The sequence below is a fragment of the Acidimicrobiales bacterium genome (assembly GCA_035546775.1).
Classification (GTDB): domain Bacteria; phylum Actinomycetota; class Acidimicrobiia; order Acidimicrobiales; family JACCXE01; genus JACCXE01.
The window spans coordinates 115,344-170,847 of record DASZWD010000030.1; the positions used below are offsets into that span (position 1 = coordinate 115,344).

The 55,504-nt window shown below is 68.3% G+C and carries 64 protein-coding genes (2 of these 64 only partly in view); 31 read left to right on the forward strand and 33 right to left on the reverse strand.

What is annotated here, in order from left to right; all coding sequences use genetic code 11:
* Positions 1-360, forward strand: partial view of a phosphotransferase gene (locus VHC63_06345; GenBank protein HVV36206.1) — the end only. The gene continues 429 nt to the left of window position 1, outside the view; only the last 360 of its 789 coding nucleotides appear in the window; its start codon lies beyond the left edge, outside the window; its stop codon occupies positions 358-360.
* Here the strand turns inward: VHC63_06345 and VHC63_06350 are convergent.
* Positions 357-878 (reverse strand): ribonuclease H, encoded by a 522-nt coding sequence (locus tag VHC63_06350; GenBank protein ID HVV36207.1) that lies wholly within the window; start codon positions 876-878, stop codon positions 357-359. The genes VHC63_06345 and VHC63_06350 overlap by 4 nt on opposite strands.
* Before the next feature lie 47 nt (positions 879-925).
* Here VHC63_06350 and aceE point away from each other — a divergent pair, with 47 nt between their 5' ends.
* The 4 genes from aceE (at position 926) to thiE (ending at position 5,174) form a co-directional block, all read left to right on the forward strand.
* Entirely contained in the window at positions 926-3,616 is a 2,691-nt protein-coding gene (gene aceE, locus VHC63_06355; protein HVV36208.1) for a pyruvate dehydrogenase (acetyl-transferring), homodimeric type, read from the forward strand.
* Positions 3,617-3,734: 118 nt separating this feature from the next.
* Positions 3,735-4,328, forward strand: coding sequence for an HhH-GPD-type base excision DNA repair protein (locus VHC63_06360; protein HVV36209.1), 594 nt, complete (start codon positions 3,735-3,737; stop codon positions 4,326-4,328).
* Positions 4,329-4,378: 50 nt separating this feature from the next.
* Positions 4,379-4,528, forward strand: coding sequence for a sulfur carrier protein ThiS (thiS, locus tag VHC63_06365; protein ID HVV36210.1), 150 nt, complete (start codon positions 4,379-4,381; stop codon positions 4,526-4,528).
* A complete protein-coding gene (gene thiE / locus VHC63_06370; protein ID HVV36211.1) occupies positions 4,521-5,174 on the forward strand; it encodes a thiamine phosphate synthase in 654 nt (217 codons plus the stop codon). Before thiS ends, thiE begins: the two co-directional genes overlap by 8 nt.
* On the opposite strand, the gene VHC63_06375 is transcribed toward thiE, so the two are convergent.
* From VHC63_06375 to VHC63_06385, 3 genes are read right to left on the reverse strand one after another with little or no spacing between them, the layout of a single operon-like run.
* Entirely contained in the window at positions 5,142-6,101 is a 960-nt protein-coding gene (locus VHC63_06375) for a YhjD/YihY/BrkB family envelope integrity protein (GenBank protein HVV36212.1), read from the reverse strand. The genes thiE and VHC63_06375 overlap by 33 nt on opposite strands.
* A 1-nt stretch (position 6,102) precedes the next feature.
* Entirely contained in the window at positions 6,103-6,465 is a 363-nt protein-coding gene (locus VHC63_06380) for a hypothetical protein (GenBank protein ID HVV36213.1), read from the reverse strand.
* 9 nt (positions 6,466-6,474) lie between these two features.
* Positions 6,475-7,437, reverse strand: coding sequence for a TIGR03557 family F420-dependent LLM class oxidoreductase (locus tag VHC63_06385; protein HVV36214.1), 963 nt, complete (start codon positions 7,435-7,437; stop codon positions 6,475-6,477).
* Between VHC63_06385 and VHC63_06390 the strand changes: the two genes are divergently transcribed.
* A complete protein-coding gene (locus tag VHC63_06390; protein HVV36215.1) occupies positions 7,436-7,879 on the forward strand; it encodes an ATP-binding protein in 444 nt (147 codons plus the stop codon). The two genes, VHC63_06385 and VHC63_06390, sit on opposite strands and share 2 nt — an antisense overlap.
* 4 nt (positions 7,880-7,883) lie before the next feature.
* Here the strand turns inward: VHC63_06390 and VHC63_06395 are convergent, their stop codons facing one another.
* Positions 7,884-8,030 (reverse strand): hypothetical protein, encoded by a 147-nt coding sequence (locus VHC63_06395; GenBank protein HVV36216.1) that lies wholly within the window; start codon positions 8,028-8,030, stop codon positions 7,884-7,886.
* A gap of 136 nt (positions 8,031-8,166) precedes the next feature.
* Between VHC63_06395 and VHC63_06400 the strand changes: the two genes are divergently transcribed.
* The gene (locus VHC63_06400) at positions 8,167-8,421 is read left to right on the forward strand and encodes a DUF6458 family protein (protein ID HVV36217.1); all 255 of its coding nucleotides are present in this window, start codon (positions 8,167-8,169) and stop codon (positions 8,419-8,421) included.
* A gap of 21 nt (positions 8,422-8,442) precedes the next feature.
* On the opposite strand, the gene VHC63_06405 is transcribed toward VHC63_06400, so the two are convergent.
* The 9 genes from VHC63_06405 to VHC63_06445 all read right to left on the reverse strand — a co-directional run bounded on the left by VHC63_06405 (position 8,443) and on the right by VHC63_06445 (position 16,085).
* Positions 8,443-10,137, reverse strand: coding sequence for an amidohydrolase family protein (locus tag VHC63_06405; protein HVV36218.1), 1,695 nt, complete (start codon positions 10,135-10,137; stop codon positions 8,443-8,445).
* 23 nt (positions 10,138-10,160) lie between these two features.
* Positions 10,161-10,931 (reverse strand): alpha/beta hydrolase, encoded by a 771-nt coding sequence (locus VHC63_06410; protein HVV36219.1) that lies wholly within the window; start codon positions 10,929-10,931, stop codon positions 10,161-10,163.
* Positions 10,925-12,031, reverse strand: a complete 1,107-nt coding sequence (locus VHC63_06415; GenBank protein HVV36220.1) for an amidase — start codon at positions 12,029-12,031, stop codon at positions 10,925-10,927. The genes VHC63_06410 and VHC63_06415 overlap by 7 nt, the downstream gene beginning before the upstream one ends.
* The gene (locus tag VHC63_06420) at positions 12,028-12,810 is read right to left on the reverse strand and encodes a methyltransferase domain-containing protein (GenBank protein ID HVV36221.1); all 783 of its coding nucleotides are present in this window, start codon (positions 12,808-12,810) and stop codon (positions 12,028-12,030) included. The genes VHC63_06415 and VHC63_06420 overlap by 4 nt, the downstream gene beginning before the upstream one ends.
* Positions 12,807-13,589, reverse strand: coding sequence for an alpha/beta fold hydrolase (locus tag VHC63_06425; protein HVV36222.1), 783 nt, complete (start codon positions 13,587-13,589; stop codon positions 12,807-12,809). Before VHC63_06425 ends, VHC63_06420 begins: the two co-directional genes overlap by 4 nt.
* 8 nt (positions 13,590-13,597) lie before the next feature.
* A complete protein-coding gene (locus VHC63_06430) occupies positions 13,598-13,813 on the reverse strand; it encodes a hypothetical protein (protein HVV36223.1) in 216 nt (71 codons plus the stop codon).
* A 293-nt stretch (positions 13,814-14,106) separates the two neighbouring features.
* A complete protein-coding gene (locus tag VHC63_06435; GenBank protein HVV36224.1) occupies positions 14,107-14,547 on the reverse strand; it encodes a hypothetical protein in 441 nt (146 codons plus the stop codon).
* Between the two features lie 3 nt (positions 14,548-14,550).
* On the reverse strand, positions 14,551-14,964 hold the full coding sequence (locus tag VHC63_06440) for a hypothetical protein (GenBank protein HVV36225.1): 414 nt from the start codon (positions 14,962-14,964) through the stop codon (positions 14,551-14,553).
* Positions 14,965-14,972: 8 nt separating this feature from the next.
* On the reverse strand, positions 14,973-16,085 hold the full coding sequence (locus VHC63_06445) for an acyl-CoA dehydrogenase family protein (protein HVV36226.1): 1,113 nt from the start codon (positions 16,083-16,085) through the stop codon (positions 14,973-14,975).
* A gap of 72 nt (positions 16,086-16,157) precedes the next feature.
* Between VHC63_06445 and VHC63_06450 the strand changes: the two genes are divergently transcribed.
* The 4 genes from VHC63_06450 to VHC63_06465 all read left to right on the forward strand — a co-directional run bounded on the left by VHC63_06450 (position 16,158) and on the right by VHC63_06465 (position 18,039).
* Positions 16,158-16,379 (forward strand): hypothetical protein, encoded by a 222-nt coding sequence (locus VHC63_06450; protein ID HVV36227.1) that lies wholly within the window; start codon positions 16,158-16,160, stop codon positions 16,377-16,379.
* Positions 16,372-16,770 carry a TA system VapC family ribonuclease toxin gene (locus VHC63_06455; protein HVV36228.1) on the forward strand — a complete coding sequence of 133 codons (399 nt, stop codon included), beginning with the start codon at positions 16,372-16,374 and terminating at the stop codon, positions 16,768-16,770. Before VHC63_06450 ends, VHC63_06455 begins: the two co-directional genes overlap by 8 nt.
* 79 nt (positions 16,771-16,849) lie before the next feature.
* Positions 16,850-17,458 (forward strand): MBL fold metallo-hydrolase, encoded by a 609-nt coding sequence (locus VHC63_06460; protein HVV36229.1) that lies wholly within the window; start codon positions 16,850-16,852, stop codon positions 17,456-17,458.
* Entirely contained in the window at positions 17,458-18,039 is a 582-nt protein-coding gene (locus VHC63_06465) for a nitroreductase (protein HVV36230.1), read from the forward strand. Before VHC63_06460 ends, VHC63_06465 begins: the two co-directional genes overlap by 1 nt.
* On the opposite strand, the gene VHC63_06470 is transcribed toward VHC63_06465, so the two are convergent.
* Complete coding sequence (locus tag VHC63_06470) at positions 18,036-20,189, reverse strand: glycogen debranching N-terminal domain-containing protein (protein ID HVV36231.1); 2,154 nt, start codon at positions 20,187-20,189, stop codon at positions 18,036-18,038. The genes VHC63_06465 and VHC63_06470 overlap by 4 nt on opposite strands.
* 64 nt (positions 20,190-20,253) lie before the next feature.
* Between VHC63_06470 and sufC (VHC63_06475) the strand changes: the two genes are divergently transcribed.
* The 9 genes from sufC (VHC63_06475) to VHC63_06515 are packed head-to-tail and all read left to right on the forward strand — an operon-like array spanning position 20,254 to position 27,516.
* Positions 20,254-21,009 (forward strand): Fe-S cluster assembly ATPase SufC, encoded by a 756-nt coding sequence (sufC, locus tag VHC63_06475; protein HVV36232.1) that lies wholly within the window; start codon positions 20,254-20,256, stop codon positions 21,007-21,009.
* Positions 21,006-22,229 carry a cysteine desulfurase gene (locus VHC63_06480; GenBank protein HVV36233.1) on the forward strand — a complete coding sequence of 408 codons (1,224 nt, stop codon included), beginning with the start codon at positions 21,006-21,008 and terminating at the stop codon, positions 22,227-22,229. The genes sufC (VHC63_06475) and VHC63_06480 overlap by 4 nt, the downstream gene beginning before the upstream one ends.
* A gap of 13 nt (positions 22,230-22,242) precedes the next feature.
* Complete coding sequence (locus tag VHC63_06485) at positions 22,243-22,725, forward strand: SUF system NifU family Fe-S cluster assembly protein (protein HVV36234.1); 483 nt, start codon at positions 22,243-22,245, stop codon at positions 22,723-22,725.
* A gap of 14 nt (positions 22,726-22,739) precedes the next feature.
* The gene (locus tag VHC63_06490; GenBank protein ID HVV36235.1) at positions 22,740-22,967 is read left to right on the forward strand and encodes a hypothetical protein; all 228 of its coding nucleotides are present in this window, start codon (positions 22,740-22,742) and stop codon (positions 22,965-22,967) included.
* Between the two features lie 7 nt (positions 22,968-22,974).
* Positions 22,975-23,718, forward strand: coding sequence for a glucose 1-dehydrogenase (locus VHC63_06495; protein ID HVV36236.1), 744 nt, complete (start codon positions 22,975-22,977; stop codon positions 23,716-23,718).
* Positions 23,715-23,906: a ferredoxin gene (locus VHC63_06500; GenBank protein ID HVV36237.1), complete on the forward strand. Its 192-nt coding sequence runs from the start codon at positions 23,715-23,717 to the stop codon at positions 23,904-23,906. Before VHC63_06495 ends, VHC63_06500 begins: the two co-directional genes overlap by 4 nt.
* Before the next feature lie 7 nt (positions 23,907-23,913).
* On the forward strand, positions 23,914-25,278 hold the full coding sequence (locus tag VHC63_06505; GenBank protein ID HVV36238.1) for an MFS transporter: 1,365 nt from the start codon (positions 23,914-23,916) through the stop codon (positions 25,276-25,278).
* Positions 25,275-26,546 (forward strand): MFS transporter, encoded by a 1,272-nt coding sequence (locus VHC63_06510; GenBank protein ID HVV36239.1) that lies wholly within the window; start codon positions 25,275-25,277, stop codon positions 26,544-26,546. The genes VHC63_06505 and VHC63_06510 overlap by 4 nt, the downstream gene beginning before the upstream one ends.
* A 43-nt stretch (positions 26,547-26,589) precedes the next feature.
* Positions 26,590-27,516, forward strand: a complete 927-nt coding sequence (locus tag VHC63_06515) for a L,D-transpeptidase family protein (protein ID HVV36240.1) — start codon at positions 26,590-26,592, stop codon at positions 27,514-27,516.
* A gap of 10 nt (positions 27,517-27,526) precedes the next feature.
* On the opposite strand, the gene sufC (VHC63_06520) is transcribed toward VHC63_06515, so the two are convergent.
* From sufC (VHC63_06520) to VHC63_06535, 4 genes are read right to left on the reverse strand one after another with little or no spacing between them, the layout of a single operon-like run.
* A complete protein-coding gene (gene sufC, locus VHC63_06520) occupies positions 27,527-28,309 on the reverse strand; it encodes a Fe-S cluster assembly ATPase SufC (GenBank protein ID HVV36241.1) in 783 nt (260 codons plus the stop codon).
* Positions 28,306-28,620, reverse strand: coding sequence for a non-heme iron oxygenase ferredoxin subunit (locus VHC63_06525; protein HVV36242.1), 315 nt, complete (start codon positions 28,618-28,620; stop codon positions 28,306-28,308). Before VHC63_06525 ends, sufC (VHC63_06520) begins: the two co-directional genes overlap by 4 nt.
* Positions 28,617-29,831, reverse strand: coding sequence for a Fe-S cluster assembly protein SufD (gene sufD / locus VHC63_06530; GenBank protein ID HVV36243.1), 1,215 nt, complete (start codon positions 29,829-29,831; stop codon positions 28,617-28,619). The genes VHC63_06525 and sufD overlap by 4 nt, the downstream gene beginning before the upstream one ends.
* A 17-nt stretch (positions 29,832-29,848) precedes the next feature.
* Positions 29,849-31,096: an FAD-dependent oxidoreductase gene (locus VHC63_06535; GenBank protein HVV36244.1), complete on the reverse strand. Its 1,248-nt coding sequence runs from the start codon at positions 31,094-31,096 to the stop codon at positions 29,849-29,851.
* Positions 31,097-31,136: 40 nt separating this feature from the next.
* On the opposite strand from VHC63_06535, the gene VHC63_06540 reads away from it, so the two are divergent.
* Positions 31,137-32,183: a cyclopropane-fatty-acyl-phospholipid synthase family protein gene (locus VHC63_06540; protein HVV36245.1), complete on the forward strand. Its 1,047-nt coding sequence runs from the start codon at positions 31,137-31,139 to the stop codon at positions 32,181-32,183.
* Here the strand turns inward: VHC63_06540 and VHC63_06545 are convergent.
* On the reverse strand, positions 32,098-32,988 hold the full coding sequence (locus tag VHC63_06545; GenBank protein ID HVV36246.1) for an alpha/beta fold hydrolase: 891 nt from the start codon (positions 32,986-32,988) through the stop codon (positions 32,098-32,100). The two genes, VHC63_06540 and VHC63_06545, sit on opposite strands and share 86 nt — an antisense overlap.
* Before the next feature lie 60 nt (positions 32,989-33,048).
* Between VHC63_06545 and VHC63_06550 the strand changes: the two genes are divergently transcribed.
* The 3 genes from VHC63_06550 to VHC63_06560 are packed head-to-tail and all read left to right on the forward strand — an operon-like array spanning position 33,049 to position 35,806.
* Complete coding sequence (locus VHC63_06550) at positions 33,049-33,774, forward strand: DUF1365 domain-containing protein (GenBank protein ID HVV36247.1); 726 nt, start codon at positions 33,049-33,051, stop codon at positions 33,772-33,774.
* A complete protein-coding gene (locus VHC63_06555) occupies positions 33,774-35,039 on the forward strand; it encodes a cyclopropane-fatty-acyl-phospholipid synthase family protein (protein ID HVV36248.1) in 1,266 nt (421 codons plus the stop codon). The genes VHC63_06550 and VHC63_06555 overlap by 1 nt, the downstream gene beginning before the upstream one ends.
* Entirely contained in the window at positions 35,039-35,806 is a 768-nt protein-coding gene (locus VHC63_06560) for a phytanoyl-CoA dioxygenase family protein (protein ID HVV36249.1), read from the forward strand. Before VHC63_06555 ends, VHC63_06560 begins: the two co-directional genes overlap by 1 nt.
* Here VHC63_06560 and VHC63_06565 read toward each other — a convergent pair.
* Both VHC63_06565 and VHC63_06570 read right to left on the reverse strand, forming a co-directional pair.
* Complete coding sequence (locus VHC63_06565) at positions 35,758-36,378, reverse strand: HAD-IB family phosphatase (protein ID HVV36250.1); 621 nt, start codon at positions 36,376-36,378, stop codon at positions 35,758-35,760. The two genes, VHC63_06560 and VHC63_06565, sit on opposite strands and share 49 nt — an antisense overlap.
* Positions 36,379-36,395: 17 nt before the next feature.
* Positions 36,396-36,752 (reverse strand): hypothetical protein, encoded by a 357-nt coding sequence (locus VHC63_06570; GenBank protein HVV36251.1) that lies wholly within the window; start codon positions 36,750-36,752, stop codon positions 36,396-36,398.
* A 332-nt stretch (positions 36,753-37,084) separates the two neighbouring features.
* Between VHC63_06570 and VHC63_06575 the strand changes: the two genes are divergently transcribed.
* Genes VHC63_06575 through VHC63_06590 form a run of 4 tightly spaced genes read left to right on the forward strand, consistent with a single transcriptional unit; the run spans position 37,085 to position 39,889 of the window.
* Positions 37,085-37,705 carry a TasA family protein gene (locus tag VHC63_06575; GenBank protein ID HVV36252.1) on the forward strand — a complete coding sequence of 207 codons (621 nt, stop codon included), beginning with the start codon at positions 37,085-37,087 and terminating at the stop codon, positions 37,703-37,705.
* A 59-nt stretch (positions 37,706-37,764) separates the two neighbouring features.
* Positions 37,765-38,646 carry a signal peptidase I gene (locus tag VHC63_06580; GenBank protein ID HVV36253.1) on the forward strand — a complete coding sequence of 294 codons (882 nt, stop codon included), beginning with the start codon at positions 37,765-37,767 and terminating at the stop codon, positions 38,644-38,646.
* Positions 38,646-39,356: a hypothetical protein gene (locus VHC63_06585; GenBank protein ID HVV36254.1), complete on the forward strand. Its 711-nt coding sequence runs from the start codon at positions 38,646-38,648 to the stop codon at positions 39,354-39,356. The genes VHC63_06580 and VHC63_06585 overlap by 1 nt, the downstream gene beginning before the upstream one ends.
* Positions 39,357-39,382: 26 nt before the next feature.
* Positions 39,383-39,889, forward strand: coding sequence for a calcium-binding protein (locus VHC63_06590; GenBank protein HVV36255.1), 507 nt, complete (start codon positions 39,383-39,385; stop codon positions 39,887-39,889).
* A gap of 21 nt (positions 39,890-39,910) precedes the next feature.
* Here the strand turns inward: VHC63_06590 and VHC63_06595 are convergent, their stop codons facing one another.
* Genes VHC63_06595 through VHC63_06605 form a run of 3 tightly spaced genes read right to left on the reverse strand, consistent with a single transcriptional unit; the run spans position 39,911 to position 42,469 of the window.
* Positions 39,911-40,867, reverse strand: a complete 957-nt coding sequence (locus tag VHC63_06595) for an ATP-binding cassette domain-containing protein (protein HVV36256.1) — start codon at positions 40,865-40,867, stop codon at positions 39,911-39,913.
* Positions 40,867-41,682 carry an ABC-2 family transporter protein gene (locus tag VHC63_06600; GenBank protein ID HVV36257.1) on the reverse strand — a complete coding sequence of 272 codons (816 nt, stop codon included), beginning with the start codon at positions 41,680-41,682 and terminating at the stop codon, positions 40,867-40,869. Before VHC63_06600 ends, VHC63_06595 begins: the two co-directional genes overlap by 1 nt.
* Complete coding sequence (locus tag VHC63_06605) at positions 41,675-42,469, reverse strand: ABC-2 family transporter protein (GenBank protein HVV36258.1); 795 nt, start codon at positions 42,467-42,469, stop codon at positions 41,675-41,677. Before VHC63_06605 ends, VHC63_06600 begins: the two co-directional genes overlap by 8 nt.
* A gap of 21 nt (positions 42,470-42,490) precedes the next feature.
* Between VHC63_06605 and VHC63_06610 the strand changes: the two genes are divergently transcribed.
* Positions 42,491-42,913 (forward strand): hypothetical protein, encoded by a 423-nt coding sequence (locus tag VHC63_06610; GenBank protein ID HVV36259.1) that lies wholly within the window; start codon positions 42,491-42,493, stop codon positions 42,911-42,913.
* Here the strand turns inward: VHC63_06610 and sufB are convergent.
* Genes sufB through VHC63_06625 form a run of 3 tightly spaced genes read right to left on the reverse strand, consistent with a single transcriptional unit; the run spans position 42,910 to position 47,917 of the window.
* The gene (sufB, locus tag VHC63_06615; protein ID HVV36260.1) at positions 42,910-44,316 is read right to left on the reverse strand and encodes a Fe-S cluster assembly protein SufB; all 1,407 of its coding nucleotides are present in this window, start codon (positions 44,314-44,316) and stop codon (positions 42,910-42,912) included. The genes VHC63_06610 and sufB overlap by 4 nt on opposite strands.
* Before the next feature lie 44 nt (positions 44,317-44,360).
* The gene (locus VHC63_06620; protein HVV36261.1) at positions 44,361-46,151 is read right to left on the reverse strand and encodes an ABC transporter ATP-binding protein; all 1,791 of its coding nucleotides are present in this window, start codon (positions 46,149-46,151) and stop codon (positions 44,361-44,363) included.
* Positions 46,151-47,917, reverse strand: a complete 1,767-nt coding sequence (locus VHC63_06625; GenBank protein HVV36262.1) for an ABC transporter ATP-binding protein — start codon at positions 47,915-47,917, stop codon at positions 46,151-46,153. Before VHC63_06625 ends, VHC63_06620 begins: the two co-directional genes overlap by 1 nt.
* Positions 47,918-47,979: 62 nt before the next feature.
* On the opposite strand from VHC63_06625, the gene VHC63_06630 reads away from it, so the two are divergent.
* A complete protein-coding gene (locus VHC63_06630; GenBank protein HVV36263.1) occupies positions 47,980-51,390 on the forward strand; it encodes a S9 family peptidase in 3,411 nt (1,136 codons plus the stop codon).
* Here the strand turns inward: VHC63_06630 and VHC63_06635 are convergent.
* From VHC63_06635 to VHC63_06655, 5 genes are all read right to left on the reverse strand, one after another.
* Positions 51,329-51,853: a dTDP-4-dehydrorhamnose 3,5-epimerase family protein gene (locus VHC63_06635; protein ID HVV36264.1), complete on the reverse strand. Its 525-nt coding sequence runs from the start codon at positions 51,851-51,853 to the stop codon at positions 51,329-51,331. The genes VHC63_06630 and VHC63_06635 overlap by 62 nt on opposite strands.
* On the reverse strand, positions 51,850-52,344 hold the full coding sequence (locus VHC63_06640; GenBank protein HVV36265.1) for a flavin reductase family protein: 495 nt from the start codon (positions 52,342-52,344) through the stop codon (positions 51,850-51,852). Before VHC63_06640 ends, VHC63_06635 begins: the two co-directional genes overlap by 4 nt.
* A gap of 10 nt (positions 52,345-52,354) precedes the next feature.
* Positions 52,355-53,206: an MBL fold metallo-hydrolase gene (locus VHC63_06645; protein HVV36266.1), complete on the reverse strand. Its 852-nt coding sequence runs from the start codon at positions 53,204-53,206 to the stop codon at positions 52,355-52,357.
* A gap of 85 nt (positions 53,207-53,291) precedes the next feature.
* Positions 53,292-54,128 (reverse strand): A/G-specific adenine glycosylase, encoded by an 837-nt coding sequence (locus VHC63_06650; protein ID HVV36267.1) that lies wholly within the window; start codon positions 54,126-54,128, stop codon positions 53,292-53,294.
* Positions 54,110-54,859 (reverse strand): class I SAM-dependent methyltransferase, encoded by a 750-nt coding sequence (locus VHC63_06655; protein HVV36268.1) that lies wholly within the window; start codon positions 54,857-54,859, stop codon positions 54,110-54,112. The genes VHC63_06650 and VHC63_06655 overlap by 19 nt, the downstream gene beginning before the upstream one ends.
* A 111-nt stretch (positions 54,860-54,970) precedes the next feature.
* On the opposite strand from VHC63_06655, the gene VHC63_06660 reads away from it, so the two are divergent.
* A protein-coding gene (locus VHC63_06660; protein HVV36269.1) for an alpha/beta hydrolase crosses the window boundary here: on the forward strand, positions 54,971-55,504 show its 5' portion. 306 nt of this gene lie beyond the right edge of the window; only the first 534 of its 840 coding nucleotides appear in the window; it begins with the start codon at positions 54,971-54,973; the stop codon falls past the right edge of the window.

Below are 55,504 nucleotides of genomic sequence, written 5' to 3' on the forward strand. Positions count from 1 at the left end.
TTCGCCGGCCCCGTCGACCGACTCGACGAGGTCGCCCATGGCGCCTGGCTCAACTGCCAGCTCCACGACGAGATCGTCGCGGCGCGCAATGACCTGCCGTCGCCCGAGGAGCGCGCCCGCCAACTTCGGTTGTTCGCCGACGGGTACGGGCTCGATGCCGGCGAACGCGCCGGTCTGGTCAGCCGCATGATCGACTTCGCCGTGCGCGACGCCGCCAACGAGATCGACGAGCCGGGCGCGCTCAAGATGGCGAAACGCCCGACGGGACCCGACGATGCCGGCTGGGGCGTCGCCTGGCGCGTCCGGTCGGCCCATTGGTTGGTGCGTCACCGCGAGCTGCTAACAGCCGCGCTCCGCTAAGGAAGTTCGAAGAGACGCTGGACGGGATCAGCGACGTCGCCCTCGACCGGTTCTACTGCGACAACTTCGTCGGGCTTCTCGGGCGCCACACTCCCGCGCTGGCTCAACGATGCCGCCACCGCGAGCTCGTCGGCGCGCGCGTTCATCGGGTCGCGGCCGTGACCCTTCACCCACTTGAACGCGATCTCGTCGCGCCGCGACAGGTACAGCTCGATCAGCGGTTCCCACAGGTCGCGGTTCGCTACCGGCTTCTTCGCGGCGTTGAGCCAACCGCGCCGCTTCCACCCGTCCCACCACTTGTCGCGGAAGCAGTTCACGACGTAGGTCGAGTCGCTCATGATCGTGACGGGGCCGGCGTCATAATGCCGCAGGGCCTCGAGCACGGCCATGACCTCCATGCGTTGGTTGGTCGACGGGTTCTCGCATCCCGACGCGAACGGGCCGTCCACGTCGACCCACGCCCAGCCCCCGGGTCCCGGGTTCCCGCTGCACGCGCCGTCGGTATACACAGTCTTCATAGAGCGACTGATCATTACCGCCCGGTAGCCCTCCTACGATGGATCATGTGATCTTCGACGGGTACAGCCATCAGCTTCCCGATACCGACCCCTCCGAAACCAAGGAGTGGATCGACAGCTTCGACGCCATCGTCGACGCCGAGGGCAAGAACCGCGCCCGCTTCCTCCTCATGAAGTTGCTCGAGCGCGCCCGCGAAGCCGGCGTCGGCTTCCCGGCCACCGTCTCGACGCCCTACATCAATACGATCCCCCGCGACGCGGAGCCATGGTTCCCCGGCGACGAGTTCATCGAACGCCGCATCCGCGCCTTCATTCGCTGGAACGCCGCGGTCATGGTGACCCGGGCCAACACCCGCAGCGAGGGCATCGGCGGGCACCTGTCGACCTTCGCGTCCTCCGCGTCGCTCTACGAGGTCGGCTTCAACCACTTCTTCCGCGGCAAGGACGACGGCCAGTTCGGCGACCAGGTGTACTTCCAGGGCCACGCCGCGCCCGGCATCTACGCCCGCGCCTACCTCGAAGGGCGACTCACCGAGTCCCAGCTCGACCACTTCCGCATGGAAGTCGGTGGCGGCGGACTCTCGTCGTATCCTCACCCGCGCCTGATGCCCGACTTCTGGGAGTTCCCCACGGTGTCGATGGGCCTCGGCCCGCTCCAGGCGATCTACCAGGCGCGGTTCAACCGTTACCTGCTCAACCGCGAGATCGCCGATACCAGCCGCGCCAAGGTGTGGTGCTTCGTGGGCGACGGCGAGTGCGACGAACCCGAAACGCTCGGTGCGCTGTCGCTCGCCGCGCGCGAGGGCCTCGACAACCTCATCTTCGTCGTCAACTGCAACCTGCAACGCCTCGACGGGCCCGTGCGCGGCAACGGCAAGATCATCCAGGAACTCGAAGCGGTCTTCCGCGGCGCGGGCTGGAACGTGATCAAGGTCATCTGGGGCTCCAAGTGGGACGAGCTGCTCGCCCGCGACACCGACGGCGTGCTGCTCAACCAGATGAACACCACGGTCGACGGCGCGTTCCAGAAGTACTCGGTGTCCGACGGCGCCTACATCCGCGAGCACTTCTTCGGTCCCGACCCGCGCCTGCGCAAGATCGTCGAGCACCTCAGCGACGCCGAGATCCACGCCCTGCCCCGCGGCGGCCACGACTACCGCAAGCTGTACGCCGCGTACAAGGCGGCGGTCGAACACGCCGGCGCCCCCACGGTCATCCTCGCCAAGACCATCAAGGGCTGGACGCTCGGCCCCGAGATCGAGTCGCGCAACGCCACCCACCAGATCAAGAAGATGACCAAGGCGCAGTTGCTGGCGATGCGCGACACGCTGTACCTGCAGGAGGAGATCCCCGAGAAGGCACTCGACGACAAACTGCCGCCGTACTACCGGCCCGCCGACGGCTCCGAAATCCACGAGTACCTGATGACGCGGCGCAAGGCGCTCGCCGGCTCACTGCCGCGGCGCCTACCGCGGGTGAAGCTGCGCGAGCTGCCGGCGCCGGCGGCGTTCAAGGAATTCCACGACGGCTCCAAGAGCCAGGCCGTCTCGACGACGATGGCCTTCGCCCGCCTGATCCGCAATCTCCTGCGCGACCCGGCGATCGGCAAGCGCGTCGTGCCGATCGTGCCCGACGAAGCGCGCACGTTTGGCATGGACGCGTTGTTCAAGGAGTTCGAGATCTACGCTCCGTTCGGCCAGCAGTACGACCCCGTCGACAAGGAACTGCTCCTGTCCTACACGGAAGCGAACGACGGCCAGTTGCTCGAAGAAGGCATCACCGAGGCCGGCTCGATGTGCTCGTTCATCGCCTCGGGCACGGCGGCGACGACGTGGGGTGCGCCGATGATCCCGTTCTTCATCTTCTATTCGATGTTCGGGTTCCAGCGCGTCGGCGACCTCACGTGGGCGGCGGGCGACATCGGGGCGCGCGGCTTCATGCTCGGCGCCACCGCCGGGCGCACCACCCTCAACGGCGAAGGCCTCCAGCACGAGGACGGCCACTCCCTGGTGCTCGCCTCGACGGTGCCGAACGTCGCCGCCTACGACCCGGCGTTCGCCTACGAGGTCGCCGAGATCATCCAGGACGGCATCGCCCGCATGTACGGGCCCGAGGACCGCGACGAGTTCTTCTACATCACGCTCTACAACGAGAACTACGTGATGCCGGCGATGCCTCCCGACATCGGCGACGGCATACGGCGCGGGCTGTACCGCTTCGAGGCGGCACCGGCCGGACCGTCGCGCCGCGCCACCATCCTGTTCTCCGGTTCGGCGTCGCAGGCGGCGCTGGCGGCCCGCGACGCGCTGGCGGCCGACTACGACGTGGCCGCCGAGGTGTGGAGTGCCACGTCGTACAAGGCGTTGCGCGAGGACGCGCTGGCCGTCGAGCGCGACAACCGCCTGCACCCGTCGCGCGAGCCGCAGCGGCCCTTCGTCACCGTGGCGCTCGCAGACTCCGAAGGCCCGATCGTCGCTGTCACCGACTTCATGAAGTCGGTGCCCGACCAGGTCGCCCGCTGGGTGCCGCGTTCCTACACGACGCTCGGCACCGACGGCTTCGGTCGCTCGGACACCCGCGAGGCGTTGCGCCGCCACTTCGAAACCGACACCGGCCACATCGTCGTCGCCGTCCTGAGCGCACTGGCGGCCGCGGGCGAAGCCGACCCCGAGGAAGTCGAGAAGGCGATCGCCCGCTACGAGATCAACGCCGACGCGCCCGACCCCCGCACGACGTAGCCAATCGCGGGACGGTTTCCCGCCGCTTTTTGGCGGCCATTTCGCGTCTACGACGCGATATGGCCGCCAGAAATGGGCACGAGAGTTGCGTCGCGCCGCCGTCGGTAGGATGCGGTGTATGGCGGCGACGAGGTTGCGCATCACCGGCAACGACGAGGCTGACGCGCTCAACGCCACCAATCCGCTTGCCTTGCTCATCTCGATGGTGCTCGACCAGCAGATCCCGCTGGAGTGGGCGTTCCTCGGCCCCTACACGCTGACGCAGCGGCTGGGGACCAACCTCGACGTGGCGAAGTTGGCGGCGATGGACGAGAACACGCTCGTCACGATCTTTTGTGACCGGCCGGCGCTGCACCGCTACCCCGCGGCGATGGCGCGGCGCGTGCACGAACTGTGCAATCTCATCGCCGACGAGTACGACGGCGAGCCCGAGGCGATCTGGACGACGGCGGCCGACGGCAAAGAGCTGTTCAAGCGCGTGAAGGCACTGCCCGGCTTCGGCGAGATGAAGGCTCGCATCTTCGTGGCCCTGCTGGCCAAGCAGTTCGGTGTGAAGCCCGCCGGCTGGGAAGACCAGGCGAAGGACTACGGCAAACCCGACACCTTTCTGTCGGTAGCCGACATCGTCGACGACGCGAGCCTGAGCAAAGTGCGCGCCTTCAAGGCCGAGAAGAAGGCGGCGGCCAAAGCGGCGGCCGCCAAGACGTCCTGATCACCGTCGTCGCCAACGGCGAGTCGGTCAGCTGCCCGGACGGCTCGACGGTGCTCGACTTGCTGGCGCAGCTCGGTTGGGCCAAACGCACCGTTGCCGTCGAGCACAACGGCAACGCCCTGCTCCGCGGCGAGCACGCGTCGGTAGCCCTGGGCGACGGCGACGTCGTCGAGATCGTGAAGGCCGTCGCCGGTGGCTGACCACGGGCTGGGCGACCGCCACCTCTACCTGTGCACAGCCGATCGGCCCGATCTGGTTGCGTTCGTCGACGCCTGCATCCGCGGCGGCGTCGACATCGTGCAGCTGCGCGACAAGGACGCCGACGCCCGCACGATCATCGAGCGCGCCACCCTCGCGCGCTCCGTGTGCCGCGACCACGGTGTGCCGTTCATCCTCAACGACCGCGCCGACCTAGCGCTCGACTGCGACGCCGACGGCGTGCACGTCGGCCAACAGGATGCGCCGCCCGCGCTGGTGCGCCGCATCGTCGGCGCCGACAAGATCGTCGGTCTCTCGACGCGTGGGGGCGAGCAGTTGGCCGCGGCGCACGACGAGCCGATCGACTACGCGTCGGTCGGGCCGGTGCACGCCACGGCCACCCACCCCGAGCGCGCGCCGGTCGGCCTCGACACACTGCGCGCGGCAGCGGCGACTGCGTCGCTGCCCTTCGTCGTCACCGGGAACGTCAATCCCGACACCGTCGGCCCGATGCTCGCCGCCGGTGCCACGCGCTTCGTCGTGGTGCGGTGGTTGACCGAGGCGAGCGACCCCTACGCCGCGGCGCTACGGCTCCGCGCCGCGATCGACGCCGGGCTACGCGGTGCGGCGGCGCCAGCCGGTGCGTAGCAACTGCTCAGGCCGGCGGCGTTCCGACTCGGCGATGGCGTCGAGCACCTTGCGGTCGGCATCGGTCAGCGGCGGCTGCACGATGCTGCGGGGCCACAGCTTGCGGGTGCGCACGACGTTGACTTCCGCGGCGTAGAGCATCAGCTGCGCCGTGAGGAACAGCCACGAGACGAGGCCCAGCACGCTGCCGAAGAAGCCGTAGAGCTGCGACGCGTTCTTCAGCGTGTGGCCGACCAGCAGCGTGCCGATGGCCTGCAGAAGGGTCCAGCCGATACCGGCGATGACCCCGCCGGGGACGAGGTCGTGCGTGGCGATCTCGGGCGTCAGCACCCGGAACAACACGATGACCAAGCCGACGTTCACCACGGTGATGCCGAGCTGCGCGACGACCCGCGACGCGATCGCCCCGGGCGTGAACGCCGCCAGCGCGGTGACGAACGTCGTCAGGGCGACGCCCGCACCGAGGGCGACGACGAAGGCCACGCTGCGGGCCAGCCGCGGGAAGAAGCCCGGTCGCTTCACCGCTGGGATGTTCCACACCTCCGCCATCGCCAGCTGCGCCGCCTGACTCAAACCCAGCGAACCCCACAACAGACCCGCCGAGCCGATGACAACGGCGACGACACTGCCCTTCAACGGATGCACGGAGTTCGCCAGTTGGGAGCCCACGATCGGGAAGTCGCGCAGCGCCGAGTGCAGGATGGCGTCGCGCACGCCGGGATTGCGGTCCGTGACGAAGCCGAGGATCGTCGTCAACAACAGCAGCAGCGGGAAGATCGCCAGGAACGCGTCGTAGGCCAGCAGCGACGCCAGCATCCCGGCGCGGTCGTCGCCGAACTTCTTCGACACGCCGAAGCAGAACGCCAGGGGGCGGTTCGCCTGCTGGCGGCGATCGAGGCCGCGCACGACCTTCTCGATCGGGTTCACGTCACGGCTCCTCGTCAGGAAAGAGCACCGCGGGCTCACCTTCTTCCCGCTCGTCGAAGAGCAGCGCGACGACATCCGCGTCCTCGGGACTCGCGGTCGGTCCGTAGCCGACGACGAGGGTGCCTTCGACGGTGCACCACGGGCAGCGAACCACCGCAACCATCGCCATGTCGGCGGGGTCGCTCGGCCCTTCGGCGCGGGCGATGCCTTCGACGTGCACGTCCTGCGCGTCGCTCACCGTGCGGCAGGCGCCGCAGCGCAGCTTGCCTTCGGGTTCGACGCCGAACGACATGACGTAGCCCTGCTCCTCGTAACGCGCCAGCACTTCGGTGACCGTGAGGCCCGGGGGTACGTCGGCGTTCATCGCGGCCACCTACCCGAATCGTCCGAGCGCGGGCCGTAGCTTTTCGGCCCAGAAGTCGATGAAGCCTCTTTGATCAGGCCCGATCTGGTGGAAGTAGATGTGGTCGAAGCCGGCGGTGACGAACTCCTCGACGGACTTCAGGATCGGCTCGACGTCGGGCCCGCACGGCGTTGACTTCAGCACTTGCTCCTCGCTGATCGACTCGACCGCCTGCTCGAAGTGGTTCCACGTCGGCAGGTCCTGCATCAGCTGACCGCCAAGGCCGCCGACGGGCCAGTACTTCAGCACCGTCTTGCGCGCCTGCTCGGTGTCGTGGCCCCAGCACAGCGACACCTGCGCGTATTTGGGGCCGTGACCGCCGGCGGCGGTGAAGCGTTCGACGTGCGACGGATCGGTGCCGTGGCCCCAGTAGCCGTCGCCGATCTTGGCGGCGAGCTCCACCGATTGCTCCCCGAAGCCCGACACGATGATCGGCGGCTTGCGTCCGGGGGCGTCGAAGATGCGCGTGTTCTCGACGCGGTAGTAGCGACCGTCGTAGTTCACCGTCTCACCGGACCACAGTTCGCGGATGATGGCGACGGCTTCTTCGAGCATCTTGAGCCGGATGTCGTGGCGGGGCCACCGGTGGCCCAGCACGTGCTCGTTGAGCGCCTCGCCGGTACCGACGCCGAGGAAGAATCGCTCGCCGAGCAGCTGTGCGACCGTCGAAGACGCGTGCGCTACCAGAGTCGGATGCATGCGCGTGGTGGGGCACGAAACGCCAATGCCGACGTCGATGTGCGACGTCGTGCACGCGATGCCACCGAGAACCGACCAAACGAACGGGCTATGGCCCTGCGCGGCGATCCAGGGATGGATGTGATCGGAAATCGACACGAAATCGAATCCGGCGTCCTCAGCGTGCCGCGCGTTCTCCACCAGCGTGCGCGGCCCGTGCTCTTCGCTGGAAAGCGTGTAACCGAACTTCCTCATGTGTTACTCGCTACCCGCCGCGGGTACCGCGCCAGTCGTGAAGGTTGTGTACGAACGTCGTTTGCCGAGAAGTCCGTCCGCGTTGCAATTCGTGCGCCACGACGTCGACTCGGCACTGGCCACCAACGGCGTCGCGCGTTCCCAGATCGACGACGCCCTGCTGGTGCTGTCCGAACTGGGCACCAACGCGATGCACGCGATCGGATACGAAGACGAGATCGACGTGCGGCTCGGCATCGAGCGCCGCGGTGACGTCATCGTGGAAGTAAAAGACCCCGGCAGTGGTTTTCGTCTGTCGCAGGCGTTGCGTCTGCCTGCGAGGAACGAAGAGCACGGCCGGGGCCTCGCCATCGTGTGCCTCCTCGCCGACGAGACGACCGTCCGCCGGCGGAGGCGGCACACGGTGGTCCGCGCCACGCTTCGCGCGAAGCGCAGCGCGTGACTGCCTAGCTGCGATACACGCGCGAGCCACTGATGGCGCTGGCGACGAGAAGCACGAGCGCGATGATGAGCGCCCACTTGAGTCCTTCCGCGAAGAGTCCAACGCCACCAAAGACAAGAGCCAGCAGCAACAGGAATACAACGAGAGCCATCACGCTCCTCCTTGTGTAGTCGTGGCTGCGCTCTACCCGCTCACGGAACGCGTCAATCCAAACGCGGTGCGTATGCAACATCACGCCGTGCGGTACCACCACTGCAACACATCGTTCCTACAAGGAGGACGTAGCAATGGGTATTGGAGTAGCCATTTTCCTGATCGCCGTTGGTGCGATCCTTCGCTTCGCGGTGAATGTGACAACCAACGGTTTCGACATCCACATGGTCGGCGACATCTTGATGATCGTGGGCGTGCTGGGCGCGCTGTTGTCGATGCTGTTCTGGTCGTCGTGGGGCGGCTGGGGCAACCGCGACGCCGGTGGCGACAACGTGATCGTCGAGCGCGGCGGCCGTCGTCGTACAACCTATGTGGAGCGGGAAGTCTAAGAACTCTCTACAACTGAATAGTTAGACGCGGACAAGGCGACCGGGGCGTTCCCCGGTCGCCTTTCCGTTTTCAAAGGTGATCTTGCCCGCACACACTGTGGCGTCGTAACCGTCGACGCGCTGCACGAGGCGACGACCGCCTGCCGGAAGATCGAAGATCATCTCGGGCGCGTGGATGTGCAAGTTGTCGAAGTCGATCACGTTGATGTCGGCGCGCTTGCCCGGCTTCAGTTCGCCTCGATCGGTGAAGCCGTAGAGGTGCGCGGTGCGCTGCGTCTGCTGCTGCACGACGAACTCGAGCGGCAGTTTCGCGCCGCGCGTGCGGTCCCGCGCCCAGTGCGTGAGATTGAACGTCGTCATCGACGCGTCGCAAATGAGCCCGCAGTGCGCGCCACCGTCGGAGAGACCGAGCACCGTCGCCGGATGCGACACCATCTCGCGGATGGCGTCGAAGTTGTGGTGCACGTAGCTCGCCAGCGGTGCGAAGAACAACGCCTTTCCATCGCGCTCGAGCAACCAGTCCAGCGCCACTTCTTCGGGACGGCGCCCTTCGCGCTCGGCGGTGGCGGCGACGCTGGCTTCCCGCGGCGGCTCGTAGTCGCACGGATCGCCGAGTTGGAACATCTGGTCCCACCGCGACATGAGCGGCGACATCGCCTTGCCCTCCTCGCTCAGCAGCGCGGCGCACACTTCGGGCTTGCGCAACTCGGCGACGCGCCGTTCCAGCGGCAGGTCGCGTAGCGCCCGGTACGTCGGATGCGTGATGAACGGGTGGAACGACGACTGGAGACCGAACAACATGCCCGTCGGCCGGTTGCCCACCTGCGGGACGAACTGCACACCCTCCTCCTGCAACGCCAGAGCGTGGTCGAGCACGTCGCGGTAGCCCTCGGGCGCGAAAGGCGACTGGGCGGTGAGGAAGGTGACGGGACGGCCCGTCGAGCGCGCGATCTCGACCATCCAGTCGCGTTCGGGACCGTCGTGGCCCGAGCGGTCGCTGATGATCTGGATGACGCCCTTGCCGACCTTGCCGATCGCCTCGGCGATGGCGACGACCTCTTCGCCCGGCGCCGTCGTGCCGGGCACGAGCCCGTACTTGGAACGGTGCAGCACGGTGCGCGACGTCGAGAAACCCACGGCGCCGCACTCGATCGCCTCGGCGGTCAGCTTCGCCATCATCGCCACGTCTTCGCTGGTGGCGTCGTCGTCGTGGGCCCGCGCGCCCATCACGTAGGCGCGCAGCGCCGCGTGGGGCACCTGTGCGGCGACGTCGAGCACGCGCGGCATCGCATCGACGGCGTCGAGATATTCGGGGAACGACTCCCACTGCCAGTCGATGCCCTCGTGCAGCGCGGTGCCGGGGATGTCCTCCACCGACTCCATCAGTTCGATCAGCAGCGCCTGCTCGTCGTCGCCGCGGCGCGCCGGTGCGAAGCCGACACCGCAGTTGCCCATCACGATCGTGGTGGCGCCGTGCCACGACGACGGCGTCACTTCCGGATCCCAGGTGACCTGGCCGTCGTAGTGCGTGTGCACGTCGACCCAGCCCGGTGCGGCCAACTTGCCCTCGGCGTCGATCTCGCGCGCACCGGCGGGCGCGGTGCCCGGCGCCTCGATCGACGTGATCGTGTCGCCGTCGACGACGATGTCACCGGCGAAGGCCGGCGCCCCCGTGCCGTCGACGATGGTGGCGTTGCGGATGACCAAATCTGCCATCCGGCGATTCTAATGCAGGTGCATCAATCGGGCAGGGCCGAAACGAAGCGGCCGATGCGATCGGCCACCGCGTCGGCGTGGGTGAACACCAAGTAGTGGGCGGCGTCGGGCATCGTCTCGACTTCGATCGACGGGTGTGTTGCGGCGAGTGCGTCCAGATCGCGCCCGAGCCCGGCGCGGTAGGCCGACATCACCGGCGCCGTCCACGCCATCTGGTTGCTGTTGGCCATCGGGTCGGGGCCGCAGGCGTTGAAGATCAACTGCGGGCACGTGACGTTCGCGTAGTGGTCGAACATGAAGAGCGCCTCGATCGTCGGCAACATGGCGTTGAGCGCCGGCCGCTGTTCCCCGTTGAGCGCCAGTTGCACGTCACGCAGCCGCGCCAGCGCGTCGGTCACCTCGTCTTCGGTCATGCCGACGTACTGGTGCGGACGACCCATCCCATGGCCGTCGATATTCACGACACCGCGAGCGTCGCCGGTCGCCTCGGCGAACAGCACACCGACCATCCCACCGAGCGAATGGCCGCCGACGACGGGACGGTCGAGGCCGTAGTGGTCGCGCACGGCCGCGATGTCGTCGAACACCCGCGGCCACGTCCACTCCCCTTCGCCCGACGCGCCGTGATTGCGCATGTCAAAGGTGACGATGCGGAACCGCGGCCCGAGTCGCCGCACCACCGGACCGAGGTGGCCCTGCTCGCCCCCCATCCCGTGGGTGAGCAACAGGGCCGGACCGTCGCCGCCGTAATCAGTCGCCGCGATGTCGACGCCGGCGCCGCGCACGGTCACCACGCGAGCGCCACCGCCTGCTCGATCACCGCCGCGGTAGCCAGCAGCAGTTCCTCTCCGCCCGGCGCCGCCACCAGCTGCAAACTCTCCCCCGGTCCGGTGCCCACGGGAATCGAGATCGCCGGTGTGCGCGCCGTGTTGAACGGGTGCACCAACGGGTTCGGCAGGAAGTCGGCGTCCGTAGTGACCGGGCGCTCGTGCAGCGTCGGCAACGCCAACACCGGCACGCGCTGGAGCAACGCGGCCACCTCGTCGACCCACGCTTCGCGCGTCGGCAGCGCGGCGTCGTACTGCTGGCGCGTGATCGAGGCGCAGCCGCGCAGGCGATCGCCGACGTAGTCGTGCACGCCGCCCGGAACGTCCATGAGCGCCGCATCGGAGCGCCACGCCTCGAAGCCGATGACGAGCGCGAACGTGACGTTCGCTTGATCCCAGCCGGCGAGGGCGACGTCCTGCACCGCGATACCGCTGCGGGCCAGCGCGTCGTCGACGACGCGCTGCAACGCCGGGTCGACGGCCACCGGCGACGCCAGGCGGCCGATCGCCGGCGCCGCCGCGACGCCCTCGAGGGAGAACCCGGGTTCGAGCAGTTGCATGCCGAGCACGAGTCCGGCGACATCGCGCGCGAGCGGCCCCACCGTGTCGAGCGCCGGGGACAGCGGCCACACGCCGTCGAGCGATACACGACCCCACGTGGTCTTGAGCCCGGCGATGCCGCAGCACGCAGCCGGCAGGCGCACGGAGCCTCCGGTGTCGGTTCCGTAGGCGACGTCGGCTTCGTCGAGCACGATCGCGACCGCCGAACCACTCGACGACCCGCCGGGCACGAGGTCGGGCCAGCGCGGGTTGAGCGGATTCCCGAAGGTCGGGTTGAGACCCGTCGTCCCAAAGCACAGTTCGTGCAGGTTCGCCTTGCCCACGATGCGCGCTCCCGCGGCGCGCGCCGTCGCCACGCACGGCGCGTCAGCGCCGGCTGGCTGCGCCGAGTCGGCGATCGCCTTGCATCCGACCGTCGTCGGTACGCCGGCGACGTCGATGGCGTCTTTCACCGCGAGGCGCGGCCCGTTCCCCGTGGCGTCGAGGCGCGTGATCCACTCGTTCATGGCCGCCGCGCCGAGATGTTCAGGCGGACGTAGTCCAAGGTCACGTTGCCGGGCGAGCCGAGCCCCTCTGCCACTTCGTGTACGAATGCCATGCCTAGGTCGTCCCCCAAACGCTCGACGTGAGGCCCGAGAATGATCGTGCGGAGGTACGCAATCGGGTCGTCGGGCACGACCGGAATCTCCTCCAGCCAGCAGCGGACTGCCGTGAAGCCCGCAGCGCGCAGGCGCGACTCGGTGTCCTCCGGCGTCGCAAAGTTCGTCACGCCTTCGACGTCGTAGAGCGCGTCCGCGTACTGCTCCTGACGCGCCACGTCGCGCGCCACCGCGTGGACGCGCGCCAGATTGGCGCCGCCACCGCACTGCGCCTCGAGCCGACCTCCGGGAACCAACGCGGCGAGCAGGCGAGCGAAGAGCGCGTCGTGATCCTGGATCCAGTGAAACGTCGCGGTCGAGAACACACAGTCCACGGCGTCGAGGCCCACGGCGAGCGCCGGAAGGTCGAGCTGGAGGAGGTCGACCTGACGCACAACGGCCGACGTTCCTACGAGCGCTGCCGCGGCGGCGCGCACCATGTCCGCGTCGGCGTCGACTGCAACGACGCGACCCTCCGGCACGGCGTCTGTGACGTGCTGGGTGACTCGCCCGCTGCCGCAGCCGGCGTCGAGCACACGCTCGTCGCCGCGCAGCGCCAGGCGCGCCAGCACCGGCAGCGCCATCGCCTCCAGCGGAGCCGACACGCGGTGGTAGGTGCCGGCGTCCCAGACGCGCCCGGGCGTCACTCGGAGTCCGCCCGCACGGGGCCGAGCCGCGAGGCCCAACCGACGAGCATCGCGATCGCCCGCGGGTCGTGACGCAAGCGGTGACCGGCACCCACGAGCATGCGCACCTCCACGTCGCCGTGGTGTTGCGTGATGGCCGCTTCGATCCGGCGCACGTCGGTCGGCGCCACGACGTCGTCGTCGTATCCCTGCACGAGCATGACGGGTCGCTTACCCACGTGCGCCGCCGCGCGCTCGGGCGTCTCCGCCACGAATTCCTGGGCCCACGCGGCCACGTCGAGCGGGAAATCTTTGTCGCGCACGACCCCGAGCGACCGGCAGCGGTCGAGGAACTTGCGCGGTTCATTCGACCAGTCGTCGAAGGTCGCAGGGACGGCGAAGCCGGCGACCGAACTGACGCGCTCGTCCACCGCCGCACGACACAGAGCCACGGCGCCTCCGGCGCTGAAACCCGCGACGCCGACTTCGCCGACGTTGCGCGTCTTGATCAGCCAGTCGACGGCGACGCCGAGGTCGTCGATCCACCCGCGCAGCGAGAAGTCGCCGGCGGAACGGCCACAGCCGCGGAACGTGAACGTCAGGACCGCCGCGCCCGTCTCGTCGGCGACGAACTCGGCCAGCTCGGCGTATCCCTCGCCGCTGGCGCGGGCACCCCGTGGAGGTGACGGGAAGCCGTGGCACAACACCATCGCTGCCGCGCCGCGCTCGGCGCCCGGCGGCAGCGCCAGCCGGCCCACGAGGTCGCCGGCCGCACCGGGCAAGACGACCGACTCAGCCACGTCGCGCCCTACTCAGGGTGACGGTCGGCGTGGCCCTTCCACAGGTGGTAGCCGCGGTTGCGGGCCTCCGCGAGACGATCGGGTCCGAAGCAGATGTACGTCTGCGCCTGCATCAACTCGTCGATTCGCCCCGCGTCGAGATCGGTGGCGTCGAGGTCATAGACGACTTGTGAACGCTTGTCGCCGACAAAGCGGTGATGCTCAAAACGAATAGGCCGGCTCATGATCCGGCGAACTTATCCGCGTCGAAGGGGCGCCCACGTGTTTCCACGCAGACGCCCCTTCGAGCAGTTCGTTATCGGAATTACCCGCTGGTCGGATTGCGACGGATGGGACCTCATCCGTCCGAGAGCAGCGAGGGTGGCTGGTGAGGATTCACCAAGTGGTCCGACGAGCCGCCTTAGCGGCCAGCCACCTCCAGGGTCCTAAAACCTAAGTGCATTCTGGGGACCACCTCCTTTCTCTGGTGCGATTAGTAAATCACGCGGCGGAGGCGGTGTTGTGGCATTTCGGCGAGCTATTCGTCGTCCTGCGCCTCGAGCCCGATGGCGCCGATTGTTTCGAGGTACGCCAGCACCTGCTCGACCGCGGCGCGCACGTCCTCCCGGTGCAATTCGACGCCTTTCGCCATGGCTTCGGTAATCGAGTAGTCGACCGCGGAGTCGATGTCGATGACGGCCGCCTCTCCGGCGTCGGGCACCTCACCGCTCGTGCGGGCGACTGCGGCGCGCCGGCGCAACAAATCGAGGGTCCACTGCACGATCTGGCCCAGTTCGGCGTAGGACAACACCGCGGTGACCTGTGGTGGCAGGCGCTCGGCGATCCAGGTCGTTGCCTCGTCGGGATCGAAGACGGGACGCGCCGGCACGGCGTCGAGTCGCTGCGCCTCGCGCCCGACCGCGCCGGCCGCGATGGCGAACACGACGAGCATCGTGACGACGGCCGCGGCTATGACCACGGATCAAGCATTGCGCATCCGGGTGAACACCCAGATGGCTGCGCCGCCGACGGCGGCGATCAACAGCACGAGCAACGCGACCGCGCCGCCGTTGACGCTGCTGCCGGCGTTCTTCGCCGGCACCGACGTCGAGGTCGTCGACGTGTTCGACGTGCTCGTCGTGCTCCCGAGGTCGATCGTGCCGCCGGTCGTGGTCGTGGCTTTCAGCGTGGTCGTCGTGGTGGCCGGTGCCGCCGTCGTGGTCGTGGTGCGCGGCACCGTCGTGGTCGTCACGTGCGCCGTCGTCGTGGTCGTGACGTGCGCGGTGGTGCTCGGCGGGTTGGTCGTGGTGGTGACGTCCGCACGCGCAACAGCGGCGCCCAGGAGGAACGCCGCTGCTGCGCTGAGCGTCGCTAGAAGGAGAAGTGCGCGACGCACTGCTGAACTTAAATACCGATGCGCTGCGCCAGCAGCTCGCGGTGATACGTCGGGTCGCCGAGGAACAGTTCCATCGACTTGGCCCGCTTGAAGTACAGGTGGGCGTCGTGCTCCCAGGTGAAGCCGATGCCGCCGTGGATCTGGATGTTCTCGGCCGCCGCGTGGAAGTACGCGTCCGAGCAGTACGCCTTGGCGAGCGACGCCGTGACGGGCAACTCGTCGTTCATCTCCGCCGCGCACCACGCCGCGTAGTACGCCGCTGACTTGGCCGACTCGACCTCGAGCAGCATGTCGGCGCACTTGTGCTTGATCGCCTGGAACGAACCGATCGGGCGACCGAACTGCACGCGCACCTTGGCGTACTCGACCGACATCTCGAGCACCTTCTGCGCCCCGCCAACCTGCTCGTTGGCGAGCGCCACAGCCGCGAGGTCGAGCGTGGTCTGCATCGTCGCCCAGCCGCCGCCGTCGGTGCCGATCAGCTTGGCCGGCGTGTTGTTGAAGGTGACGCTCGCCTGCTTGCGCGTCTGGTCCATCGTCGAGAGTGCTTCGCGGGTCACCGAGCTGTCGGTGGCGTCAACGGCGAAGAGCGACACGCCGGCGCCGGTGCGGGCGGCGACGACGATCAAATTGGCGACGTGGCCGTCGAGCACGAACATCTTGTTGCCGTTGAGCGTCCAGCTGTCGCCGGACTGCGTCGCCGGCAGCGTGATGCCCTCCTCGTCCCAGCGGCCGTTCTGCTCGGTGAAGGCGAGGGTGGCGATGGTCTCACCCGACGCGATCCCCGGCAGGAACTCCTTCTTGGCGGCGTCGTCGCCCGACTGGAGCAGCGCCGTCTGGGCGAGCACGCCAGAGAAGAACGGAGCGCACAGCAGGGCGCGACCCATCTCCTCGAGGACGATGCCGAGCTCGATGAACGAGTAGCCCGAGCCGCCGAACTCCTCGGGGATGGCGAGGCCCTGGAGGCCGAGCTGGTTGGCCATCTGGTCCCACACCGCCGGGTCGTAACCGTCGGTCGTTTCCATGAGGCGGCGCACCTCGGCGGAGGGCGACTTCTGCTCCATGAACTTGCGCACGGAGCTGCGCAGCTCGTCTTGCTCTTCGGTGAAGGCGAAATTCATGCCGGCTTACTTACTAGACCGCTCGGTCAAGTTTCCTTGCACCCAGCGCATTTTGATGCACAATGCATCTTGATGCGAACCACGATCGACCTGCCCGACGACATCCACGCTGTCGCGCGCGGCTTGTCCCGAGACCAGCGCATAACGATGAGCGAAGCCGTCGTGATGCTCATCCGCCGCGGACTCGGCGAGCCGGGCAACGTCGCCCTCGGGCGGTCTCGGCGCACCGGTCTCCCGCTCGCCCGCGTCGGCCGCCTCGTAACCCAGGACGACGTCCGCGCCCTCGATGACTGACCGGCTGCTCGATCCCAACTTGCTCATCGCACTCGTGGTGGGTGACCACGTCCACCACACGCTCGCAGAGGAATGGTTCATCCGCGACGGCGAGCCGTTCGCGACATCACCAACGACGCAGGGTGCCCTGGTGCGCTTTCTCATCCGTCACGGCGCGACCGCGGCCGAAGCCATCGCCGTGCTGCGCGGTGTGACGGGCAACGAGCGGCACAGATTCTGGCCCGACGACAACACCTACGACATCGATCTCGCCGGGGTCATCGGTCCCCGCCAGGTGACCGACGCCTACCTGGCGTACCTCGCCCGAGCGCACGACGCGCGCCTCGTCACCCTCGACAAAACCGTCGCCGCCCTCCACCCCGACGTCGCCGACCTCGTCGGTACCAGATGATTGGCGGAGTTTGGACCGTGATTCGGGTCGAATCACGATCCAAAGTCCGCCAAAGGCCACAACGCGTAGCGTGGCAGCTGTGAGCACGCTCATCTTCGAGGACGCGTTGGCCGAAGTGCACATGGTGGTCGTGGGGGCCTACGACAACAACGTGTACGTGGTGCGATGCAAGGAGACGGGCGAGGGCATGCTCGTCGACGCGGCGAACGAGCACGAGAAGCTGCTCGACTTGTGCCGGGCGCTCGACGTGCGCCGGGTCGTCGAGACCCACGGCCACTGGGACCACATCCAGGCCGTGCCCGCGGTCCGCGACGCCGGCTACTCGGTGGCCGTCACGCAGGCCGACGCCGGGATGCTCCCGTCCTATGACGAGATCCTCGAAGACGAGTCCGTGATCGAAGTCGGCCGCCTGCGGATCCACACGATCGCCACCCCGGGCCACACCCCGGGCTCGATGTGCTTCCAAGTGCAGGGCACGCCCCTGCTGTTGACGGGCGACACCCTGTTCCCGGGCGGCCCGGGTGCGACGCACTTCGAGAACGCGTCGTTCCCGACGATCATGCAGTCGCTGCGCCAGCGGCTCTTCACCTACCCCGACGAGATGCTCGTGCTGCCGGGGCACGGCAAGTCGACGACGCTCGGCACCGAACGGCCCCACGTCGACGAGTGGGAAGCCCGCGGCTGGTAGTGGACGCCCTCGACGCCATCTTCGCCCGCCGCTCGATCGGACGCCTGCAACCGCCGGCGCCGACGCCCGAGGACCTCGACACGATTCTGCGCGCCGCCGCCGTCGCTCCGGACCACAAGACGCTGCGCCCATGGAAGTTCGTCGTCCTCGACGGCGACGCCAAGGACGCGTTCGGGGGCGTGCTCGCCGATGCCTATCGCGCCCGCACTCTCGCGGCGGGAAAGGAGATCGTCGCCGCCAAGGAGGACAAGGAACGCACGAAGCTGGGCCGCGCCCCGCTCGTGGTTGTCGTGGGTGCGGTGAACCGCGGCGAGGACTCGATCCCGTTCATCGAGCAGTACGCCGCGGCCGCGGCGGCGTCACAGAACATGCTGATCGCCGCGACCGCTCTCGGCTACGGGTCGATGTGGCGCACCGGCGACCCGGCCTATGACGACGACGTGAAAGCGGCGCTCGGCTTCTCCGAGGACGACGCCATCGTCGGCTTCCTCTACCTCGGCACGCCCACCGCCGCGGCGGCGAAGCACCCCAACGAGGCCGACCTCACCGACCTCGTTACCCGCTGGCGGCCCCAGACCTAGGGGGCGCTCGGCGTCTGCGCCGTCATCGGATCGCGTGGTTCGGTCACGAGCTCGATCCCATCGGGCAGCCCCTCGACTTCGGTGCCCTTCTCCGTCACGAGGACCGTGACGCGCCCGCCCCCCAGGTTGATGTTGTGGACCTTCAGTTCCGACATTCCGGGCAGGAGCTGCGGCGCCATCCAGATCTGGGCGTGGGGCACCCAGGGGTCGAGGCGCAGGATGGCGCGCAGGAACGCCAGCGGCGTCGCCGACGCCCATGCTTGCGGCGAGCACGACGTCGGGTAGGGCACGACGCCGGGAAACTCGTCGCGCGCCAACCCGGCGAACAGCTCGGGCAGGCGGCGGTTGTAGAGCGCGGCGGCGTCGAACATGCCGTTCATGATCACGTGCGCCTCTTCGACGAAGCCGTACCGCACGAGCCCGGCGACGATCACGGCGTTGTCGTGGGGCCACACCGAACCGGTGTGGTAGCCGATCGGGTTGTAGCCCGCCGAGCTCGTCGCCATGGTGCGCACGCCCCAGCCCGAGAACATCTCGGGCGACATCAACGTCCGCACGACGGCCGCCGCCCTCTCCGGCTCGACGATGCCGGTCCACAGGCAGTGGCCCTGGTTCGAAGCGACGGCGTCAACCGGTCGCTTGTCGCCGTCAAGCGCGATGGCGAAACACTGCTTGTCCTCGAGCCAGAAGTCTTCGTTGAAGCGGCGCTTGAGTTCGGCGGCACGCTCACGCCACTCGCCCGACTCGTCACCGCGACCGAGTTCAGCAAGGAAGTACGCCCACGCGAGGTAGGCGGCGTAGGCGTAGCCCTGCACTTCGGCGAGCGCGATGGGGGCGCGCGCGATGGTGCCGTCGGCAAACTGCACCCCGTCCCACGAGTCCTTCCAGCCTTGGTTCGCGAGACCGTGGTCCGTCTTGCGCTGGTACTCGACGTAGCCGTCGCCGTCGGCGTCGCCGTATTCGACGAGCCACTTCACCGCCGCTTCAGCGTTCGGCGCCAGCGCGTCGACGATCTCGGGCGCCAGACCCCAGCGGCGCAACTCGCCCAGCACGATCACGAACAGCGGGGTGGCGTCGGCGGTGCCGTAGTAGATCGTCCCGCCGCCCAACGACAGCGAGGACGCCTCGCCGAAACGCATCTCGTGCAGGATGCGACCGGGTTCCTCCTCGGTGCGCAGGTCGACCTTGGTCCCCTGAAAGCGCGCCAGCGTTTGCAGCACGCCGAGGGCGAGGTCGGGGTCGACGACCATCGACATCCACGACGTGAGCAACGAGTCGCGCCCGAACAGCGTCATGAACCACGGCGCGCCGGCGGCCACCACGGCCCGCTCGGGATGCTCGGGATCGAAGATGCGCAGCGCGCCGAGGTCCTCGGCGCCGCGGGCGATGACGGACGCCAACAGCGGGTGGTCGGAGTCGACGTCGGGGACCGCGGCGCGCCAGCGGTTGAGACGTTCTTCGGGTGCGGCTTGCGCCGTTGACACGCCGGGCTTGAAGCGCGGCTCGATCTCGTGGTCGTCGATGGCGACCGACGCGCCGATCGACGCCGACCACGTGCCGTCGGCCGGCACGATCGCCTCCCACGTGACGCCCTTGTCGGTGACACGGGCGCCGTCACCGAAGGCGACCGTCAGCCGGCGCGACGACTCGCCGCGCACGTGGGTGAAGACGATCGAATCGCCCCGGACTTCGGCGGTGGTCTGGCCGCCGCCGCTGACACGTTGCTCCTTCACTTCGAACAAGTCGGCGAAGTCGGACTCGACCGCCAACTCGACGCGGCAGTACGCCGGTTCCTTCCCCACGTTGCGCAGCTCGATGTCCTCGCGCATGCCCCGGCCGATCCAGCGGCGCCGGAACAGCATGAGGGTCGAGTCGGCGTGACCGGGCCGCGGGCGATCGCGTGCCACCGTGACCCCGGCGAAGGGGTCGGGTTCGACGTGGGCGAGCGCCTCGGGACGGCTGCCGTTGAGCCGCAGCTCCCACCGGCTGATCAGGCGCGAGTCCCGGAAGAACAGGCCGTGGGGTGAACCGGCGACGATGTCGCCCGATGCCGCGCTGACGCAGAACGACGAGCCCTCGACCAGCGAGGTGACGTCGCCCGCGGCCCCGAGAACCGGCGGTTCGCTGGCGAAGGTCCAGGGCGCAGTCATGGCGAGTGAAAGCTACCCCGTCGTATTTCCCCTATCGCCGTAGTGGTAATAAACTGGAGCGGTCGTGACCAGCCCGAACCCTCCTGTCCTCGAGGTCCAGAACCTGCACGCGTCGGTCGACGGAACCGAGATCCTGCGCGGCCTCGACCTCGTCGTCCGCCCCGGTGAGATCCACGCCATCATGGGCCCGAACGGCTCGGGCAAGTCGACGCTGGCCAACACGCTGCTCGGCAACCCCGAGTACGCAGTCACCGACGGCAAGATCTTCTTCAAGGGCCAAGACGTCACCGACTGGCCGACCGACGTGCGGGCCAAGGCCGGCATGTTCCTCGCCTTCCAGTACCCCGAAGAGATCGCCGGCGTTCCCGTCGTCCAGTTCCTGCGCCAAGCCTTGTCGCAGCGCAAGGGCGTCGACCTGTCGGTACTCGAACTGCGGTTGTCGATCATGGAGTGGATGAAGAAGCTCGACATGGACCCGAGCTTTGGCGACCGCTACCTCAACGAGGGCTTCTCCGGCGGCGAGAAGAAGCGCAACGAGATCCTCCAGATGGCCATCCTCGAACCCGACGTCGCCATCCTCGACGAGACCGACTCCGGGCTCGACATCGACGCCCTGCGCATCGTCGCCAACGGCGTGCGTCAGGTGCGCACCGCCCGGCCCGACCTCGGCGTCGTCGTCATCACGCACTACCAGCGCATCCTCGACGAGCTAAAACCCGACTTCGTGCACCTGCTCTTCGACGGCCGCATCGCCAAGTCGGGTGGCCCCGAGTTGGCAGAGACGCTGGAGTCGGAGGGTTACGAAGGGTTCCGGGCGTGACGCCGAAGCTCGACTCCACGGTCGTCCGCAAGGACTTTCCGATCCTCGCCGACGGCAAACTCGTGTACCTCGACAGCGCGTCGTCGTCGCAGAAGCCCACGGCTGTACTCGACGCCATGACCCGCTACTACGAGACGACGCACGCCAACGTGCACCGCGGCGTCTACGCGATCGCCGAGCAGGCCACGCAGATGTACGAGGACGCGCGGGCGAAGATGGCGCGCTTCCTCGGCGCCGGCGACACCGCCGAGGTCGTCTTCGCCAAGAACGTCACCGAAGGCATCAACTTGTTCGTCCAGAGCTGGGGCCGCCAAAACCTCAAGCCGGGCGACGTCGTCCTGCTGACCACCATGGAGCACCACGCGATGTTGGTGCCGTGGCTGATGCTGGCGCCGCAACTCGGCGTCGAGTTGCGCTACCTCGAGACGACGCCCGACGGCTACCTCGACCTGTCGGACCTCGACGCCAAGCTCGCGGGCGTGAAGTTCGTCGGCGTCACCGCGGCGTCGAACGTGCTCGGCACGCTCAACCCAATCCGCCAGATCACCGACGCGGCGCACGCGGCCGGGGCCGTCGTACTCGTCGACGGCGCGCAGTCAGCGCCGCACGTCGTCACCGACGTCGCCGCGCTCGGCTGTGACGCCTTCGGGTGGACGGGCCACAAGATGCTCGGCCCGACCGGCATCGGCGGCCTGTGGGCGCGCCGCGACCTGCTCGAGCAGATCCCGCCGTTCCTCGGCGGTGGCGAGATGATCCGCGACGTCCGCCTCGATGGCTTCGAGCCCAACGACGTGCCGTGGAAGTTCGAGGCGGGCACGCCCCCGATCGCCGAGGCGATCGGGCTCGGCGCGGCCGTCGACTACATCGGCGCCCTCGGCATGGATGCGATCCGCCAGCACGAGATGGAATTGACGCAGTACGCGTTCGACGCCTTCCGCGAGCACTTCGGCGACGACGCCACGGTCCACGGACCGCACAACGTCGAGCACCGCACCGGCGTGTTCTCGTTCGCGTACAAGGACATCCACCCGCACGACATCGCCCAGGTGCTCGACACCCACGGCGTGTGCGTGCGCGCCGGTCACCACTGCGCCAAGCCGCTGATGCGCTGCCTCGGCGTGCCCGCTACCGCCCGCGCGTCGTTCTACGTGTACAACGACACGTCCGACGTCGACGCCCTGATCACTGCGTTGGTCGATGCCGACGCCATGTTTTGCTAGGAATCTGATCGCCATGGCCGGCCTCGAAGACCTCTATCGCGAGATCATCCTCGACCATTACCGCTCGCCGCGGAACCGGGGCGAGTTGCCGTCGCCCCCCGCCACCAAGGTCGAGGGCTACAACCCGCTGTGCGGCGACGAGATCGTGCTGTACCTCCAGGTCGAAGACGGCGTCGTGACCGACGTGAAGATCGGCGGCCAGGGCTGCTCGATCAGCCAGTCCTCGGCGTCGATGATGTCGGCCGCCATCAAGGGCAAGACCGTCGCCGAGGTGCGGGCGCTCGTGCGGGCGTTCAAGTCGATGATGTCGATCCACGAGAGCCGTCTCGAGGGCGAAGGCGAAGCCCCGTCCGCCGAGGATGCCGCCGCCGACGCCGACGTCAAGCTCGGCGATCTCGAGGCGCTTCAGGGCGTGGTGAAGTTCCCCGTCCGCATCAAGTGCGCCACGCTGAGCTGGAACACGCTCACCCAAGCATTGGACGAAGCCACCGCCTAACTAGAGTTCCCGGCGTGGCCCGCGAATACGCACCCCATAAGTACGCGACCGAAGACCTCACCGGGCTGATGCTCAAGGTGCACGACAAGGTGGAGGCGATCACGGATCTGCCGGGCGTGCCCGCGGGCACCAAGGGCAAGGTCATCGTCGCCAACGGCATGAACTGGCGCCGCTACCGGGTCTTGTTCGACAACAAGCAAGAGCTCGGGCACCTCGACGCCCGGCACATCAAGCAGGTCTGAGGTCCAGATGGGGGGACGGCTCGACGGCAAGGTGGCGCTGATCTCGGGTGGCGCCCGCGGTCAAGGAGCGACCGAGGCGGAACTGTTCGTAAGCGAGGGCGCCCGCGTCGTCATCGGCGACGTGCTCGACGACGAGGGCAAGGCCACGGCGGAGCGCATCGGCGAGGCGTGCCGCTACGTGCACCTCGACGTCACCTCCGAAGAGGACTGGCAGGCGGCCCTGCAGTTCACCGTCGACGAGTTCGGCGCGCCCGACATCCTCGTGAACAACGCCGGCATCTTCATCATTCGCCCGATCGCGATGACGTCGCTCGAGGACTTCCAGCGCGTGCAGAACATCAACACCACGGGCGTGTTCCTCGGGATCAAGACGGTCGGCCCGGCGATGTGCGAGGCGGGCCGCGGCTCGATCATCAACATCTCGTCGGTGGCGGGCCTCAAGGGCACCGCCGGCACGATCGCCTACACCGCGTCGAAGTGGGCGGTGCGCGGCATGACCAAGACCGCGGCCAACGAATACGCGGCGTTCGGCGTGCGGGTGAACTCGGTCCACCCCGGCATCATCGACACGCCGATGGCGGCCGAGTTCAAAGACCTCGGCGTGATGGACGCCGTGCGCCAAGTCATCCCGATGGGTCAGGAAACCGGGCCGGAGACGGTCGCCAAGCTCGTGCTGTTCCTGGCGTCGGATGACTCGTTCTACTCAACCGGTTCTGAATTCGTTGTCGACGGAGGGATGGTCGCCCGATGAAGGTCGTTGTCGATTTCGACATCTGCCAGTCCAACGCGGTCTGCATGGAGATCGCCCCGAAGGTGTTCGAGGTCCGCGACGACGGCTACCTCTACGTCCTGATCGAAGAACCGCCGGAATCGATGCGCGCCGAGGTCGAGGAAGCGGCCGAGCGCTGCCCGACCGGCGCCATCACCATCGAGGGCTAGCCACCACGTGCCCGACGGCCTGTGGGCTCCGGCCCGACGGGCCGTCACCGTCGGGCTGATCCTCCTCGTCACGCTGGTCGCCTTCGAGGCGCTGGCGGTCAACACCGCGCTGCCCGCCGCCGCGAAGGAACTCGGCAGCGTCGGCCTCTACGGCTGGGTGTTCGCCGCGTTCATGCTGTCGATGGTGGCGAGCATCGCCATCTCCGGGCGTGCCATCGACGAGCGCGGGCTGTACTTCGTGCTCACCGTCGGCGCGCCGCTGTTCTGCGCCGGCCTGCTGATCTGCGCCACGGCGCCGTCGATGATCGTGCTCGTCGGCGGGCGCATCGTGCAGGGCCTCGGCGCCGGCGCCGTGTCGTCGGTGGCCAACGTCGCCATCGGGCGCGCTTATCCCCCGCGTCTGCGCGCCGCCATGTTGGCGGTGATGTCGAGTTCGTGGGTCGTGCCGGGACTCGTCGGACCCGGCGCCTCGGCGTTGGTGACGACGGCGTTCGGCTGGCGCTGGGTGTTCGCCGGGCTGATCCCGCTTGTCGCCGTCGCCAGCGGCCTGACGCTTCCGGCGCTGCGCCCGTTCGTGCCTACCGCGGAGTCGATCGCCCACGCGGCAACGCGGCGAGTGGCCGATCCGCTGTTCGTCGCCGTCGGCTTTGCCTGCGTCATCGGCGGGCTCACCAATGCCCACGACCTCTGGCCGCTCGCCTTCACCGCCGTCGGCTTCGCCGTCGCCGGGCCGGCGCTGTACCGGCTCAGCCCGGCGGGCACATTCCGTCTCGCGGCGGGCGCGCCCGCCGCCATCGCGCTCAATGCCGTCATCAATTTCGCGTTCTTCTCGACCGATGCCTTCGTGCCGCTGGCTGTCACCCGCGTCCGCCACCGCTCGGTCGGATTCGCCGGGTTGGCGCTCACCCTCGGGGCGATCTCGTGGACGGTCGGTGCGTGGCTCACGGCTCGTCTCAACGAGACCGTGTCGGCGACGACGCGGGTCCGCGCCGGGTTTGTGTTCGTGCTCGGCGGGATCGTGCTCGTGCTGCTCGGGTTGCGCCCGGACGTCCCGATCGTGATCTTCCCCGGCGCCTGGATCGTCGCCGGCCTTGGAATGGGCCTGGGCTACCAAGGTGTTGCCCTCATCGTGCTCAACGCGGGCGCGGCCGACGAGGGCGATGACGACACCGGCCCGGCCGGCACCACCATCGCGGCCCGCCAGATCTTCGACACCCTCGGCACGGCGACAGGCACCGGCGTCGCCGGCGCGATCGTGGCCATCGCGACGGCCGGGCATCATTCGACCAAGGGCGCGTTGTCGGTGACCTTCGGCGTGATGATCGCCGTCGCCGTGGTCGGATTCGCGTTGTCGTCGCGGGTCGACGCATGAAGCTGCCGGCGTCGCTGGCGCCGATGCGCCATCGCGACTTCGCCATCGTGTGGGCCGCCGGCTTCGTCTCCAACGCCGGCAGCTGGATGCAGACGGTCGCCGTCGGCGCCTTCGTCACGGCGCGCACCGGGCAGGCGTCGTGGGCCGGACTCGCGGCGGCGGCCGCCTTCCTCCCGATCGGGCTGCTGGCGCCGATCGGCGGCGCCCTCGCCGACCGCTTCGACCGGCGCATCTTCGTGATGATCGCCAGCATCTTCGAGGCCGTCATGGCGACGTTGCTGGCGTGGATGGCGGCGACCGGGCGCGCCCACCCGGGATCGGTGACCGTGGTCGTGTTCGTCGCCGGGTGCATCGGCGCGCTGCGCCTCCCGTTCCAGCAGGCGATGATCCTCGACCTCGTCGAGCGCGACGAGTTCCTCGCGGCGGCCAGCCTCGGCTCGGCCCAGTACAACTTCGGGCGGGTCTTCGGCCCGTCGCTCGCGGCCGTGGTGATCGCAGTGTGGGGCTACAGCTGGGCCTTCACCGTCAACGCCGTCAGCTTCTTCGCCGTTGTGGCGGCAATGGCCGTCATCCGGCTCCCCCACATCCGCTCACTCGACGGCACCCGGCTGTGGGAGCGCATTCGCATCGGCGCGCGGGCCACGCGCGCCAACCCGGGAGCGCGGGCCGCCATCACGTTGATGGCGGTGGTGGCGTTCCTGGTGTCGCCGTTCATCGCGCTCATCCCGGCGCGCGCGTATCAACTTGCACCCCACAACGCCGGTCGCGTCGCCGCCATCACCGGCTGGCTCACGACCGCGCAAGGCATCGGCGCGGTAATTGGTGCCCTCGCCATCGCACCTTTGGCGGCGCGCTTCGGTCGGCGTCGCATGCTGCTGCTCAACGTCGTGGCCACGCCGCTGGCGTTGATCGCCTACGCGGCGGTGCCGAGCGAGGCGGCGGCCGTCGCCCTCCTCGGCCTAGTCGGCGCGCTCTACATCGGCGTGCTCTCGGGGTTACAGAACGTGGTGTCGCTGTGGGCGCCCGTCGAACTGCGCGGCCGCATCCTCAGCCTGTACCTCGTCGCCCTCGGTGCCATCTACCCGATCGGCGGCCTGTTCCAGGGCTGGATCGCCGACAAGATCGGGCTCACCGAGACAACGACGGCGGGCGCGTTGGCCCTTGTCGCCATCGTCGCGGTGTGGCGCGCCACGCGGCCGACAATCCTCCACCCGCTGACCGATCCGGACGAATTGGGCATCGATCCGGAAAATTTCGCCTCCGTCTGACAAACTGTTGTCCGCAATGAAGGCTGTTGCACTTCCCCATCGCATGTTTGCCGCGCTTGCCGCGCTGGCGGTTGGGTTCGGCGCGTCCGCGTGCGACCGGTCCGACGCCAAAGACGCCGCCGCCATCAAGCGCACGACGACCACGTCGAGCACCACCACGAGCACCTCGACGACGACCACGGCGCCGCCGATCGTCGCCCCCGCTGGTCTTGGTATGGGCTCGAAGGGCCCGCAGGTGCAGGAGCTCGAGACGCGCCTCGCCGCCCAGAAGTACGACCCGGGCAAGGTCGACGGCTACTTCGACTCCTCGACCTACCACGCGGTGCTCGCCTTCCAGAAGGTGCACGGGCTCAAGCGCACCGGCCGCGCCACCGACGACGTGCTGAACCTCATCGGCACGGTCGGCGCGCCGGGACCGATGCTGCCCGCCGGCGGCGCGACGCGCGTCGAGGTCGACCTCCAGCGCCAGATCCTCCAGCTCTACGTCGGCGGCGCGCTCAACAGGGTGGTCGACGTGTCGACCGGCTCGGGCAAGAAGTACTGCGTGCCCGGCGACGGCTGCGCCACCGCGGTCACGCCCGGCGGGTCCTACAAGGTGTTTTTCCGCCGCAACGGCTGGCGCACGAGCAAGCTCGGCAAGCTCTACAACCCGCTGTACTTCAACGGCGGCATCGCCATTCACGGAGAGCCGGCGGTGCCCGCCTACCCGGCGTCGCACGGCTGCGTGCGCATCCCGATGTACGTGTCGTACTACTTCCCGAGCCTCGTGCCCAACGGCACGCCGGTCTACGTGATCGGTGGCGCGAAGGCCGCCGTGCCGTTCAACGAGCCGGCACCGAACGGCGAGACGGGTACCGGTGGTCCGGCCACGACAACCAGCACCACCGCGGCACCGGCTACGACGACTACGACAACCCACAGCATCTTCCCGACGACCACAACGTCGTCGACCACCACCACGACGCCGTAAGTCCGGGCGTTCAGGCGAAGGGGTCGGCGAAGGGATCGTCGGCAGCGGGCGTAGGAACGACGTCGTCCTCGGCGTAGCCCGCGTAGCCCGTCTCTTCGAGTTGCTGGGCCAATTCGGGGCCGCCGGTGGCCACGATGCGACCTCCGGCCAGGACGTGCACGACGTCGGGGCGCAGCTCGGTCAGCAGACGCGAGTAGTGGGTGATCGCCAGCACGCCGAGGTTGTCCTCCTGCGTGGCCGCTTCGATGCGGCGGGCCACGTCGCGCAACGCGTCGACGTCGAGGCCCGAGTCGAGCTCGTCGAGAATGGCGAACTTCGGGCGCAGCACGCCGAGCTGCATGGTCTCGTTGCGCTTGCGCTCGCCGCCCGACAGGTCGACGTTGAGCGGGCGGTGGATGAACCGCTCGTCGAAGCCGATGCGCGCCGCCTCGGCGCGGATGAGGTCCCCCACCGGCTCGACGGCGCGGCCACTGGCGCGGAACGCCTCGGTCAGCGCGTCGGTCACCGAGACGCCCGGCACTTCGATCGGGTACTGCATGGCGAGGAACAAGCCGCGCTGGGCGCGCTCCCAGGCCGGCAGTGCCAGCAGGTTCTCGCCGTCGAGTTCGACGACGCCACCGGTGACCTCGTAGCCCGGTTTGCCGGCGAGCACGTGGCTCAGCGTCGACTTGCCCGAACCGTTGGGTCCCATGACAGCGTGCACCTCACCGCTGCGCACCTCGAGGTCGATGCCCTTGAGGATGTCGCGGCCGGGAATCGACGCCGTGAGCCCACGGATGGAGAGCACGCTCACGGCAACTCCACGTATACGTCGTCGCCGTCGACCTCGGTGGCGTACACCGGGACGGGGGCGGTAGCGGGCAGGCACTGCGGTTCGCCGTCGAGCAGGCTGAACGTCGAGCCGTGCTTCGGGCACTCGAGTTCGAGTTCGCCGGCGTACAGCTCGCCTTCGGACAGCGAGTAGTCGGCGTGCGAGCAGACGTCGCCGATGGCATACACGCGCCCGCCGATCAACGCCGCAGCGATCTTGTGGCCCTCGACTTCGAAACGCGTCGCCGCCTCGTCGGACAGCTCCTTCACCGAACACAGACGCACCCGGCTCACAGCACCCCTCCGGCGGCGGCGAACTTCAGGGCAACGGCGGTGCGCAGCGCGTCGCGCAGCTCGACGACGGGCGTGCGCTCGATGATGTCGTCGAAGAAACCGAGCACGATGAGCCGCTCGGCCACTTCGGTCGGCACGCCCCGGGCTTCCAGGTAGAAGCGCTGGTCGGCGTCGACGGGCCCGACGGCGGACGCGTGCGAACACTTCACGTCGTTCTCTTCGATCTCGAGGTTGGGCACCGAGTCGGCGTGGGCGCCCTCGCCGAGGACAAGGTTGCGATTGGTCTGGAACGCCGCTGATCCCGAGGCGCCGGGACGGATGCGGATGAGGCCCGAGTACACCGACCGGGACGTGTCGGTCAGCACGCCCTTGAACAGCAGATCGCTGCTGGTCTTGGGCGCGTGGTGGTCCTGCATCGTGCGGAAGTCGTGGATCTGCTCGCCCGAACCGAAGTAGGCGGCGATGAGTTCGGCTGAGGCACCCGGGCCGAGGACCTTGGAGTCGAGCCGGGCGCGGGCGTACGCGCCGCCGAGCGCGATCGCCGCGCAGGTGAGGTGGCCGTCGCGTTCGACGCGCGCACCGGCCGTGGCGATCTGCCACACCTTCGGCCCGAGCGCCTGGACGGACTCGTAGCGCAGCGAGGCGTTGGCGCCGGCGCACAGTTCGACGACGGGCAGGATCAGCGCGTCGATCTCGGCCGAGAGCGCCACGTCGAGCACGGTGACATTGGCCGACGTGCCGGCGCGCACCAGGATGCGGGGATACACGAGGGCGCCGTCGACGGTGACGTCGTGGACCACGACCACGGGCGTGTCGACGACGGCGTTGGCGGCGACGTCGACGACGACGCCCGACTCGCTGTAGGCGTCGTTGCGCAGGGTGAAGGCGTCGGGCTCGCTGATCGCCGAGCCCAGCTCGGCCGGAGCCTCGGCGAAGTCGGACAGCGCGCGCACGCTCAAGCCGGGAGCGTTGACCTCGAGGTGCACGATGCGGTCGTCGCGCACGACGACGAGGGCGGCGCGCTCGGCGGGCACGAGCGGGTGCTCGACCGCCGGATCCGCGGGGCCGGCGTCGGCCACGGCGGCGTAGCGGCCGAGGTCGAGACCGTCGATACGGCTGTAGCGCCACACTTCGAGGTCGGAAGTAGGCAGCGCGACGCCGTTCAAAGTCGCCTCGGCCGAGGCGCGTCGGGTCACCAGCCAGTCATTCACGGGATGGCAACTCTAGGTCACAGGCCTCCGACCCCAAACATCTCGGCGACCCGCACCGCGCTTTCGACCCCGTCCTCGTGGAAGCCCCACCCCCAGTAGGCGCCGCAGTAGTGGGTGCGGTTGACGCCGCTGATCTCCTTGTGCCGCCGCTGGGCGTCACGGCCCGCAGCCGTGAACACCGGATGGGCGTAATCGATGCGCTGGATGACCGTGGACGGGTCGATCGCCGCGGTGTGGTTGAGCGTGACGCAGAACTCGCGGTCGGCCCGCAGCGACTGGAGGCGGTTCATGTAATACGTGACCGTCGTCAGCGGGGGCGGGTCGGCCAGCAGGTGGAAGTTCCAGCTCGCCCAGGCCCGCCGCCGCCGCGGCAGCAGCGAACGGTCGGTGTGCAGCACGGCCTCGTTGTGCTGGTACGGAATGGCGCCGAGGATCTCGTGTTCGCGACCTGACGCGTCGGTCAACCGCCGCAGCGCCTGGTCGGAGTGCACCGCGAACACCACTTCGTCGAAGCGCCGCGCCTCGCCGCCTGTGGGCTGCACCAGCACGTGGTCGTCGAGACGCGTCACCGCCGCCACCGGCGCCTTCACGTGAATCCGGTCGCGCATCGGGGCCACGAGCGCTTCGACGTAGCGGTGCGAACCGCCCACCACTGTGCGCCACTTCGGCCGCCCGCGAATGGCGAGCATGCCGTGGTTGTCGAAGAACTCGGCGAGGAACGACGCCGGGAACTCCCACATCTGGCGTGGATCGGCCGACCACACCGACGAGGCCTGCGGCACGATCAGCCGGTCGATGAAGGCCCGCGAGAAACGCTTGCGCTCGAGCCAGGCGCCGAGCGATTCGTCGCCCTCGGGGTCGTCGAGCAGTTCGCTCGCTTCGCGGTGGAAGCGGTTGAGGTCGTTGAGCATCCGGTAGAAGCCGGGTTGGAGGGCGTGGGTGCGCTTGGCGAAGATGCCGTTGACGCCGGTGCTGGCGTACTCGAAATCGCCGTGGTCGTCGGTGACCGAAAAGCTCATGTCCGAGGGCTGCCAGCCCACGCCGAGGGTGCGCAACAACCGCTCGAATAGCGGGTAGTTGCGGTCGTTGAACACGATGAAGCCGGTGTCGACCCAGTACGTGTTGTCGGCGGTGTCGACCCGGACGGTGTTGGTGTGGCCGCCGATGTAGTCGCCGGCCTCGAAGACCGTGACGGCGTGTTTGCGCCGCAAGAGGTGGGCGGCTACGAGTCCCGAGACGCCGCCGCCGATGACCGCGATCTCCACGGAATGTCATCCGGTGCCGCCCGGGCTCCGGATGACAGATATGACGGCTCGCCGCTACGAACTGCTCGATCGCGCTCTCAGCCTCGGGGTCGTGCCCGACGCCGCGCTGCGACTCGGATCACGCCTCAGCGCCTGGAACCGGGAGCGCAACGAGGCGCGCGGCGGCGTCGAAGCCCAGGAGCGCCGCAGCGCCGACATCGTCGCCCACATGTCGACCGGGCCGGTGGCCGAGCTGCCCGCCAAGGCGAACGAGCAGCACTACGAACTGCCGGCCGATTTCATGGCGCTGTTCATGGGGGCGCGGCGCAAGTACAGCTGCTGCTACTGGCCCGCGGGCGTCGACACCCTCGACGCCGCCGAGGACGCCATGCTGCGCCTCACCTGCGAACGGGCGCGCATCGCCGACGGCATGCAGGTCCTCGACCTCGGCTGCGGCTGGGGCGCGCTGTCGCTGTGGATGGCGGAGCACTACGACGTGTGCATTGTGGCGGTGTCGAACTCGCAGTCGCAGCGCGCCTGGATCGAAGCCGAACGCGACCGCCGGGGGCTGACCGAGAAGCTCGAAGTGATCACCGCCGACGTCAACGCATTCGAGCCCGAAGGCAGCTTCGATCGCGTCGTGTCCGTCGAGATGTTCGAGCACATGCGCAACTGGAAGGAGCTGCTGCACCGCATCTCCACGTGGCTAAAGCCCGATGGCCTGCTGTTCGTCCACGTGTTCTCGCACCGCAGCCTCGCCTACCGCTTCGCCGACACCTGGGCGTCGGAGCGATTCTTCACCGCCGGCACGATGCCGTCGCACGACCTGTTGCTCCGCTTCGGTGAGGACTTCGCCGTGCGTGAGCGCTGGGCGCTCGACGGTTCGCACTACGCCAAGACGCTCGCCGCGTGGCTCGAGCGCTTCGACGCCCGCCGCGACGAGGCCCTCGCCGTCCTGCGCCGGGACCGTTCCGAGTCCGAGGCCCGCCGCCTTGTCGCCACGTGGCGACTGTTCTTCATCTCTACGAAGGAGATTTGGAGCTGGCGCCGGGGGAACGCCTGGATGGTGTCGCACTACCTGCTCGATCCGTCGCCTGCGCAGCGATAGGGCCGATCACGTCGGCGGCGATCCGACGGTAGAGCTCTCCGTCGAACAGATCGCTGGCGTGGCCGTGACCCGGACGCCACCACACCGTCGCCGTCGTGCCGGCGCGTGCCGCCAGTGCCTCGACCTGATCGGCGCCGAAGTACCAGTCGTCGGGGTCGTGGACGAGCAGCAGCGGTGCCGGGGCGATGTTCGCCACGACGTCGATCGGGTCGCACCACCCGAGCCCGGCCACGTCGACGAGGCGCACGCGCATGAACAACCGCATCCCGCCCCGGGTGATGCCAGAGCTGGCGGCGCGCAGGAGCCGAGCGACGCCTTGGCGTGGCCGCTCCGGCGTCCACCAACCCGGACCCGAGATCGAAACGACGGCGTCGGGGACCCGCAGGCCGCGTTCGGCTGCCGTGCCGCAGTACACGACCGAAGCCGCCGCGCCCAGGCTGACGCCGACCAGAACGAGCGCCTGGCCCGCCGGCACGGCGGCGACGGCGGCGGCGACGTCAGCGGACTCGACCGAGCCGAGCGTGCTGGCGCCGCCCGAGTGCCCGTGGCCCCGCAACTCGAGCACCACGACGTTGGCGTGGGCCGCCATGGCCGAGGCGAACTCGACCAGCTTGGAATGACGATGCCAGTGCCCGAATCCGGGGGCGATGAGGACGGTCACCCCGCTGGTCGGCGGGCCGGCGAGCGTGACGGTATGCAGCCGCACGCCATCGCTGGTGGTGACGTAGCCGTCGACCCCGGCGCGGTAGCGCGGGGCGATGACGTAGTTGCGCATCCAGGCTCCGAGCACACCACCGAGACGCATCGCAGCTTTCCTACGGGGCTGATCCGTCATCCGGATGACCCGTGGCGACGGATAGAGGTCATGGCCGTGGGAACCGCCAGCGCCGTGTACGAGGGCACCGTGCGCCACCGCCGCTACACCGAGCACCCCCAGGTGTTCACGCACCGCGTCGCCATGGCGTACCTCGACCTCGCCGAGATGCCGACGTCGTTAGGCAGCGGGTTCAGCTTCGAGCGGTCCGACTTCATGGGCGACCCCGCCCAACCGCTCGACGAGTGCGTACGCGACGCCGTCGCCGCGGGGCTCGCCTTCCGGCCGACCGGGGCCGTCCGCCTGTTGACGACGCTGCGCAGCTTCGGCCACAGCTTCAACCCGGCCAGCTTCTACTACTGCTTCGACGAATCGGACCGATTGCAGGCCGTCGCCGTCGAGGTGACCAACACTCCGTGGCGTGAACGTCACACCTACGTCATGGCGTGCGACCCCGAACGCACGACCACGGCGAGGGTGACCAAGCGCCTCCACGTCTCCCCGTTCTTGGACATGGATCACACCTACAACTTCACCCTCCGCCCGCCCTCGAGCACGCTGTTCGTGCACATCGACAACTTCCAGGACGATCGGCGCGTGTTCGACGCCACGCTGCACCTCGAACGCCAACCGTTCGATCGCGCCACGCTGCGCCGCATCGCCTGGCGATATCCGCTCCCGAGCCGGCGTCATCTCGCACTGATCTACGGTCACGCTGCCGCGCTGTCGGCCCGGGGCGTGAAGGTGCGGCGTCACCGCAAGGCGGTCTCCGCGTGATGCCGGCGCAGACGGCGCGCCGCGCCGCCCTGACGGTGCTGCGGCGAATTCGCGTCGGGCAACTCACGATCCACGATCACACCGGTGAAGTCATCGTGTGCGGGCCCGGCGGCGACGGCCCACGCGCCGAGGTGTTCGTCCGCGACGAGCGGGCCTGGCGGCTCGTGCTGCGCGGCAGCCGCGGCATCGTCGACGGGTACGTCGACGGATGGTGGGACACACCCGATCTGACGGCGGTGTTCCGCGTGGCGGCGCGCAACATCGGGCGCGCCGACCGGCTCGTGGCGAAGCTCTCACCGATACGCACGCCATGGCTGCGCCTGCGCAGCGGGTTCGTGCGGAACACGCCGAGCCGGAGCCGCAAGGACATCTCGGCGCACTACGACCTGGGTAACGACATGTTCGCGTTGTGGCTCGACCCGCGACTGATGTACTCGTGCGCCTTCTTCGCCGAACGCGACACGCCGCTCGCCGAGGCCGCTGAGGCCAAGCTCGAGGCGACCTGCCGCAAGCTCGACCTGCGCGCCGACGACCACCTGCTCGAGATCGGCACCGGCTGGGGCGGCTTCGCCGTCTACGCCGCCACGACGCGGGGCTGTCGGGTCACCACGACCACCATCTCGCGCGAGCAGTACGACGAGGCCGTCGCCCGCGTGAAAGCGGCCGGCGTCGACCACCTCGTCGAGGTACGCCTCGACGACTACCGTGAGCTCACCGGCACCTACGACAAGCTCGTATCCATCGAGATGATCGAAGCCGTCGGCTACCGCGACTTCGACACCTTCTTTGCCCGCTGCTCGGCGCTCCTGAAGCCCGACGGCCTCATGGTGTTGCAGGCGATCACGATCGACGATCGCAGCTTCGAGATCTCGAAGGACGCCCGCAGCTTCATCCGCACCTACATCTTCCCCAACGGCTGCTTGCCCTCGGTCGAAGTGATGGCGCATCACGTCAAGCACGACACCGACATGCGGACGCTGCGCCTCGACGACTACGCGGACCACTACGCCGAGACGCTGCGGCGCTGGCGAAACAACTTCGAGGCTGCCACCGACGCGCTCGACGCGCTGGGTTACGACGAGCGCTTCCGCCGGTTGTGGCGCGCGTACCTCTGCTACTGCGAGGCCGGCTTCGACGAGCGCCACGTCGGCCTCGTGCAGCTGGTCCTGGCGAAGCCGCTGTATCGCGCCGACGGCGTGCCGGAACGCGCCACGCACGACGCGCCGACGGCGTCATCGGTCCAGCGCTCCTACGCTACGAGGTGATGCTGACAGAGGAGCAGTTGGCGCAGTACGCCGAAGTCGGATACGTCCGCATCGAGCGGTTCAGCGACGCCGCGACGTGCCAGGCGATGCTGGACCGCGTGATCGCGGTGGCGCGGGCCCACGCCGAAGGTGATCGTTCAGCCGGGTGGCTGCTGCCCGAGGCGAACCTCGCCGGGACCGCGGGCCGACCCGAGCAACTTGTCGCGAAAATCTTCCGGCTGCATCGCGACTCGGTGTTCCACGAGTGGATCACGGCGCCTGCCGTCGTCGACATCGCCGCCGACCTCATCGGGTCGCCCGACGTCGACTGCTTCCTGTCGCAGTTCATCTTCAAGAACCCGGGCGCGTGGGGCCAGCCCTGGCACCAGGACAGCCATTACTTCGCCTTCGGCCCCGAAAACGGCGGGCGGCCGATCGTCGGTCTGTGGCTGGCGGTGACGGATGCAACGCTCGAGAACGGCTGCTTGTGGGTCGTGCCCGGCTCGCACCACGAGCCCGTGCACGAGCACGTCGACGACCGCCGCCCCGGCGCTAACTACGGCTACCGCGAAATCGTCGACTTCGACACGTCGGCGCAGGTACCCGTGCTGATGCACGCCGGGGACCTACTCCTATTCGACAGCCACCTCATGCACCGCTCGACCGACAACGTCAGCAACGGCATCCGCGCCGCCATGGTGTACCACTGCGCAGCCACCGGGACGGTGGACCTCGCCGATCACCCCATCAACGACTTCATGACGGTGCGGAGCGTGTCGAACCGCTGATAAGCGATGCTCTCGTCGTCGCACCAGGTCGCGAGAGCTTCAGTGGCGAACACCACATCGGCGGCACGCGCCGCGTGGCGGTCGCTCGTCCCGTCGCCCACGAATACCGTCGTGCGCCCGCGAGCCGCAGCTTCCTCGATCAAGCGGCGCTTGCACGTGCCGCACTGGGCGCACTCGACGCAGTCGGGATTCGCATTCGGGAACCGCATCGTGTTGGTCGCGAAGTCGACTTCGTTGGTGAAGACGGGCACACCGAACGGGTCGACGCGGTCGTGCACGTAGAAGCCGAACCCGTCGGAGACGACGGTCACCTCCGCGCCCCCCGCCCGTAATGCCTCCACCAGGGGCCCGAACGCCGGGTCAATCGGCACTTCGGCGGCCACCGCGTGGCGCGTCGCTTCGTCGACGTCGGTGGGGATGCACGCCCACTGCTCGACCATGCACTGACGGCTACCGATGACGCCGTCGCAGTAGCGGTCGTCGAGCGCCCGCCAGTCGCCCGTCGCCAGCCGCTCGAGCAGGTGGACGCCGATGTCCTTGGTCGAGATGGTCCCGTCGAAATCGAAGAACACCGACGCGGTGGCGAGGTTCAGCGTTTGCCGCGCTTCTTCTTGAACTTGGGCAGGATGCCCTTGCTCTTCTTCGCTTCGGCGGCTCGATGCTCGGCGAGGACGTCGGCTCCGATGTCGTTGATGACGTCTTCGGCCATGTCGAGCAGCGCCGCGATCTCCTCGGGGTCGCCCGCTGGCTCAGCCGGTTTGGGGGCGGTGTCGGCCAGCTTGCCCTGCGTCCAGCCGGCGTCCCACGTGCGCCGCTCGAAGCGAGCGCAGTCTTCGGGGCATTTCCACGGCGCCTCGGGCGCGAGGTCGAGCCGGCACATGCGCACGATCTCGCCGTTGCCGTACGTCCGGGTGGCGTAGTGCTTGCAGTCCTCCCGCATTGCCATGGCTCCATGGTCTCACATGACATCTGAGCCCAAACAGCAGCGCGTCGCCGCGTCGAAAGCCATCAGGTTTGGGACCTCTGGCAGTGAAGCAGCGGACGCGTCGTACGCCGGTCGGCCGCGCCAGCGTCCCCCCTTGTTGGTGCCCTGCGCCTCTACTGCCGGACTCGTGTGGGCCGTACTCCTTGAGCATGCCGGAGAGAAAACCGGTGGGGCGATGCACAGATCTGCGGACCGCGCAGCGGTCGCCACTGGTCCGCAAGGAGCGAATGGCGAGACCGACGCCTCGACACCACGCAGCGGGAGTCGCTGCCCTTTGGAAACGGAGACAACTCATGAACCGAAAGATTCTGTGGTCTGGTCTCGCGATCGCGGTCGCAGCGACCACGATTGGTGCGGGAGCTTTCGCCACGTACGTCGACTCGGATACGTCGGCACAGGTCGACGTGACGGCCGGCACGCTCAAGCTCGAAGTCGGTGGCAGTGCCGCGACGGTTGACTACGACGTCGCCAACGCCTATCCCGGTTCCGACACTGGAGTGGGCCACGGCTTCGTCCTCCAGAACACCGGGACCCTGCCCGGCAACCTGCACGTTTACCTCGTGAAGGACGCTGACGCGGAGAACGGCATGGTCGATCCCGAGACCGACGCGCCCGACACGGACCCAGTCGGCGGCGAGATCGACAACTGGCTCAAGGTCAACGTCGACGGCAACTCGTTCGGCTATGGCGGCACGGTCCCATCGATGGGACTCGACACCCTGGCCGTCGGTGGCTCCGAAGAGATCACCGACCTGATCTGGGGTCCTCACCCGATTCTGATCCCGGCCGGAGACCAGTACCCGGCTGCTCCCTTCGAGTTGTGGTTCGGATGGAAGATCTCGGATGACGCGACCAACCAGATCCAATCGGACTCGCTGTCGTTCCATCTCGAGTTCGTGTTGGAACAGGCCTGACCCTTCACGGTGGCCCGAGCGGTCGTAGCGACCGCTCGGGTCACCGGACGGTGCCCGTGATGCGTAAAGCCACGAGACTTCTCACGATTGCAGCACAAGCGCTGGCGGTTGCGGCTGCCCTGACGGCGCTCACCATCCTGGTCGTGCCGCGCGCGTTCGGATGGCGGCTCGTCGACGTCCTGTCGGGGAGCATGACGCCGACCTATCCCGCTCGCTCGGTTCTGGCACTCGAGGCGGTGAACCCGTCACGCGTCCGCGCCGGTGACGTCATCGCGTTCCATCGCGGCGACGATCCCCGCACGCTTGTGACCCACCGCGTGGTGCGGGTTCAGCACTCCGGCGGACAACTCAGCTTCGTCACGAAAGGCGATGCCAACAGCGACGCCGATCGGGACCCGGTACCGGCCAGCGAACTACGCGGACGCGTCGTCTTCGGCGCCCCGCATCTGGGGTGGCTGGTCCAGACGGTCCACACTCCGGCCGGATACGCCGGACTGCTGCTGTTCCCCGGCATGCTGGTCATCGCCAACGAAATCGGCTCGATCCGCCGCGAACTGCGCGGCGGCGCCTCGGCGGGCGAGGCGGGCGCGGACGGCACGACTCGGCAAGTTCTCTTGGCGACGATCGCCGCCGACTGGACGCAACTGCTCAGCATCGCCGATCTCACCACGCGAGCGGGGGGCAGCATCGAAGTGGTCGGACCGGCGTCGATCACGGTCGCGCTCGTGGCGGAGCCGGCGCGGGTCCGCGCGTTCGAAGAGGCGTTGCAGCGCTATGGCGTTGTCGCCTCGGCGAAGTCCCGAGCCGTCACCGTGCCCGCGCCGGCAGGGCTCGGCGATGACGTCGACGGCTCGACCGCCGCCCGACTCGACCTCGGAATGAAGACCATGGCCGTCGCCTTGCGCACCAACCACGGGTCGGCCGCGGGAGAGGAAGAGTGATGAAACGGATACGCGTCGGAGCCGCGCTGGCCACGATCGCACTCGCCGCGCTCTATGGAGTTCCCGGAGCACCGGCCCGAGCAGCGGAGAGCGCTGCGTGGCTTTCGATCCCGGGCGCCCCGCCGTTATTCCACCTCAGCGGCATCGCCCCCGGGCAGGGAGAAGCCGCCACGTTCACGGTGACGAACCCGAACGCGTTCCCGGTCGAATTCGCGCTCGCGGTCCGTGATCTGCGTTCCGACGACCGCGGCTGCGACCGTCCCGAGAAGCAAGCGGGCGATACGACTTGCGGGCTGGGCGGCGGCGAGTTGCAGAACGACTTGCAGCTGTCGCTGTCCGTGCCCGACGACAGCGACCGCGCGGTGCACGTCGACACCCTCGACGACTGGAGCGACCAGTACGCCGTCGACTCCGTCCCTCTCGCCGCGCAAGAGTCGCGCACCTACGCGGTTGCCGACCTCTTGCCTCGCAGCTCCACCAACCTCACGCAGTCCGACCTGGTCTCGTTCGTGTTCGAGATGCGCATCGAGGAGGTGGCCGGTGGCACCAGCGTGGCGGGAGCCCAGATCACCCGCGTGCAAGGCACGCCCGCGCTCGGCGCGACAGGCCTCGACGTGAAGAGGCTCGTCGCCCCCGCATTAGAACTGATCGCCGCCGGGCTCGTACTGGTCGTGATCCAACAGATCCGCCTGACGAGGAGGCACACGTGATGCGTTGGCACCGTTCGCTCATCGCGATGACTTCCGTCGCCGCCGCCGGTGCGCTGATGTGCGGGACGTTTGTCTACGCGCGACTTGGCGACCGGGACTCGACCGCCACCTACAGCATCACGGCCGGGACCTGGACGCCATCACCCCCGCCCGAGTGCGCAGGGATGGTGTTCACCCACGTCATCACCGGTACCGGGGGCGATGACGTGCTCTACGGCACCGTTCACGCCGATCTCATATTCGGATTCGGGGGCAACGACGTCATTCACGGCGGCAATCAGGACGACTGCATCGTCGGCGGACTCGGCGACGACACGCTCTACGGCGGCAACGGGAAGGACGTGCTGATCGGAGGCAACGGCGGCGACGTTCTCAACGGAGAAAACGGCAAAGATCGTCTCTTCGGCGGTGACGGCGACGACGTTCTCGATGGCGGGAACGCCCCGGACTTCCTCGACGGTGGTCAAGGCACCGACGCCTGCTCCTCTGCGCCTGGACCGGACGCCGTGCTCAACTGCGAGCAGCCCGTGTAGGTGCGCCGGCCACGAGACCGGCTACAGCCCCGACTCGTACAGACGCCGGATGGCGGATTCGATGTCGGGCTCCTCGATCGTCAACTCGACGATCTCGGCGGCGGCGGCGACCCCGGCGATGACCGCCGCCGCCGACGCCTCCGAGCGCTTGAACGCGAAGCGCTGGCGCGTCCCTTCGACCGACACCAGCCGCGTGCCCGGCACCGTCAGCGGCGGCGACTCGGCGGCGAGGTCGACGACCAGCGTTCGTTCCTCTCCCAGCCGCTCGATCACCTCGACCAGCCCGCCGTCGAACAGCAACCGGCCGTGGTCGATGATCATCACCCGCTGGCACAGGTGCTCGATGTCGTCGAGGTCATGCGTCGTCAGCAGCACGGTGGTGCCCCGCTCGGCGTTGCGCTTCGCCAGGAACTCACGCACCCGCGCCTTGCTCACCACGTCGAGACCGATGGTCGGCTCGTCGAGGTAGAGGATCGCGGGGTCGTGCAGCAGCGACGCGGCGATGTCGCCGCGCATGCGTTGGCCGAGCGAGAGCTGCCGTACGGGGACCGGCAGCAGCGCGTCCAGGTCGAGGAGGTCGACGAGTTCGTCGAGGGTGGCGCGATAGTCGGCGTCGCCCACCTTGTAGACGCGCCGCAACAGGTCGAAGCTGTCGGCCAGGGGGAGGTCCCACCACAGCTGCGTGCGCTGGCCGAACACGACGCCGACCTGGCGCGCCACCTCCGTCCGCCGGCGCGACGGGTCGAGGCCCAGCACGCGCACGTCACCGTGCGACGGCACGAGGATGCCGGTCAGCATCTTGATCGTCGTGGACTTCCCGGCGCCGTTCGGCCCGATGTAGCCGACCATCTCACCCGGTTCGACGGCGAAGTGCAGATCGGAAACGGCCACGACGTTCTCGACGCGCCGCCGCAGTCGCCCGGCACGGCGGCGGACACGGAACGTCTTGCCCAAACCCTCGGCGGTGATGACGGCCATCAGCTACCCGTGCTCCGGTAGTGCCGCAGCCCCGTGCGCCACGCCGCCGCCGCCGCCACGGACACGGCGACGGCGACGAGCGGGCTCGCGAAAGAGATCCACGCCGGGGCGCCAAGCCGATCGGTGCGCCCCAGCACGTAGACCGCCGGGAAGTAGTTGGCGAACGCGATCGGCACCCCGAAGGCGAGCACGCGGCGCAGTATGCCGCCGTAGACCGCCAGCGGGTACTCAGCGAGGAACGCGCCGCCGTAGGTGACGGCGTTTGCCGCCTCGCGGGCGTCGACCCACCAGAAGCACAAGCACGTCGCCAGCACCCACACGGCACCGAAGATCGCAGCCGCGCTCAGCAGGGACACGACGAGCATCGCGGCGCGCGTAACCGTCCAGTGAATCGGCGCGGCGACGCAACCGATGACCAGCACCGTCAGGCCCTCGAGCACCTTGCCGATGCGGCGCAACGAGAACTCGTCCGCGATCACCTGCACCATCGGCGAGGCCGGCCGCAGCAGGAACCGGTCGAGGCTGCCCTCGCGCACGTGAATCTGTACCGCCTCGATGGCCGAGACGAACAGGTCGGCCAAGGCGAAACCGAGATTGCCGAGGCCGTAGAGGAACGCCACCTCGCCCACGGTCCAGCCCTTCAGTGAGTGCACGTTGGTGAACACGATGAGGACGGCGATGAAGTCCAGCGCCGTGATCAAGAACTGGCTCAGGGTGAACAACACGAAGCTGACGCGGTATTCGAGGTCGGACCGCAACCGCGCGCCGGCGAGGATGCGGTAGGTGCCGACGGCGCTGCGCACCGCCTCAACCACCCTGGATCACCACCCGGCGCGTGGCCCGCGTCGTCACGTAGCGACCGACGAGGAACAGCACCGCGGCCCACGCCACCTGTTGGCCGACGCGGCCGGCGGCGGCGGCCCCCGTGACCTTGCCCATCCACACGTCGGCCGGCGTCTGGATCATCCCGGCGAAGGGCAGCGCCCGCACCGTCGGCTCGAGCCAGTGCGGGAAGAACGACAGCGGCGCGGTGTTACCCGACCCGAACATGATGAGCGTGACCGCCAGCTGGGTCGTGCCGCGGATGTCGAGCAGCCAGAACGACGTCAGGCTGACGAGGTAGCGCACGCCGAAGGAGATGAGCAGCGCGGCGTACATCGACAGCGCGAACAGCGCGGCGACGCCGAAGCTCGCCGGCCAGCGCACCCCGTAGACGAGCGCGCCGACAGCGACGATCGGCGCGAAGCGACCGACGAGCTGAAACGTGGCCCGGCCGCTGTCGAAGGCGAGCCACCACGTCTGGAAGTCCGACGGCCGGTAGAAGTCGGTGACGATGTCGCCGGTGCGCACGCGGTTGCTGATCTCTTCGATGCCTGAGAACGCCGAGAGGAACGCCAGCATCCCCTGCGAGATGAACGTAAAGGTGACGACGTCGCGCACGTCGTAGCCGCCGGCGCCCGGATGCGTTTTCACGACTGCGATGAACACGGCGGCACGGATCATCCCGAACACCGAATTGGTGAAGATGCCGGCGACGGTGGCGGCGCGGTAGGTCGAGAACCGCCGGAAGCTCCGCCGCGCCACCTCCACGTACACCCGCACAGGCGTCAGTACCGTAGCGACATGCGACGACTGGCAGTGGCGGTTTTGTGTGTGCTCGCGCTCGGGGCGTGTGGCAAGAACGACAAGAAGGACTCGTCAGGTACGGCGACGACGGTGACGACGACCGCGTCGACGACGAGTACGAGCACGACGATTCCGAGCGGCCCGGCCCAGACACCGCAGGGCGCCGCCGACGGCCTCTACGGCGCGTGGGTGGGCAACAACCAGGACGACGCGTCGCGCTACGCCAAGCCGCAGGCGATCACCAAGCTGTTCGCCCACCCGTACTCGTCGGCGACGAAGTACGACCGCCAGCCGTGCACGCCCGTCGGTGGGCAGTTCAACTGCGTGTGGACCTACGAGGGCGGCTCGTTGCAGATGACGGTCGAGAACTGGCCGGGCGGCGGCTACGTCGTCGACAGCATCATTTACGTGGCGGACTAGCCGATCGAGCCTTCCATCTGGAGTTCGATCAACCGGGACCACTCCACGGCGTACTCCATCGGCAGCGTCTTGGTGATCGGCTCGATGAAGCCGTTCACGATCATGCCCATCGCCTGCTCTTCGGACAGGCCGCGGCTCATCAGATAGAAGAGCTGCTCCGAGCCGATCTTCGACACGGTGGCCTCGTGACCGATCGCAGCGTCGCGCTCGCCCACTTCCATGTACGGATAGGTGTCGGACTGGCTGTCCTCGTCGAGCAACAGGGCGTCGCAGCGGACGAAGCTCTTGGAGTTCGTCGCGCCCTCGTCGACGTGGACGAGGCCGCGGTACGTGGTGCGTCCACCGTCCTTCGAGATCGACTTCGAGATGATGGTGGACGTGGTCTCCGGCGCGCAGTGGTACATCTTGGCTCCGGTGTCCTGCCACTGATCGGCGCCCGCATAGGCCACCGACAGCACCTCACCCGACGCCTTCGGACCCATGAGGTACACCGACGGGTACTTGATCGTGCGCTTCGAGCCGATGTTGCCGTCAATCCATTCGACGTGGGCGCCCTCTTCGGCACGGGCTCGCTTCGTCACGAGGTTGTAGACGTTGTTCGACCAGTTCTGGATCGTGGTGTACGTGATGCGCGAGTGCGGCTTGGCGATGAGTTCGACGACCGCCGAGTGCAGCGAGTCGGTGTCCTTGGCGTACACCGGCGCCGAGCAGCCCTCGATGTAGTGCACCTGCGCGCCTTCGTCGGCGATGATCAGCGTGCGCTCGAACTGGCCGGCGTTTTCCGAGTTGATCCGGAAGTACGCCTGCAGCGGTAGCTCGCAATTCACACCCGGCGGCACGTAGATGAACGAGCCACCCGACCAGACCGCCGAGTTGAGGGCGGCGAACTTGTTGTCGCCCGGTGGGATGACGGTGCCGAAGTACTGCTTGAGCAGTTCCGGATACTCCCGCAGCGCCGTGTCCATGTCGCAGAAGATGATCCCCTGCTTCTCGAGGTCTTCGCGGTTGCGGTGGTAAACCACTTCGCTCTCATATTGTGAGGTGACGCCGGCGAAGTAGCGCTGCTCGGCTTCGGGAATCCCGAGCTTCTCGTAGGTCTGCCGCATCTGTTCGGGCAGCTCGTCCCAGTCGTCGGTGACCTGCTCCGTCGGCTTGATGTAGTAGTAGATGTCGTCGAAGTCGATGTTCGGGATGTGGTCGGCGAACCACGCCGCCATCGGCTTCTTGTCAAAGCGCTGGAGCGACTTCAGCCGGAACTTGGTCATCCAGTCCGGCTCGCCCTTCCACCACGAGATGTCCTTGACGACGTTCTCGCTCAGGCCCTTGGCCGGCTTGAAGACGTAGTTCTCCGCGTCGCTCCAGCCCAGCGCGTACTTACTGAGGTTGAGCTCTTCAATCGCCACTGCAACGCCTCCGAATTTCCACTACCTAGATAGTAGTAAACCCGTCAAGAGGCAGCCGCATGCCCGGACCAGCTGCCGAACAGGGCGGCGTAGGCGCCGCCGCGCACCACGAGATCGGCGTGGGTGCCCATCTCGACGATGCCGCCGGCGTCGACCACCGCGACCCGGTCGGCCCGCTCGGCGGTCGTGAGGCGGTGGGCGATCAGGATGACCGTCTTGCCCTCCATGAGCTTGGTGAGGGCCACCTCGACCTCGACCTCGGTACCGGGGTCGAGCGACGACGTGGCCTCGTCGAGCACGAGCACCTCGGTGTCGGCCAACGCGGCGCGCGCCAGCGACACGAGCTGGCGTTCGCCGGCGGAGAAGCGGGACCCCTTTTCGCGCACTTCGGTGTGCAGGCCTTCGGCCAGGGTGGCGAAGTGGTCGAGCACGCCGATGCGCGCCATGGCGGCTTCGACGTCGGCGTCGCTGGCCGAGGGCTTGGCCAGCCGCACGTTGTCCATGATCGTGCCCTGGAACAGGTAGCCCTCCTGGGGCACGACGGTGAAGCGTTCCTTCATCGACGCCAGCGTGGCGTCGCGCAAGTCCACACCGCCGTAGCGGACCGCGCCCTCGAGGGGGTCGTACATGCGCGACAGCAGCTTGGCCAGCGTCGACTTGCCCGCGCCCGTGGGTCCCACGAAGGCCACGCGCTCGCCGGGTTGGATCTGAATGCCGACGTGGTCGAGGACGCGCGGGCCGTCGGGGCTGTAGGCGAAGGTGAGGTCGACGGCCTCAAGCACGCCCCGCGCCGGCAGGTCGACCGCCGCCTTGCGCTCCTGGATCGGCGACGGCGTGTCGAGCACGCCGAACAGCTTGTTGAGCGCCGCGCCGGCGGACTGCAGGGTGTTGAACAACTGGCTCAGCTGCTGCACCGGGTCGAACAGGTTCTGGAGGTACAGCACGAACGACGTGATGGTGCCGATCGTGATCGTCTTGTCGTGCACCAGCACGCCGCCGATGCCCACGACGATGGCGAGGCCGATGTTGCCGGCGAGTTCGACCACCGGGAAGTAGATGGCGGAGATCTTCACCGCGTAGGAGTACGCGTCGAGCTGCTCCTGGTTGTGATGGGCGAAGCGCTTCTCGTTGGCCTGCTCGCGTCCGAACGCCTGGATGACGCGCACGCCCGACACACTCTCCTGGAACGTGGCCAGCGTCTGGCCGATGCGCTCGCGCACGACCAGATACGCCTTGTTCGACGCCCGCTGGAACTGGATCGACGCGATAACCACGATCGGCAGCGCCGCCAGGCACAGCAGCGCCAGCTCCCACGACTTGACCAGCAGCACCCCGATCGTCACCACGAGCAGCAGCCCGCTCGTGATGAACACGATGATGCCCTGCTGCACGAGCTCCTGAAGCGAGTCGATGTCGCTGGTCATGCGGGCGACGAGCTTGCCTGTCTGTTGCGTGTCGAAGAAGCCAAGCGACATCTGCATCAGGTGGTCGAAGACGCGCTCGCGCATGTCGCGCAGGAAGCTCTCTCCGATCCGGTTGATCAAAAGGATCTGCGTACGCGACAAGAAGAACACCGCGATCGCGTCGACGGCGAAGAACGCGGCGGCGCGATCGAGTCTGCCGACGTTGCGGTGGACCAGCGCGTCGACGCCCTTGCCGATGATCCACGGCCCGGCGACGGTGGCGAGGGTCCACATGATGAGCACGCCGACGGTCAGTACGACCTGGGCGCGATAGGGCCGCAGCATCCGCAGCGCCCGCCGCATCAGCTGGCGACCTTCGCCCGCCTTGAGTTTCTCGGCCTCTTCGACGGCGTGACCGCCCCACATACCCATCAGGCCGCCACCTCCTCGGCCTGCGCCAGGACTTGTCGATAGCGCTCGCTGGTCGCCAGCAGTTCGGTGTGAGTGCCCTCGGCGATGATGCGGCCGTCGTCGAGGAGCACCACGCGGTCGGCCAGCGCGATGGTCGCCGGTCGGTGGGCAATCACGATGGTGGTGCGACCGGCCATCACCGTCTTCAGCGCGTCGCGGATCTCGTGTTCCTTCGTCGGGTCGACCGAGCTGGTGGCGTCGTCGAGAATCAGCACGCGTGGATCGGCGAGGATCGCGCGAGCCAGGGCGATGCGCTGGCGCTGGCCGCCCGACAGCGAGAAGCCGCGCTCGCCGATCTCGGTGGCGTACCCGTCGGGCAGTTCGGTGATGAAGTCGTGCGCGCCGGCGAGGGCGGCCGCCGCTTCGATTCGCTCCTGGGTGGCGTCGGGATCGGCGAAGGCGATGTTGGCGGCCACGGAGTCGCCGAACAGGAAGGTGTCCTCGAACACGATGCCGATCGACGTGCGGAGTTGGCTCAGCTTCACGGTGCGCACATCGGCACCGTCGATGGTGATCGACCCACCTGTCACTTCGTAGAAACGCGGCAGGAGACGGGCGACCGTCGTCTTGCCGCAGCCCGTCGGCCCCACGATGGCCACCGCCTCACCGGCGTGGATTGTGAGGCTGAGGTCGGCGAGGACGGGCTTCTCGGCTTCGGGCGAGTAGCCGAAGCTCACGTGCTCGAAGCGGATCTCGCCGTGGCCCGGCGGCATCGGCGTTGCGTTCGGGGCGTCGACGATGAGCGCCTCGGTGACCAGGATCTCTTCGACCCGCTGCGACGCCGCCACGGCGCGCTGACCCTGCGCCACCAGCTGGCCCGTCATGCGCAGCGGGAAGATCAGCATGTTCACGTACAGGAGGAACTTGACCAGGTTGCCCAGCGACAGCGAGTGGTTCAGCACGTCGTGGCCACCGAGCAGCACGATGGCGAAGATGCCGACCTGCGGGATGAAATCGAGCAGCGGCATGAAACCGGCGCGGACTTGACCGGCGTAGAGCGCCCGGTCGAGCACACGCTCGGCTGTGGCCTTCATGCGCCGCGATTGCAGCGCCTCGGCGCCGAACCCCTTGACGACGCGAATCCCGGTAACCGCCTCTTCGACGGACGTGGCGACACCGGCAAGTTCTTGCTGCAACTCCATCGACACCGGGTGGATGCGCTTGGAGAACCGGTTCGCCATCACGTTGAGCAGCGGCAGCGCCGCAAGCGCCACGACCGCCAGTTTCAGGTTGGTGATGAGCAGCAGAATGGCGACGAGCAGGATCTGCAGGGAATTCGAGATTGTGATCGGGATCATCACCACGAAGCTCTGGATCTGCTGGAGGTCGGTGGCGGCGCGCGACATCAGCTGCCCGGTCTGGGCCCGGTCGTGATAGGCGAAATGCAGCCGTTGGAGGTGGGCGAACAGGCGCAGCCGCAGGTCCGTCTCGGCGCGGTAGGCCACGCCGAACGCCGCGAATCGCCGCAGCCCCGTGCACACGGCCGACACCATGGCGACGACCACGATGATCACCGACCACTTGCGCAGCGCGCCCGGCTCGTTGGCGACGATGCCCTGGTCGATGCCTTTCTGCGCCAGCGTGGGCAGAGCAACCTTCGCCAGCGTCCACACGATGCCGGCGCTGACCCCTATCGATACCGCCAGCTTCTGCTTCCCAATGGTCCGCCGCAGTAGACGCCAACCGTCAGACCGCGCGACCCCCCCAACCGATTGTGATTGCGACATCGCGGCCGATCCTACCGGGACCGCTTTTCAGCGGCCGATTGATTAGCGGTAGAAACGCGGGCATGCGGCGACGAGTCGGTGCGTTGGTCGCCATTGTCGCCCTCGTAGTCGCGTCAGCCGGCGTGTTCTCGACCGCCGCGGCCGCCGCCACGGTCCGCATCACGAAGCAAACCCCGACGAGTGGGCCGGTCGGCACCAAGATCCACGTCGAGGGGACGGGATGTGCCGCTGGCGGCAGCTTCGAGGTCACGAACGGGTCGGGGGAACAATTCGCGTTCTCGTCCGCACCGACAGGCTCGTTCAGCTTCGATTACGCGGTGCCGCCCGCCGAAGCGGGCGACCAGTCCCCCGACTCGGTGTACGAGACCGATCTGACGTGCAACGACACGAACCGCACGATTCCGGGCTCGACGTTCGAGATCACCGGGCCGGTGTTCACGTTGGTGCCGGCGTCGGCGCCGGTCGGCGCGACCGTGCACGTGGTCGGGCGCGGGTGCGTGCAGGACGGGTTTGGCGCCGACGATGGGCAGCTGTTGGTCGACGGCAAGCCGGTGCGCACCTTCAAGGCCGACGGGAACTACGCATTCGACTTCACGTTCCCGGTGCCCGAAGGGCTGACCGTCGACCGCCAGTACGTCGTGCAGGTGAACTGCCTCATCCAGCGACTCGAGTCCGCGGCGGGCGAAGGCGGGCAACGGTACGTGTCGCCGGCCTTGCTCCTGGTGACGGCGGCAACGCCCGCGACGACGGTCACGAGCGCGCCACCGACTTCGGTGCGTCATGGCGAGAAGGCGGACACCGGCGCCCGCGCGGCGGCTAGGGTCGCGCTCGGTGTCGTCGCGGTCGTGGCGCTGGTGTTCGCGCTGGTGCTGCTGTTGTCGCCGACGGCACGCCGGCGACGCCGCCGTCGCCGCGACGCAGCGCGGGCTGCCTCCCCCGCCCCGGTTGTTGCACTGCCACTTCAGGTACCTAATCGAACAGTGGAGGAATCTGCACTGTTCGAACAGCTAGCTGATCTAACAGTGGAAGAACCCACCGACGAGGACGCAATCGCGATGGAGGCCGCCCGGCTCGAAGCGGTGGCGGCAGAAGCGGCGCGACTCGAGCGGTTGCGGCTCGCCTCCGAAGAGGCCGAACGAATCGCGGCGGAGGAAGCGGCTGAATGGCTCGCGGCCGAGGAGGAAGCGCGAGCCGCCGCCGAAGAAGCAGAAGCCGCACGCCTCGCCGCCGAAGAAGCAGAAGCCACACGCCTCGCCGCCGAAGAAGCAGAAGCCACAGCAGCAGCAGCAGCCGCGGCGGCGGCCGCGGCCGCGGCCGCTTATCCGCGCCGCACCGCGCCGTTGCGGGCGCGGCGCGTGGCGCCGGTGCGCCTTAAGAATGGGGACGTGTCCTATCCCGAGCCGCCCTACGCCGAACAACGCCCGCACGAGTTGACCGCGTTCGGCGACGTCCGCGTCGACCCGTACTACTGGCTACGCGAGCGCGACAACCCCGAAGTCATTGCCTACCTCGAAGCGGAGAACGCCTACACCGACACCGTCCTCGCACCGCTGGCTGACCTGCGCCAAGAGTTGTTCGACACGATCAAGGCACGCACGAAGGAAGACGACACGTCACCGCCGGTGCCGTTGCGCGACTGGGAGTACTACGTGCGCACCGCGCAGGGCGCGCAGTACCCGGACTCGTGCCGGCGTCCTCGGGGCAGCGGAGACGACGGCGAAGAGACGGTCATCCTCGACCGCAACACCATGGCCGAGGGTCACGACTATTTGTCCTGCGTCGGCCCGCGCGTGTCGCCGAGCGATCGCTACTGCCTCTACGCCACCGACTTCGACGGTTCGGAGAAGTACACGATGCGGGTGCGCGACCTCACCACGCTGCGCGACCTGCCCGACGAGATCCCCGACACCGCCGGCGACTCGTGCTGGGTGACCGACGACGTCTTCCTCTACGTGATGCTCGACGACGCCCACCGCCCGTACCAGGTACGCCGTCACGTGCTCGGCGACGACCCGGCAGACGACCCGATCGTCTACCAAGATGACGACGAGCGCTTCTTCGTGCACGTCGAACGCGACCTTGCCGGCCGCTTCGTGTTCGTGCGCTCGGGCAGCAAGATCTCGAACGAGGACCACTTCCTGCGCATCGACGATCCGCTCGGCCCGCTCACGGTCGTCGAACCGCGCGTCGACGGTCTCGAATACGAGACGTGCGACGACGGCGAGCGCTTCCTCATCCTCACCAACGCTGATGGCGCGCGCGACTTCAAGGTCGTCGCTGCCGGCGTCGACAATCCCGGCCGCGCCCACTGGATCGACGTGCTCGCGCATCGCGAAGGCACCCGCGTCACGGAGGTCGCAGCCTTCAAGACCTTCGTTGCCGTCGGCGAGCGGGCCAATGCCCTCACGACCATCCGCATCATCGACAAGGCGACGAGCGCGCAGCACGTCATGCATCACGCCGAGGCGGTCTACGCCGCCGAGATCGACGCCAACGCCGAGTTCGACACGACGAAGCTGCGTTTCACTTTCACGTCGCTCAACACGCCGATGACCTGGATCGACTACGACGTCGCCACGCGCCAGCCGACCGTCGTCAAGCAGACCGAGGTGCTCGACGACTTCTCGGCGTCGAACTACCGCACGGCGCGCGAGTGGGCGACGACCGAAGACGGCACCCGCATCCCGATATCCATCCTCTGCCCCCGCGACTTCGAACCCGACGGCACCACCCCGTGCCTGCTCTACGGCTACGGCTCCTACGAGATCTCGATCGACCCCTACTTCTCAATCCCGCGCCTCAACCTCGTCGACCGCGGCATCGTCTACGCCATCGCCCACGTTCGGGGCGGCGGTGAGATGGGCCGCAACTGGTACGAGAACGGCAAGATGCTGCACAAGCGCAACACGTTCACCGACTTCATCGCCTGCGCTCGCCACCTCGTCGAGACCGGCTGGTGCGCGCCGGGCGAGCTGGTCGCCCGCGGCGGATCGGCCGGCGGTCTCCTCATGGGCGCCGTAGCGAACATGGCGCCCGAGTTGTTCAACACCGTCGTGGCCGAGGTGCCCTTCGTCGACGTAGTCACGACCATGTCCGACGAGACGATCCCCCTCACCGTGACCGAGTGGGAAGAGTGGGGCAACCCGCGCGACAACGCCGACGACTACCAGTACATGAAGTCGTATTCGCCCTACGACAACGTCGCCGAGACCAACTACCCGGCGCTGTACGTCGAGGCCGGACTCAACGATCCTCGAGTGCAGTACTGGGAGCCGGCGAAGTGGGTGGCGAAGCTACGCACGACCAAGACCGACGACCGGCCGCTCGTGCTCAAGACCGAAATGGGCGCCGGGCATGCCGGGCCTTCGGGTCGCTACAGCATGTGGGAGGACGAGGCCCGCGTGCAGGCGTTCATCCTCGCTCAGCTAGGGATGGATGTCCCTCGTCCTTCGCCGACACGATCGGCGGGCTGACGGGCCACGGGATCGCCAGTTCGGGGTCGCGGTAGGAGATCAACGTGTACTGCGCGTCGGGCGACCAGTGCTGGTTGACGAGGTAGCCGTACACGCAGTCGTCGGTCAGCGTCTGATACGAGTTGCCGAGTCCGCGCGACACGAAGATCGCGTTCTCGGGCGTCAGCGTGAACTGCTCGTACTGCTTGTAGGTCGGCGAGTCGTCGCGCAGGTCGACGATGGCGGCATACGCCTCGCCGGCGATGACGTGGATGTACTTGTCCCACGGCTCGGCGTGGATGCCCCGCAGCGTTCCGCGCGACACGTTGGTGGAGATGTTCCACTGCACGACACCGAGGTCGGGCAGACCGAGGGCGAGCAGCTTCTCGCGCTGGTACGCCTCGCGAAACGAACCGCGGTCGTCGCGGTTGATGTCAAGCGAGATCTCGAAGAGCCCGGCGATCGACGTCTCGCGGACCTTCATGACGTGAACGAACCGAACCCGGCTCGGTAGAACAGCAGCGGTCCATGCGGATGGCCTTCGCTCGTGGCCTCGCCCATGTCCTCGACGCGCACCACGACGATTTCGTGGTCGCCGGCCGGATGCGTCGCCTCGATACGGCCTTCGACCCACGCGAGCGAGCCGTCGATCAACGGCGCACCGGTGCGCGGTGCTGCGCTCCAACCGACGCCTGAGAACTTGTCGGCTCCGGGCGTCGCCATGGCGCGACAGACCGGCTCCTGATCGGCGCCGAGGATGTTGATGCACAGACCGTCAGCCGCCGCGATCCTCGGCCATGAGGTCGACGACCGCGCCGGGCACACGGCGACGAGCGGCGGGTCGATCGACAGCGACACGAAACTCTGCGCGGTGAAGCCGACCGGTGTTTCACCTTCAAGGGCGGTGACGATCGTGACGCCCGTGGCGAAGTGGCCCATGACGGTTTTGAAGCGTCCCGTGTCGATGCTGTTCACGCCGGTGACGCTACAGGTCGATGACGAGACCTTCGTAGGTGCCGACGACTTCGGGGATCCCCATGGCGAGGCCCTTGCACTTCGCGTCCTCGATCAGCTGGTCCATGCGTTCGTCGCTGTGGCCGGGATCGTGGTGGAACATGGCGAGAGCCTGCACGCCGGCGCGCTTGGCGAGCATGAGCGCGTAGTCGATCGTGCAGTGACCCCAATAGGACTTCTGCGCGAACTCGGCGGGCGTGTACTGCGCGTCGTGGATCAGCATGTCGACGCCGTCGCACAACTCGAGCACGCCGGCGTCGATGTGGTTCGTCGGCGTGGGCGTGTCGTTGACCGTCGAGTACGGCGCCTGGTGGTCGCTGATGTAGGCGATGCTGGCGCCGTCCCAGTCGAGGCGGTACCCGACGGTCGGCCCGACGTGGGGCACCGGCCGCACCAGCACCTTGGCGTTGCCGATCGCCATTTCCTCCGACGTCACGTCGATGAAGTTGACGTCGCCTTGGAGCTCGCTGAAGTGGATCGGGAAGTACGGCGGCTTCATCAGCCCGCCGAAGACCTCCGCCAGCGTGCCGTCGGCCTGATGCGGGCCGTAGATGTCGAGGCGGTTGCCGGGCACGTGGATCTGCGGGAAGAACGGCAGACCCTGGACGTGGTCCCAGTGGATATGGGTTACGAGCGCGGACGCCACGAACGGCGTGATCGGCATCGACTGGCCCAGCAGGCGCAATCCGGTCCCGAGATCGAACAGGATCGGGTTTTCCCCGTGGACTTCTACGGCGACAGACGCGGTGTTTCCTCCGTAGCGGACGTTGTCGTCGCTAGGGCATGGGCAGCTGCCGCGTACGCCGTGGAACGAGACTTTCAGCGCTGCTCCCCCCCAATCAGTCCTTCTCTTGCGGGCAGGTTACTGCTTCGTGCATTCGATGCTCCAGGTGTGACCAAGGTCACAGCTACTGACGCAAGCAAAGCGTCAGTGAATTGTCTGCCCAGTCTGCCAGGCCGTCAGCCACGACGGACAACGCGACGCGCTGTGCCCGCTTTGTGTCCCCCGGCCAACCCATGATCTCGGCCAGGTCGGCGGGGTCGGCGGACACCGCGCCCAGCCGGAGCGCGTCGACGAGACGGCCTCGTCCCTGGCGGTCCGAGCCTTCGAACTTCGACTGCCGCGTTCGGGCCGGCGCCGGGTCGGGTCCGGCGCGATGCCACGCGCAGTCGTCGGACAACGGGCAGTCACCGCAACGCGGTTGGCGCTTCGTGCAGATTGTGGCGCCGAGGTCGAGGATGGCCTGATTCCACGCCCACGCCTGGCCGCTGGGCGCCGCCGCGTCGGCGGTCGTCTGGTCGACGGGCGCGCCGGCCAAGCGAGCGTGCACTCGCGCCGCGTTCACGTCGAGGACACCCACCGCGCGCTCGTAGGCGAAGGCGAGGACGGCGCGTGCGGTGTAGGCGCCGATCCCGGGCAGCGCCAAAAGCGCGTCGAGGTCGTCGGGCACGCGGCCGGCGTGGTCGGCCGTCACGGCGATGGCGCAGCGATGCAGGCTGACGGCGCGGCGGTTGTACCCCATGCCCCGCCACGCGGTTACGACGTCGGACTGCGGCGCCGCCGCGCACGCCGGCGCCGTCGGGAACCGTTCGAGGAAGGCCCGCCAGACCGGAACTACCCGCGCCACCTGCGTCTGCTGGAGCATCACCTCGCTGACAAGGATCGCCCACGGGTCGCGGGTGTGGCGCCACGGCAGGTCGCGACCGTTGACCGCGGCCCACGCGATCAGGCGGTGCGCCGACACCAGTGGACGTAGCAGTTGTACGGCAACGCGAAACGCTCCGGCAGTCCCGCCTCGTCGCACACCGCGAGCACGTGGCGCACCAGTCGCTCGCGCTGTTCGGCGGGACCGCGGGCAACGAAGCTGATCGACGTCACCCGGGCGACGAGCCCGTCGCGGTCGGTCGGATGGTCGTGGCGGAACGTGGCGGTGCGGAGCGGACCGAATCCCGACGCGTCGTCGAAGGCGGCGCGCCAGGCGTAGGACCACGCGCTCGGCGTGTCGTCGCGGGCCGCGTCGACCTGCTCCCAAATCGCGTCGACCCAGTCGATACTGCGGTCCTGACCGTTCCAAACGAGACCGAGCCCGCCCAACGGCCGCAGGACGCGACCGATCTCGCGCAGCGCCGCGGCCCCGTCGAACCAGTGGAACGCTTGCGCCGCCACAACCGCGTCGACCGCGTTGTCGGCCAACGGCATCGACTCGGCGGTGCCGTCGACGATCTCGACGCCGAGGTTCTGCTCGGCCAGCGTCGCCCGCATGTGCGCCACCGGCTCGACCGCCACCGGGGTGACGCCGGCGTTAAGCAACGCGCGGGTGAACTTGCCGGTCCCGGCGGCCAAGTCGACCACGCGCTCGCCGCCGAGGCGCTGCAACAGGAAGGCGACGGCGTCGGGCGGGTACTCGGGCCGACCCCTTTCGTACGTCGGCCCGACGTGGGCGTAGCCCTCTTCGGCTGACACGTGAACCGGCACGGCGAATACTTTGGCGCCCGCCCGCCCGCCCTGCCTCTTTGGGGCGCTCGCTACGCTCGCCGCCCGCCCACCCGCCCTGCCTCTTTGGGGCGCTCGCTACGCTCGCCGCCCATGCCGACGATCGATGCCAACGGACTCGCATTCGCCTACCTCGAAGCGGGTCCCGCCGACGGGCCGCTGGCGTTGTGCCTGCACGGGTTCCCCGACGCCGCCCCCACCTGGAACCCGCTGCTCGCCGCCCTTGCCGACGCCGGCTTTCACGCCGTGGCGCCGTGGATGCGCGGCTACGCGCCGACGCAGGTACCCCCCGACGGTATCTACGGCGTCGGCATGCTCGAGCAGGACGCCAACGCGTTGCACGAGGCCCTCGGGGGCGACGGGCGCGCCGTGATCATCGGTCATGACTGGGGTGCGATCACCACCTACGGCACCGCTGTCGTCGCCCCCGATCGGTGGCGGCGTGTCGTCACCATGGCGGTGCCACCGGCGCCGGCCCTGGGCGCCGGCTTCCTGTCGTTCAAGCAGCTGCGGCGCAGTTGGTACATGTTCTTCTTCCAGAGCCCGATGGCCGAGATGGCCGTCGGGGTGAACGACCTCGAGTTCATCGACGGCCTGTGGGCCGAGTGGTCCCCCGGCTTCGACGGC

What these genes read in the sequence shown, in the direction of transcription:
- VHC63_06350 (HVV36207.1), bottom strand. Translation starts at nt 878, where the DNA reads ATGAAGACTGTGTATACCGACGGCGCGTGCAGCGGGAACCCGGGACCC.
- VHC63_06360 (HVV36209.1), top strand. Translation starts at nt 3,735, where the DNA reads ATGGCGGCGACGAGGTTGCGCATCACCGGCAACGACGAGGCTGACGCG.
- VHC63_06380 (HVV36213.1), bottom strand. Translation starts at nt 6,465, where the DNA reads ATGAACGCCGACGTACCCCCGGGCCTCACGGTCACCGAAGTGCTGGCG.
- VHC63_06390 (HVV36215.1), top strand. Translation starts at nt 7,436, where the DNA reads ATGTGTTACTCGCTACCCGCCGCGGGTACCGCGCCAGTCGTGAAGGTT.
- VHC63_06385 (HVV36214.1), bottom strand. Translation starts at nt 7,437, where the DNA reads ATGAGGAAGTTCGGTTACACGCTTTCCAGCGAAGAGCACGGGCCGCGC.
- VHC63_06395 (HVV36216.1), bottom strand. Translation starts at nt 8,030, where the DNA reads ATGGCTCTCGTTGTATTCCTGTTGCTGCTGGCTCTTGTCTTTGGTGGC.
- VHC63_06400 (HVV36217.1), top strand. Translation starts at nt 8,167, where the DNA reads ATGGGTATTGGAGTAGCCATTTTCCTGATCGCCGTTGGTGCGATCCTT.
- VHC63_06405 (HVV36218.1), bottom strand. Translation starts at nt 10,137, where the DNA reads ATGGCAGATTTGGTCATCCGCAACGCCACCATCGTCGACGGCACGGGG.
- VHC63_06415 (HVV36220.1), bottom strand. Translation starts at nt 12,031, where the DNA reads ATGAACGAGTGGATCACGCGCCTCGACGCCACGGGGAACGGGCCGCGC.
- VHC63_06430 (HVV36223.1), bottom strand. Translation starts at nt 13,813, where the DNA reads ATGAGCCGGCCTATTCGTTTTGAGCATCACCGCTTTGTCGGCGACAAG.
- VHC63_06445 (HVV36226.1), bottom strand. Translation starts at nt 16,085, where the DNA reads ATGAATTTCGCCTTCACCGAAGAGCAAGACGAGCTGCGCAGCTCCGTG.
- VHC63_06450 (HVV36227.1), top strand. Translation starts at nt 16,158, where the DNA reads ATGCGAACCACGATCGACCTGCCCGACGACATCCACGCTGTCGCGCGC.
- VHC63_06455 (HVV36228.1), top strand. Translation starts at nt 16,372, where the DNA reads ATGACTGACCGGCTGCTCGATCCCAACTTGCTCATCGCACTCGTGGTG.
- VHC63_06470 (HVV36231.1), bottom strand. Translation starts at nt 20,189, where the DNA reads ATGACTGCGCCCTGGACCTTCGCCAGCGAACCGCCGGTTCTCGGGGCC.
- VHC63_06485 (HVV36234.1), top strand. Translation starts at nt 22,243, where the DNA reads ATGGCCGGCCTCGAAGACCTCTATCGCGAGATCATCCTCGACCATTAC.
- VHC63_06495 (HVV36236.1), top strand. Translation starts at nt 22,975, where the DNA reads ATGGGGGGACGGCTCGACGGCAAGGTGGCGCTGATCTCGGGTGGCGCC.
- VHC63_06500 (HVV36237.1), top strand. Translation starts at nt 23,715, where the DNA reads ATGAAGGTCGTTGTCGATTTCGACATCTGCCAGTCCAACGCGGTCTGC.
- VHC63_06510 (HVV36239.1), top strand. Translation starts at nt 25,275, where the DNA reads ATGAAGCTGCCGGCGTCGCTGGCGCCGATGCGCCATCGCGACTTCGCC.
- VHC63_06515 (HVV36240.1), top strand. Translation starts at nt 26,590, where the DNA reads ATGTTTGCCGCGCTTGCCGCGCTGGCGGTTGGGTTCGGCGCGTCCGCG.
- VHC63_06540 (HVV36245.1), top strand. Translation starts at nt 31,137, where the DNA reads ATGACGGCTCGCCGCTACGAACTGCTCGATCGCGCTCTCAGCCTCGGG.
- VHC63_06545 (HVV36246.1), bottom strand. Translation starts at nt 32,988, where the DNA reads ATGCGTCTCGGTGGTGTGCTCGGAGCCTGGATGCGCAACTACGTCATC.
- VHC63_06550 (HVV36247.1), top strand. Translation starts at nt 33,049, where the DNA reads ATGGCCGTGGGAACCGCCAGCGCCGTGTACGAGGGCACCGTGCGCCAC.
- VHC63_06555 (HVV36248.1), top strand. Translation starts at nt 33,774, where the DNA reads ATGCCGGCGCAGACGGCGCGCCGCGCCGCCCTGACGGTGCTGCGGCGA.
- VHC63_06560 (HVV36249.1), top strand. Translation starts at nt 35,039, where the DNA reads ATGCTGACAGAGGAGCAGTTGGCGCAGTACGCCGAAGTCGGATACGTC.
- VHC63_06570 (HVV36251.1), bottom strand. Translation starts at nt 36,752, where the DNA reads ATGGCAATGCGGGAGGACTGCAAGCACTACGCCACCCGGACGTACGGC.
- VHC63_06575 (HVV36252.1), top strand. Translation starts at nt 37,085, where the DNA reads ATGAACCGAAAGATTCTGTGGTCTGGTCTCGCGATCGCGGTCGCAGCG.
- VHC63_06580 (HVV36253.1), top strand. Translation starts at nt 37,765, where the DNA reads ATGCGTAAAGCCACGAGACTTCTCACGATTGCAGCACAAGCGCTGGCG.
- VHC63_06585 (HVV36254.1), top strand. Translation starts at nt 38,646, where the DNA reads ATGAAACGGATACGCGTCGGAGCCGCGCTGGCCACGATCGCACTCGCC.
- VHC63_06590 (HVV36255.1), top strand. Translation starts at nt 39,383, where the DNA reads ATGACTTCCGTCGCCGCCGCCGGTGCGCTGATGTGCGGGACGTTTGTC.
- VHC63_06595 (HVV36256.1), bottom strand. Translation starts at nt 40,867, where the DNA reads ATGGCCGTCATCACCGCCGAGGGTTTGGGCAAGACGTTCCGTGTCCGC.
- VHC63_06610 (HVV36259.1), top strand. Translation starts at nt 42,491, where the DNA reads ATGCGACGACTGGCAGTGGCGGTTTTGTGTGTGCTCGCGCTCGGGGCG.
- VHC63_06620 (HVV36261.1), bottom strand. Translation starts at nt 46,151, where the DNA reads ATGGGTATGTGGGGCGGTCACGCCGTCGAAGAGGCCGAGAAACTCAAG.
- VHC63_06625 (HVV36262.1), bottom strand. Translation starts at nt 47,917, where the DNA reads ATGTCGCAATCACAATCGGTTGGGGGGGTCGCGCGGTCTGACGGTTGG.
- VHC63_06630 (HVV36263.1), top strand. Translation starts at nt 47,980, where the DNA reads ATGCGGCGACGAGTCGGTGCGTTGGTCGCCATTGTCGCCCTCGTAGTC.
- VHC63_06635 (HVV36264.1), bottom strand. Translation starts at nt 51,853, where the DNA reads ATGAAGGTCCGCGAGACGTCGATCGCCGGGCTCTTCGAGATCTCGCTT.